The sequence below is a fragment of the Archangium sp. genome, from assembly GCF_045802675.1.
In the GTDB taxonomy this organism is placed as follows: Bacteria; Myxococcota; Myxococcia; order Myxococcales; family Myxococcaceae; genus Archangium.
Genome location: NZ_JBJMQO010000137.1, coordinates 1 through 57,671 on the forward strand (window position 1 = coordinate 1; position 57,671 = coordinate 57,671).

Here is a 57,671-nt window from a genome sequence, read left to right on the forward strand (position 1 = left end):
ACAGGTGTTCCACCGGCTGCCTTCGGGCACGGCCATGATGCGGAGCGCGAAGGCCCCGCCGCGCCGTGCAGCAGCCGTACGGAGTGCCCACGGCGCGGTACGGCGCGGTTGCTGACGGTGCAGATCCCTATCACCCGCCAATGGGCTTGGCTTCCGGGCGCGCGATGAGGCCCGCGCGGTCGAGCAGGTTGCGCACGCGCACGGTGAAGGCCACGTGCTCGGGGTTGCTCGCCGTCATGGGCTCGGGGGAGAGGATGAGGAGCCAGCCCAGTGCGCCCACCGGCTCGATCCGCACGGGCGCGGGCAGCGGCGGGAGCGTGCCCAGGCGGCGCGAGAGGTACGTCAGCCAGCCCACGCGTACCTCGAAATCACCCTTCTCCACCTGGTCCACCATCTCGTTCGAGCTGGCCATGGCGAAGTCGGGGTCCCACGCGGTGGCCATGCTGGTGAGCACCTCGGTGAGCACCGGCACGCGCAGCAGTCGCTCCCGCACCTCGCCCTGCCTGTGTGGTTTGAGCAGGCAATTGTTGGGGCCACCCGAGGGGGCGTATCCACCGCAGGAAATGGAAAGGTCGGTGGCCTTCTCCTTCGCGTTCCACACCATCTGATAGAAGCCCAGATCCTCGATGACCTCCTTGCCGACATCCGTCCGGTTCCGGCCCTTCAAGAAGAACTTCTCCAATTCCCCCACCTCCGGGCGGAGGGGCCAGCCCGGCAATTCGCGGGGGAAGCCGCGGCCCGCGTGGTACCAGTGGGTGAAGGACGGGTCGCACCGTGCCAGCATGTGGAAGAAGAGCTCCGCGCGCCGGGCGCATTCCAGCGCCGTCTCTTTGCGCGGCCCCCAGTACGCCCCCACGTAGTAGCCCTCAGGGTCTGCCTGCATACGTGCTCCTCCTCTACTGTGCTCGCGTGTAATGGACGGTGATGTTGTTCCATCCTTGTTCCTTGAATGTCTTACGAAGGAACTCCGCGACCTTGGCATCGGCGACATGCCAGGCCACTGGGTACCCCAAATCCCGGGCGGCTTTCGACTGCCTGCCGGCTTGTGTCATCATCTCCTTGAACCCTCCGGAGTTCTTGTACCAGGACTTGGGCGTGCCATCCGGGTTGAAGAAGCGGAGGTAGCCGGGGCCCTTGGCTTCCAGCAACTCCAGGCCGTTGAAGCCGTCGAACTCCAGTAGCCCCACCGTGTACACGTACCAGGCAGGCCGTCCGGTTATCTGCTCCTGGAAGTCCTGGGAGCTCTTGGATTCGTTGGTGGGCTTCTTGTACGTCCACTGGCCGGGCCCCTTCAGCGAAGCCGTCTTGAATGACTTGCCCGCCTTGCCGCTCGCGCCGCTGCTCTTTCCCTGCCCCTTGCCCGCCATGTGGAGGATGGAGAGCGCGCCGAGGTCCACGCTCACGGTGGTGGCCGTCGAGCTTCCCGCCACCACGGCTCCGCCCAGCACCAGCTCGCCCTCGGCCGTGAGCGACACCACCGGCAGCTCCGCTCCCAGCCCACTGATCCGCCCCACCGTGGCCCGCGCGCCCCCGAGCAGCGCGAGCACGTGCGTGGACAGGCGCGCCGCCTCCCGAATCTGGTCCTCGTGGGACATGGCGCCGTAGCGCGCGAAGTACTCGGGCGAGGAGGCGATGAGCAGCGCCACCGTGGCGGGCAGTTGCCCCAGGTCCTCCACGGTGCGGATGGGGTGGAGGAGGGTGCCGGCCATCGCCACGGTCATCTCCGTCATGGCGTCCTGCGCCCCATCGAGCGCGGCGTTGAGTGGATCGCGTCCCAGGCTCAGCTCGGCCAGGGGCGGGCCGTCCGCGCGCCGCAAGGCCTCGGTGACCGGATAGAGGACGCCTCCATGGGAAAAGTAGACGTCGCCCACCCGGAGCTGGCCCACCTTCCACTCGCCCTTCACCAACTCCAGGGCACCCATGCGCTGGAGCGGGGTGCCGGTGAGCGCGGACACCAGGTACCCGTCCGGGCGCACCAGCACCAGCAAGCCGAAGCGCTCGGCACGCCACTTCAAAGCGTCGTACTCCACGCGTTCGCCGCCCTCGAGCACCTCGCGCAGCAGCCACAACAGCAGCCGGCGCGGGGCGAAGCTGTGGGGTGTCGCGCGCGTCTTCGCCAACCGGCCCAGCAACTCACGCGCCTGCGCCTGATAGAGCGCGGCGCCTGGTGGATGCCGGGCTTCTTCCGGCAGGCCGCTGGCCTCCTGCACCACCTGGAAGAGGTCCGCTGTCTGCTCGGGGAAACCACCCGCGCTTCCCTCCTCCCCTGTCACGGGCGTGTCCGCGGGCCGCCGGGCTTCTGCGGCGTGGCGCCAGGAGGTGGCCCCTGAATGCAGCCCCACGCCGCCACTCAGACTCCCAAGCGGATGGCCCGTGGCGCACCCATTGAGGAGCACGAGCAGGGCCAGGGCCAGTGGGACGGCTCCAAGCCGACAGGGAGACATGGGGCACCTCCAGCGGGCCACCTGGGCCGCACTCCGGTTTTCCCGGAGTCAACGGGCGCGCGGAGGTGCACGTCAAGCCAATGGGTAGGGAGGCCAGAACAGGACGCAGGAGGTTTCCACGCGGCTCCTGGCCCGGCGGCTACGGGAACGTCACGTTGCCAAGGGTGACGGTGCGCGTGCGCCCGGCGTCCCAGAGCGTGAGGGTGTATGCGCTCCGGGCCTCCTCCGGCGTGGCCTGAACCTCCACCACGACGCGGCCCCGGTCGAAACGCCCTGCCGCGGCGGGGAGGATGGGCTCGGGCGCCCAGAGCGCCAGGGGCTTCAACACCTCGCCCTTGGCGCCGCGCAGCACCGCGCCCGCCACCGTCCACGGCTCCGTGCCTGGATGGGAGAGGACCATCTCCACGGCCACCCGCTCGGGGGCTCACGCTTCCCGTAAAGGGCGGCGCAGGCGGAGAGGCTGTTACGGCAGGTGGCCGAAGGGGAGTCGATGCCCACGGGCGCGTTGCTGTAACCGTTGTGCCCCGGTGTGCTGCTGGGCACGATGGCGGGCGCGGTGGTGACGCACGCGCATTGCGCCACGAGCACCACCAGGGCCAATACGTTCAACCAGCGGGCCCCTCATCCGCCTGGGCGGCGAGGGCCAAAGAGACGGGAGAACACGCAGCACCTCGCCTTCCGAAACGCGGGCGCTGGCTCGACCCACTGGTAGACGTCTACCAGTGAAGCGCGCTTCGGGTCGTCAGGAGGAAATCGGCTCCGGGACGTAGCCTTCACGGCTTCGGTGGTTGGAGCCGCCACGAGAGCACGCGCCCGTCCTGTCCCTGTGCGAAGAGCTGCTCTCCCAGCACCACGGGCCGGGTGAGGAGCGGCGTGTCCAGCCGCAGCGAGAACACCGGAGGGCCCTCGCGCGGCTTGAGCCCGAGCAGCCACCCCTGGTTGCCCCGGGTGGGCACCAGCAGCCACTCGCGGTACTCCGCCACCTGCGTCACCAGGGGCGCGGGCAGGCCCACGCGGAACACCTCCCGTCCGTCCTGGGGCGACAGCGCGAGCAGCAGCGGCTCGTCCGTGCCCACCCAGAGGTTCCCCAGGGCAAAGCTCGGGGGGCTCGTGAGGGCCTTGGCCGGCGTCTGCCGCCAGCGCACCTGTCCGTCGGCGAGCCCGAGCGCGAGCACCTCGCCCTTGCGGGTGGAGACGTACAGCGCCTCGCCCCGGGCCTCCAGGCCGAGCACCTGCGTCAGGGGCCGGCGCCAGCGCACGGTGCCGTCCTGCGCCGACAGCGCCACCACCCCCCCGTCTCCGAGCGCCACCACCAGGACGCCCCCGGCGAGCACGGGGGAGGGCAGGGGCCGGGTGGACTCGGGGCGGGGCCCGCCCGGGGGCAGGGGCCGGCGCCAGCGCACCTCGCCCGAGTCCACCGCCAGGGCACGCACGCTCCCATCCGGCGCCACGACGTAGGCCGAGCCCGCGTCCGAGACGAGCGCCGTCAGCACGGCCGGCTGTCCGGTGAGCCGCCAGCGCTCCGTGCCCTGGGCGAGCGTGAGGCTGACGAGAGTCCCGCCCACCGTTCCCACGATGATGCTGTCCCCCGACACCGTGGGGCGCGCGGCCACCTCGCGGCCGAGCTCCACCTGCCACACCGGCTCCCCCTGGGGGCTCAGGCGCAGGAGCCGGCCGGCCTCGTTGCCCACGAGGACCCCGTCCCCGAGGGGCACCAGCCCCGCCCGGGAGGGGGCGTCGGAGGAGAAGGCGAAGAGCTTGTCGGTGGGCTGCCGGCAGGCGGCCATCAGCGCCACGATGGCGAGCAGTAAGACGAGGCGCGGACAGACGGGCGGCGGCATGGTTGAGGGAGGATTTTCAGACCCCTAGGATGCTTGGCAAGGAAGGAACCCGACATGGCTTCGATTCGCGACGACGAGCTCCCCAGCTCGACTGGTATCCCCTCATCCGCACGCAGGTTCGACTCGGCCCCACCCCCGGCCATTCCCGTCACCGAGGAGCTGCTCCTCGCCCTGCCCAAGACGGACCTGCACTGTCACCTCGACGGCTCCATGCGGCTCAAGACGATTCTCGAGCTGGCCGAGCAGCAGAAGGTGAAGCTGCCCGCGGACACCGAGGACGGCCTGGCCAAGGCCATCCACATGGGCCAGGTGTGCGAGAGCCTCGAGGACTACCTCGTGGCCTTCGACGTGACGCTCTCGGTGCTTCAGACGGCCGAGGCCCTCTACCGCTCGGCCTATGAGCTCGCCGTGGACGCGGCGGCCGAGAACGTGCGCTACATCGAGGTGCGCTACTCGCCCGCGCTGCACCTGCAGAAGGGCCTGAAGATGACCACGGTCATCGACTCGGTGCTCGAGGGCCTGCGCGTGGCCAAGCGCGAGACGGGAATCAAATACGGCGTCATCATCTGCGGCATCCGCCACATCAACCCGCAGACGTCCATGCGGCTGGCGGAGCTGAGCGTGGCCTACAAGAACCGGGGCGTCATCGGCTTCGACCTGGCGGGCGCCGAGGCGAACTTCCCCGCCAAGGACCACAAGGAAGCCTTCCAGCTCATCCTCAAGAACAACGTCAACTGCACCGCCCACGCGGGCGAGGCCTTCGGGCCCGAGTCCATCTCCCAGGCCATCCACTACCTGGGGGCGCACCGCATCGGCCACGGCACGCGCCTGCGCGAGGATGGCGACCTGCTCAACTACGTGAACGACCACCGGATTCCGCTCGAGGTGTGCCCCACCTCGAACGTGCAGACGCGCGCGGTGCCGAGCCTGGACGCCCACCCGCTCAAGTTCTACTTCGACTACGGCCTGCGGGTGACGATCAACACGGACAACCGCCTCATCACCGACACCACGGTGACGAAGGAGCTGTGGCTGGCGCACAAGGAGCTGGGGCTGGCGCTGGAGGACCTGACCACCATCATCGTCTCCGGCTTCAAGAGCGCCTTCCTCCCGTTCCGCGAGAAGCAGGACCTCTTGCGCCAGGTGAACCAGGAGATCGCCCGCACGCTGGCGGACTTCGAGAAGCGGCCGCAGGCGGTGAAGCAGTCGGCCTGAGCCCCACGGCTCAAGACGACCCGGGGAGGTGGGCCGGTGGCGCCAGAGCGCCGTCCGCGCCGTCCTCCACCGGGAGGGTGAAGCGGAAGGTGGAGCCCTGGCCCACCTCGCTCTCCACCCAGATGTGGCCGCCGTGGTGCTCGACGATGTCGCGGCAGATGTAGAGCCCCAGTCCCAGCCCGCCGAAGCCGGAGATGGGGGCGTTGCGCGCCCGGAAGAAGCGCTCGAAGAGGTGGGCCTTCTGGTCCGCGGGGATGCCAATGCCCCTGTCCGCCACCGAGACGCGCGCGAGGGCTCCCTGGCGCTCCAGCGTGACGCGGATGGTGCCGCCCGTGGGGCTGTACTTGAGGGCGTTCTCCAGCAGGTTCACCAGCACCTGCGCCAGCCGGCTCCGGTCTCCGTGGAGGGTGAGTGGCTCGCCGGGCTCCTCGTACTCGAGCGTGTGGTGGGGGCTGACGGGGCGCAGGTCCGCGAGCACCTCGTGGGTGAGCTCCCGGAGCGACACGGGCTCGTGCCGCAGCTCCAGCCGGCCCGCCTGGATGCGCGAGGTGTCCAGCAAATCATTGATGAGCCCGGAGAGCCGCACCACCTGGGCGAGCGCCTTCTCCGCGTGGTGGAGGGGCACGGGCTGTCCGGCGCTCCCGCGCTGCTTGAGCACCTGCAGGTGGAGCTTGAGGGGCGTGAGGGGCGTCTTCAGCTCGTGGGACGCGATGGACAGGAAGTCGTCGCGCACGCGGATGGCCTCCTCGGCCTCGCGCAGCAGCCGCTCGCGCTCGGCCTGGGCGCGGCGCTGCGCCGTCACGTCCCGGTAGCTGAAGACGCGGCCGATGATGGTGTCTCCCAGCCGCTGGGGGCGCGAGTAGCGCTCGAGGATGCGCCCGTCGAGGTGCTCCAGCACCTCGAAGCTCTCCTGCTCGGGAGCCGCGAACAACTCCAGGACCCGCGCGCGCACCTGCTCCGGGTCCTTGAGCTGAGGGCCCATGTACGCGCTCAGCGCCCGGCCATCCCGGGTGTCCAGCAGGCGGCTGGGGATGTTCCAGAGCTCCTGGAACCGCGCGTTGAAGGTGGTGATCCTCCAGTCCCGGTCCACCACGATGACGCCATCCGCGGTGGAGTCGAGGGTGGCGCGCAGCGCCGAGACGGTGCGCTCCAGGTTCTCCTGGGCCCGGCGCTGCTCGGTGATGTCCACCATGATGCCGCGCAGCTTGCGGAAGCTGCCTCCCTCGGAGACCACCGTGACGAGGTCGCGCAGCCACACGACGCGGCCGTCGGCGGCGACCATCCGGTAGTCGAACTCGTGCGGCCTGCACTCGGTGGCCGCCTTGATGCAGAAGGCGGGGGCCCAGTCCTGGTCCGAGGGGTAGAGGTGCTTCAGCCAGAAGTCCGGCTCCCGCGTCCATTGCTGGACGGGATAGCCGAGCAGGCGCTCGGCCTGTTGGCTGACGAAGGTGAAGCGGAAGCTCGCGTCCGTCTCCCAGACGATGCCGTCGACGGCGTTGATGAGCTCCTCGCGCTCGCGCTGGGCACGGGCGAGCTCCTGGGCCACCTTCTCCAGGTCCGACATGCCGGCCGCCGGGGGCACGGGCCGGGGGGAAGAGGCGAGGAGCCGCACGGTGCCGACGAGCTCTCCGGCTCCATCCGCCGCGGGCTCGATGGCGTTCAGCTCGACGGACAGACGGACGCTCCGTTCGTCCGCGGTTGTCGCGCGGAGCTCGACGGTGCGGGCCTCCCCCGTGCGGGCCACCGTCCGCCAGGTGTCCAGCACCCGCTCGAGGTCCTCCGGGTGCACCAGCCGCTGGAGGAAGCCGCGCGCCTTCCACGCCTCGGGGGCATGGCCGAGGGCCTGGACGAGGGAGGGACTCACCCACCGGAAGCGCGGTGGGAGACCTCCGCCCACCCAGAGCAGGGGCGCGGCACCCGCCGGCTCGGGCTCCTCCCGCTTTCCCTCACCTGACTGCGGCTCGGCCATGGCTCTCCTCCTCCCTGGGTACCATGGGATTCAACACCCGCGGGCCCACAGGGGGCATCCCGGTCTCTTCCCCGGTGAGCGGCCGGGCGGCCCCGGGCGGAGTGGAAGGGGTGTCAGGCGAGGCCGCTCCCGGACGTCCCTGGGCACGGCGGACGCTCCGGCGTCCACGACCGCGGCTGCTGACCCGAGGTCTCGAATCCATTCGTCCAGGACCCCCGTGCCCCTCCGGGCGCGGGCCAGATTCCGAGAAGGTCATGCAGCCGAAAATGAACCGGCTCCTGCGGGCGTTCGCCCGTGAGGGGCTCGATGTGACGTACGACGGTCGTGTCTACACCGTGCGCCTCCAGGGCGACACGCACGCGCCTCCCGCCGAGGTGCTCCTCCCACCGGACCTGCCCGTGGAGGGCAAGGCCTTCCAGCAGCTCGCCGCGCTCGCGGCGCTGAGGCACCCGGACGGCGGCCGGGTGAAGCGGGTGCGCGCCACGCCGGACTTCCACCCGGGTGACTCGGGAGTGGCCATCGGCTCGGTGGTGCACACCGAGGGCCTGGTGGTGCCTGGCGCGGTGGGCACCGACATCAACTGCGGCATGCGCCTGCACGTGGCGGACATTCCCGTGGAGGCCTTCCTCGCCCGGCGCGACGCCTTCGTCGAGCGGATGAAGGGCCACTACTTCTTCGGCACCCGGGACGTGGCGCTGGGCTCGCGCGCGGTGGAGGCGCTGCTGCGCGACGGCCTGCCGGGCTGGCTGCTGGAGACGCTGGAGGAGCCGCTGGGGGTGGTGGCGAAGGCGGACCTGGGGCAGCTCGAGCGGGAGTCCGCGCGGGTGTACCTGGGCGGGGCGCTGGAGGGGGACCCGGCGTGGGCACCCACGGGGCTGCGCCGCGAGGGCGTGGTGCGCGACCCCGGGCTGGCCACCATCGGCGGGGGCAACCACTTCGTCGAGGTGCAGCGGGTGGAGGCGGTGGTGGACCGGGCGCGGGCGTGGCAGTGGGGTGTGCGCGAGGGGCAGCTCGCCTTCATGGTGCACTCGGGCTCGCGGGACATGGGCAAGCACGTGGGGTTCACCTGGCAGCAGCGCGTGCGTGCGGCGTGGCCGGTGGGGGCGCCCTTCCCGGAGAGCGGCATCCTCCCGCTGGCGGAGCCGGCGCTGGTGCGCGAGTACCTCCGGGCCGAGGCCACGGCGGCCAACTACGCCTTCCTCAACCGGCTGCTGCTGGCGGAGCTGCTGCGGCACACCCTGCGGGAGCTGTTCGGGGACGTGGAGGCGCCGCTCGTCTACGACGTGCCGCACAACATCACCCTGCCGTGGGAGGGCGGGTGGCTGGCGCGCAAGGGGGCGTGTCCGGCCGAGGCGGAGCAGCCGGTCATCATCCCCGGCTCCATGGGGGCGGCGTCCTACCTGATGGTGGGGCGGGGCAACGTGGAGGCGCTGGCCTCGGCGTCGCACGGGGCGGGGCGGGCGCGCTCGCGCTTCTCCATGGCGCGGGGCGGGGCGGACCACCGCGAGGAGGCGCTGGGCCTCACGGGGGTGGACTGCATCACCCTGCGGGCCGAGCGCCGGATTGAAGAGGCGCCCGCGGCCTACAAGCCCATTGGCCCGGTGGTGGCCTCGCAGGTGGAGGCCGGCATCGTCCGGGAGGTGGCGCGGCTGGCCCCGCTGATGACCTTCAAGGCGTGAAAACGAGAAGGCCCGGGCTGCCGCGGGGCCCGGGCCTTCGAGTGCTCCAAGGGGTGGAGGAGGCGCTCAGCCCACCTTCATGCCCTTGGGGATGACGACGACGCCGCCGGGGGTGACGTGGAAGCGGCGCCGGTCCTCGTCGAGGTCGTAGCCGATGGTCATCCCCGGGGGAATCTCCACGTTCTTGTCGATGATGGCGCGGCGGATGCGGCAGCGCCGGCCGATGGTGACGTTCTCGAAGAGGAGGGAGTCCTGCACCTCGGAGAACGAGTTGACGCGCACCTTCGGGGAGAGCACCGAGCGGTTGACGTGGCTGCCGGAGATGATGCAGCCCTCGCTCACCAGCGAGTCGGTGGCGTGGCCCACGCGCTGGTTCTCCCGGTCGGCGAAGACGAACTTGGCGGGCGGGAAGTTGTTGGGCTGGGTGTAGATGGGCCAGCGGTCGTTGTAGAGGTTGAAGACGGGGTCCACCTCCACCAGGTCCATGTTGGACTGGTAGTAGGTGTCGATGTTCCCCACGTCGCGCCAGTAGCCGCGCTCCTTCTCCTCCTGGCCGGCGAGGACGTTCTGCGCGAAGTCGTACACGTACACCGGCTCGCGCTTGTAGAGCTCGCTGATGATGGACTTGCCGAAGTCATGGACGCTCGCCTCGTCGGCGGCGTCGCGCACCACCTCCTTCACCAGCGCGTCGGTGGAGAAGAGGTAGTTGCCCATGGAGGCCAGGCACATCTTCGGGTTGCCGGGCATGGGCGGCGGGTTCTTGGGCTTCTCCACGAAGCCCTTCATCCGCCCGTCCGCTCCCACGTCGATGATGCCGAACTCGCGGCCCTCCTCGATGGGCACGGGGATGGCGGCCACGGTGCAGGTGGCCTTGCGCGCCACGTGGAAGTCCAGCATCTGCTGGCAGTCCATGCGGTACACGTGGTCGGCGCCGAAGACGAAGATGTGGTCCGGCTCCTCGTCGGTGATGATGTTGAGGTTCTGGTAGATGGCGTCGACGCTGCCCTTGTACCAGTCCATGCCGGTGCGCATCTGCGCGGGCACCGTCTCCACGTAGTGGCCCAGGAAGGCCGTCATCCTCCAGGCGCGCGACAGGTGCTTGTTGAGCGAGTCGCTCTTGTACTGGGTCAGCACCTTCATCCGGTAGATGCCGGAGTTGGCGAAGTTGGAGAGGACGAAGTCGATGATGCGATAGCGCCCGCCGAAGGGCACCGCGGGCTTGGCGCGTTCACGAGTGAGGGGCTCCAACCGGGTTCCGGCGCCCCCTGCGAGGATCATTGCCAGCGTCTTGGCCATAGGGGGACCAAATTACCTGGGGGGAAGGGCCCGGCAAGGCCGTTTGGAGGCGTTCGTTGAGTAGCCAAATCGGGGGTTTCGCGAGCCCTCGTGGCTTCCACCGGGGGAGCCGTGCTATGTCTTCCAGACGATGGCTGGCGACGAAACCCGAGTAACCAAGATCTCCTCGATCAAGGAGCTGGCGACCCCGGTCGACGCGGAATGCTGCATCGTGCAGATCCACGGTCCGGAGTTGGGCAAGAAGTACGCGCTCCAGGAGAACGACTTCACCATCGGGCGTGAAGAGGGCAACCACATCGTGGTGGACCTCGACAACGTCTCGCGCAAGCACGCGCGCATCCTCCGCAAGCAGGGACGGATGTTCGTGCAGGACCTGGGCTCCACCAACGGCACCTACCTGAACGACCAGGAGGTGACGCAGGAGACCCCGCTGCGCAGTGGGGACATCATCAAGGTGGGTGGCTCCATCTTCAAGTTCCTCACCGGTGACAACGTGGAGCTGCAGTACCACGAGACCATCTACACGCTGACCATTCAGGATGGTCTCACCGGCATCAACAACAAGCGCTTCTTCCTCGAGTACCTGGAGAGGGAGATGGGGCGGTGCCACCGCTACGGGCGCCCCCTGACGCTGATGTTGTTCGATATCGACTTCTTCAAGAAGATCAACGACGTGCACGGGCACCTGGCGGGTGACTACGTGCTGCGCGAGCTGGCGCAGACCATCAAGCGGATGGTGCGCAAGGAGCAGTGCTTCGCGCGCTACGGCGGCGAGGAGTTCGCCATCGTCATCCCCGAGGATGGGACGGACAAGGCGCGCATCTTCGCGGAGAAGATCCGCGCCACCATCGAGGCGAAGCAGTTCACCTTCGAGAACCAGGACATTCCGGTCACCCTGTCGTTGGGGGTGGCGGACATGACGCCGGACATGGTGGAGCCGCTGCAGTTCATCAAGCTGGCGGACGCCAACCTGTACAAGGCGAAGAAGGCCGGGCGTAACCGGGTCATCTGGTAGGCCGGCCTCCCTCGGGTGAGGGGACTCAGGTCCCCTCGCGCAGCTCCTCGAGCCGGCCCTTGGTGCCCGGCAGGTGCCCCGGCGCCATCCGCGAGTAGGTGTACCGCACCGTGTCGTGCAGCGTCTCGTGGACATCGCGCGCCTTGAAGCCCAGCTCGCGCTCGGCCTTCGACGAGTCCAGCCAGAACCAGTGCTCGCCGATGTCCACTTCCTGGGGGTCCAGGGTGGGCTTCGTCCCGCGCCACTTCGCCACCTGCTCGAGCACCTTCGCCCCGAGCACGTTCACCCGCGAGGGCAGCTTCAGCCGCGGCGCGGCCACGCCCGACAGGCGCTCCAGGCGCTGGAAGAAGTCCGTCATGGACAGGTTCACGCCCATCAGGTGGCGCCCGTACACCTCGCCGCGCGAGAGCGCGTGGACGAAGGCGTCCGCCAGGTCGCGCACGTCCACGAAGGACATGCCGCCACCGGGCATGGCGGGAATCTCGCCCTGGAGGAACTTGAGCACCGTCCAGGTGGAGGACAGCCGGTCATCCCCCGGGCCCATGAGGAGGCTGGGGTTGAGCACCACGAGGGGAATGGCGTGCTGGCGGCAGTACTCCAGCGAGAGCTTCTCCTCGTAGATTTTCGACAGGTAGTACGGCCAGCGGCCCACCACCTCGAGGGGGTAGTTGTCCTCCTCGGTGCCCACGCGCTCCTCCTTGGACACGGCGATGGTGCCCGAGGTGGAGGCGAGGATGACGCGCTGGACGCCGGACTCGCGCACGTCGCGCAGCAGCTCGCGCGTGGCGTCCACGTGCAGCTCGTACATGCGCCGCGCGTCCTTGTCCTGGAAGGAGACGAGCCCCGCCAGGTGGTAGAGCGCCTGCACGCCCTCGAGCGCGCGCCGCACGGCCTCGCGGTTCTTCAGGTCCGCCTGGACGAACTCCACCTTCTCGAAGCCCGGGCCCGAGGGCTTGGAGCGGCCGATGACGCGCACCTCGTGGCCCTCGGCCACCAGCTTGGGCACCAGGTGCGTGCCGAGGAAACCCGTGCCTCCCGTGACGAGCAGCTTCATGACTCGCTCCCTCCCGTGGACAGAGCGCGGCGCTGGTCCTCGACCGTGGCGGACTCCTCGAAGCTCAGCACGCGGCCGGCGGCCAGTGCCTGGATGGAGTCTTCCGCCAGCTTCGTGGCGTAGCGGTAGCTCTCCGAGCGCGCCATGCCCTGCGTCTTGGCGCGCAGCATCTCGTACGTGAGCGCGGGGCCGATGTGGGCCTCGAGCTCGCGCGACTTGGGCACCATGCGGCCCTTGGGCAGGGCCTCGAAGGCGCCCTTGAGGTAGACGGGCAGCACGTCCACCTCGTAGGTGAGCGCCAGGTAGCCCAGCGTGGGCTTGAACTTGAGCAGCTCGCCCGTCACCGAGCGCGTGCCCTCGGGGAAGATGAGCAGGTTGAAGCCCTGGCGCAGGGCGTTGCCCGCCAGCCGCAGCGACTCGCGCAGCGAGCCGTGCCGGTCCATGGGGATGAGGTCCGTGAAGTTCTCGAAGTACGCGCGCTTGAGGGGCGTATCGAAGAAGTAGTCCCGCGCCGCGAGCGTGGTGAGCCGCTGGCCCTGCTCGCCGAGCACCACCTTCACCAGCCCCATGTCCAGGTGGCTGGTGTGGTTGGCGATGACGAGGAAGTTGCGGTTCATCGGGATGAAGGGCTTGCCCGTCACCTTCACGTCGAAGAGGCCGCCAAAAATCGCCTGCTGGCCGAGCCGCACCAACTGCCGGCCCACCGTGACGAGCGGCTCCGGCACCGGAATCTCGGCCTCCTCGCTCTTCTCCACCTCGCGGGAAATCTCCTTGGCGCGCGTCTCCAGGGTGGGGCGGCGGCCGCTGGAGACCACCAGCTTGCGCAGGTCATCCACCGTCTGCACGTGCGTCAGGTCGTTCACCGTGGGCAGCGGCACGCCGGCCTGCTCCAGCGCCACGGACAGCTCGGTGAGCATGAGCGAGTCCAGGCCCAGGTCCCCCGCGAGGTGCGCCTCGGGGCGGATGTCGGAGAGGGGCTTGTTCACCACCTCGGCGATGAGCGGGTAGAGCCAGTCGGACACGCCGCCCGTGGTGGTCTGCACCTTCTCGCGGGCCTTCTCGCCCGAGGAGGCCAGACGCTCCAGGCGCTTGAGCTCCTCCACCACCCCCTTGCGCTTCACCTTGCGCGAGGAGGTGCGCGGCAGCTCGCCGTCCCAGAAGCGCAGCACCTTCACGCGGCGGTAGAAGGGCATCTCCTGGCCCGTCTTGCGGAAGTGCTCCTCCAGCTCGCGCCGCACCTCCTCGCGGGGCCGGTCCTTGTAGTCCGGCACGCAGAGGCAGGCGACCTTCTCGCCACCGCCCTCGTCGGGCAGGCCGACGATGGACAGCTCCTTGATGTGCGAGTGGGTGCCGTACGTCTCCTCGAGCTCGTCCGGGTACACGTTCTTCCCGTTGGCGTCGATGATGACGTCCTTCTTGCGGCCCACGAGGTACAGGTGGCCCTCGGCGTCCAGGCGCCCGAGGTCTCCGGTGTACAGCCAGCCCTCCTTGAGGACGACGTCGGTGGACTTCTTGTCCCCGAAGTAGCCGGCCATGACGTTGGGGCCGCGGGCGAGCACCTCGCCGATGCCGTCATTGTCCGGCTCGAGGATGCGCAGCTCGATGCCCGGCAGCGCCTTGCCCACCGTGCCCGGCAGACGCTTGTTGGCGCGCGTCTCGGACACGGTGAGGACGGGGGCCGCCTCGGTGAGGCCGTAGCCCTCGATGATGTTGAAGCCGAGCTGGTGGAAGGCCTTGTGCACGTCGTCCGGCAGCGCCGAGCCGCCCGACACGAGGAATTTGATTTTCCCGCCGAACTTGCGGTGCACGGGCCAGAAGAGCAGCTTGCCCAGGTTGACGTTGCTGCGGTTGCGCAGCTCGCCGTGTGCCGACATGAGCGACTTGATGGTCTGCTCCACCAGCGGCGGCCGGGCGGCCATCTCCTGCGTCACCTTGCGGTGCAGGAGCTGCCAGAGCGCGGGCACGCCAATCATCGCGGACACGTGGCCCGTCTCGAAGACCTCACCCAGGCGGTCCGAGGTGAGCTCGTCGATGTAGGTAATCTCGGTGCCGCGCGAGAAGGGGGTGAGGAAGCCGGCGGAGAACTCGAAGGTGTGGTGCAGCGGGAGGACGGAGAGGACGCCGTCACCCACGCCCACGTCGAAGGCGCCCGCGAGCTTCGCGATGAGCGAGGCGAAGTTGCGGTGGGTGAGCATCACGCCCTTGGGGGTGCCCGTGGTGCCCGAGGTGAAGATGAGGCTGGCCACGTCGTCCGCGGCGGCCGTGCGGCGCACCGGCCCGATGTTGTCCGGGTACGCGGGGTCGCCCGTCATCGCCTCGGCGAGGCTGGCGATGCGCGTGGACAGGCCCGCGTCCGTCAGCGCCTTCTGCAGGCCCGGCAGCTCCTCGTTCGTCTGCTCGGAGACGAGCAGCACCTTCGCCTCGGAGCGGCGGGCGATGTTGACGACCTCGGCCTCGTTGAGGCTGGGGTCCACCGGCACCGCGGCGGCGCCCGCGCGCAGGATGCCGAAGTAGGAGACGGGCCACTCGGGCCGGTTCTCCGAGAGCAGCATCACCCGGTCGCCGCGCTTGACGCCTTCCTTCAGGAGGAAGCTGCCCACGCGGTTGGAGTAGCGGTGGACCTCGCCGTAGGTGAGGCGCTCCTCCTTCTCGTCGGCGGCGTAACGGAAGGCCACGCGGTGGCGCCACGCGTTGACGCTCGCCTCGAGCATCTCCAGCAGGTCGCGGTTCGCGGAGATGACGGTGCGCTTCTTCGTCTCCTCCTCGAGGCCGGGGAACACCCACTTCTCCAGGCCGGGCAGGTGGGTGTCGAGGAAGTAGACGCGCCAGTCGATGGCTTCCGGGGCCCACGGAATGCGCACGCGGTCGTGGTGGGCCATGCGCGCGTACACCGAGCGGGTGTTGTCGCAGCGGAAGACGTAGCGGTTGTCGTAGAGGAAGGGGAGGAAGAGCTCGATGAGGCCCACGAGGCTCATCGCCTGGTTCTCCACGTCGTCGAGCGTCGTGCGGGCCTTCTCCAGCATGGCCTGCACGCTGGGCGCGCCCCAGGCGGGCTTCACCTCGTCGATGACCTTGCGCAGGAAGCGCGCGCCCTTGACGAACATGGGGGCGCTGAGGTTCTCGAAGACCTGGCGGCTCACCGGTATCGGCTCGACGCGCGAGCGCACCTCGTTCATCAGCGCGTTGCCCGACTCCTTGTTGCGGTAGTAGCGGCGGCGGTAGAGGCCCACCAGCTCGATGGAGCGGCTGGCGTAGAAGGGATTCACGTCCCCCGAGGCCAGGTTGTAGACGCGCCGCTCCTCCACCTGCATGCAGTGCGCGGTGATGCCGATGGTGGCGCCGGCCACGTGGTCCACCGGAATCATGTCCAGGATGGCCTTGTCCCCGGCGGGGATGTTGCGGTGGCCCTTGATGCCGGCGAAGGCCAGCGGCGCCGAGGTGGTGAAGCCCTCGTTCCACCCGGGGAAGGGGAAGTGCTGGGCGGACTCGACGATGGAGGGCCGGACGATGGCGTAGCGCAGGCCCGGCGTGCTGGCCATCACCTGCTCGCCCAGGCTCTTGGTGTACGTGTACGTGTTGGGCCAGCCCCAGTGCTTCGCGCGCTCCATGCCGGCGCGCACCAGCTCGCCCGTGAGCCACAGCTTGCGCTCGCGGCCCATGGCCAGGCGCAGCGTCTTGTCGTCCGTGGCGTCGCGGCCCTCCTCCTCCAGCCGCTCCAGCGCCTTCTTGCGGAAGAGGGAGGCCAGCGCCTTGTCATCCGCCTCCTCGCGCAGCCGGGCGACGACCTTCTCCGCGTCCGCCAGCTCCTGCTCGAGGCTGAAGTCGCGCCCGTCAAGCTCGTCGCGGCGGGGGAAGTAGCCCACCACCTCCTCGTCCTCGAAGACGAGCCCGCTGCGGTTGCCCGCGACGAAGGCGGTGGACATGTGGATGAGGGGCACGTTCCACTTGAGCGCCAGCTCCACGGTGTACTTCACGCCGTGGGTGTTGACGTTGAGGCCCACCTCCAGCGACGGGTTGAAGGACACCAGGCCCGCGCAGTTGACGATGGCGTGCACCTTGCCCGTGAGCACATCCGCCTGCTCGGGCGTGAGGCCCATGAGCGGATCGGTGATGTCGCCGTCGAGCACCTCCACCTTGCGGCGGATGAACTCGAGCGCGCCCTCCTCGCCATAGGCGTCGCGCAGCGGCTGGAAGGGCTCGCTGGTGGCCACCTTGTCGAAGAAGCGGCGCTCGGCGGACGGGGCACTGCCCTTGCGCACCAGCACATAGAGCTTGTCCAGCGTCTCGCCGTAGCGCGACAGCAGCATGGACAGGGTGACCTTGCCCACGAAGCCGGTGGAGCCCGCGAAGAGCAGGCGCTTGCCGGTGAAGACCTCGGTGACGTTCAGCTCGGAAACACTCATCGTGGGGAACCCAGGGGGCTTACTTCACGTCGACCATGACGGTGGGGGCGATGCGCAGCAGGCTGATGCTGGCCGAGCGGCCCATGAAGCCGCGCGCCTCCTCGATGGCCTCGGTGAGGGTGTCGGTGCGCTCCCAGCCGAGCAGCGCCGGGACGTGGTTGTTCTCGCCGCCGGCGACGATGACCTTGCCCGCGTGCTGGCGGCCGTTCTCGCCCCAGTACCACATGTAGAGCGGGTGCACGCCGTGGTAGGCGTTGCCCTTGCGGTACAGGTGCACGTAGCTGGGGTTCTCCGCGAACTCGCGCTCGTACTTCTGCTCGATTTGCACGGCGTCGCGCGTCTCGGGCAGCACCCGGTTGAAGAACTCGATGTAGCTGGGGTGCTGGACGGGGTCGAACTCGTCGAAGGCGGGGTGGGTGAGGATGATGACGCCGCCCTTCTTCACCAGCGGCACGCCGCGGTTGAGGTTGAAGAAGTAGCCCAGGCCCATCACCTGCACCAGCAGCGGGTTGAGGATGGAGTTGACGCTGTAGGGCGAGATGAAGGGGATGGGGAAGATGACGATGTCGCTCTGCCCCTGCACCGGAACCACGTACTGCTGCCAGCTCTTCTCCAGCGTCTTGGCGTGGGTGGGCTCGGTGGCGCCGGCGAACACGCCCGTGACGTCATAGGGCGCGGGGATGGAGTTGAGCACCTTGCGCGCCGCCGCCCGCGGCATCTTCGAGAGCGCGTAGCGCATGGCGTGGAACTTCAGCCGGTCGCCCTCGGTGTAGTCCTCCTCCTTCTTGTGGAGGAAGTCCACGCCGGGGCCGAACATGCGGTTGTTCAGCGAGGTCTCGATGTGGAACACCTTGAGGTGCTTGTCGATGGCCTTGCCAATCTTCTCATTGCGCCGGTACAGCTCGCTGTGCCCCGGCTCCATGTAGCTCTTGGACTCGCGGATCGTCTTCGGGTTGTGGTGCGCCCGGAGGCTGGCGTAGTTGGCCACGCCGGTGCCCATGGACTTGTGCCCGCCATTCATGGGCACGAAGTTCACGTTCACGTAGACGATGAGATCGCTCTCGGCCACGCGCCGGTTGACGGCCACCACGTGCGAGCCGCACGGCGAGCGCTCGAGCTCCACGATGCCGTCCGGGTCCTCGGCGTCATGGTTGTAGTAGCGGTCCGGGTAGTAGGCGCCGTAGATCTTCTGGCCCACCATGCGCCGCATCTCGCCTTCCGTCATGCGGCGGTGCAGGGCGTTGGCGATGATGAGGTGCACGTCATCCACGCCCGAGTCGGCGCACAGCTCCAGCACCACCTCGAGGATGGACTGGCGCACGTCCGGGGTGGCCATGGGCGGCAGCGGGACGGAGATGTCGTCGATGACGCAGGTGAGCTTCATGCCCGGGCGGAGCAGGGCGTGCAGCGGCTCCATGCCCTCGGGGTGGTTGATGGCCCAGCGGATGGCGGCCTTCACGTTGGGCACGCCGGCCAGGGGCGGCCGGGGGAAGATGACCCGGGTACCCACGGGCAGGTCCTCGAGGAGGAAGTTCTCCCCGGAGAAGAGCGCCCGCGGGGGGCTGCCCTTCTCGGTGATGACGACCTGGCTTTCCTCGTCGTAGAGCTTCTGGAGCGTCTTGAGCGGGCGCATGGGGGAAGGCTTTCGTTACTTGAGGTCGAGGATGGGCCAGTTGTAGGCCCGGGCAATGGAACGCAGGCGCATGTCCGGGTTGACGGCCGTGGGCCGCCCCACCACGGAGAGCATGGCGTAGTCGGAGGCGCTGTCGGAGTAGCCGTGGCACTGGTCCAGCGCGAGGCCCTCGCGGACACAGTAGGAGCGGATGGCGTTGGCCTTGTTCGCTCCCTCGATGATGGGGGGGATGACCTTGCCGGTGGCCTTGCCGCCCACGAACTGCATCTTGTTGGCGATCATGTCGTCCGCGCCCAGGTAGCGGGCCAGTGGGCGCATGCTGAAGTCCAGCGCACCGGTGACGAGCACGATGCGGCAGCCCACGCGGCGCGCCTGGTCGATGAGGTCGCGCGTCTGCTCGTAGATGGCGGGCTTGAGCACGTCCTCGAACATGTCCTCGGCGACGGAGATGAGGCGGTCCTCGGAAAGGCCGGCGTAGTAGCGATAGAAGAACTCGTTGAACGCCTTGCGGTTCACCGCGTCCATGGCGGCGAAGAGGGGCACGCTGGCCGCGGTGGCCAGGGTCCTCCCGGCAATGCCCAGGAGCGAGCCCCGGTTCATCGCGTAGTAGGCGTAGACGTGGACGACGTTGGTTTTGATCAGCGTCCCGTCGACATCGTAGAAGGCTGCTTTCGCGGGCATAGGCAAGGCGGGCTTCCTGACACCGGAGTCCGGCGTGTGTCAACCTCGCGAAGCATGGGGGAATTCGCGCGAAGTGGGGCAGGGAAGCACGGGGGCCTTCGAAGACCCGCGAGGTCGCTCGTCCAGCACGGGACCTGACGGCCGCTCGTAGCGCGGGGCGCGCGGGCGCAGTCTTGTCACGGTGCGGCAACGCCACGCGCTTCCGCGCGGGCCGCTTGTAGATGTCCACGAGCGGAACCCGGTTTATCCTACATAGTGTTTGCGCTTCATGGGTAGACGTCTACCCGTGAGGGGGCCGCTACCCGGGGAGCTCGCCCCAGCGCTCCCGGGCCAGCGCGAGCGTGCGGGCGTTGTCGGGCACGTGCGTGAGGAAGCGCTCGCGCGCGGCGGGATCGGGGATGTCGCTGGCCCGGTCTCGCACGCACTGGAGGGCCTCGCGCAGGGCGGCCTCTCCCGCCCCCGCATCGCCCTCCGCGAAGCAGGCTTCCGCCAGTGCCAGGTGCGTGGCCACGGCGTACACGCCCGCGTTGCCCATCTGCTTCAGCTGCTCCACGGCGAGCTCCGCTTCCCGCCGGGCCTCCGCGTGGCGGCCCTGGGCGCGCAGGGTGGCGCTCAGGTACGTGCGGCCGTGGATGACCTCCACCCGGTGCGTGGCCAGGAACCCGCAGGCCTTGCGCGCATGGGGCTCGGCCTCGTGCGGCGCTCCGTCGTCACCAGCGCATGGCGGAAGCGGTACTGGTGCTCGGTGGGGAAGTGGCTGTCGGGCTGCGGCTCGATGACCTCCTGCTCCATGAGCCGCCGCAGGTGCTCGTCCACCGACTCGCTCGCGCCCTGGTGGAGCAGCAGCTCGCGCACGCCGCCCGGCCAGAAGGTGCGGCCGAAGAAGCTGGCCGCCAGCAGCGTCTGGCGGACCCCGGGCGCCATGCGCCTCAGGCGCGCCTGGATCACCGCCAGCACCGTCTCCGGCGGCGCCTCCCCCCGTCCCTCGGCCAGCATGCGGATGAGCTCCTCGAGGAAGAGCGCGTTGCGGTCGGACTGCTCCACCGCCCGCTGGACGATGGTGTCGGGCACCTGGGGGCCGAGCACCTCGCGCACCAGCCGTGTGCTGGCCTTGCGGCTCAGCCCGGTGAGGGCCACCTTCTGCAGGCGCCGCGACCACAGGCTGGGGAAGAGCGTCTTCACCTCCGGCCGCGCCAGCGCCAGCACCAGGAAGGGCTGCTCGGACAGCTCGCGCAACAGCTCGTCCACCAGCTTGATGGTGAGCCCATCACTCCAGTGCAGGTCCTCCAGCACCAGCAGCACCGGGTGGCGGGTGCACGCGGCCTGGAGGAAGCCCACCAGCGCCCGGCTCACCTGGGCGCTCATCAACCGCGGGTCCCCGCGCGCCGCGCGCAGGCGGGGGCTGTCCTCGTCCGGGAAGGGGAGGGCGCACAGCTCGCCGAGGAACCCGGCCGTCTCATGCGCCTCGGCGGCGGGAAGGAAACGGGCCACGCCCTGCCGCAGCCGGGCCTGGTGTGCTTCCAGGTCCTCGCCCTCGATGATGCCGCACAGCTTGCGCAGGGCCTGGCCCAGCAGGCCGAACGAGGCGCCCGCGCTCAGCGGCTCTCCGCGCCCCAGCAGCACCAGCACCGGCTGCTCCCGGCGCTCGATGCGGCGCAGGAACTCGTGGCGCAGGCGCGACTTGCCCGTCCCCGCCGGAGCCGTCACCAGCAGCGCGCGGGCGGAGGACTCCTCGAAGCAGGAGGCGAGGGTGAACTCGAGCAGGGCCAGCTCCTGCTCGCGGCCCACGCACGGAGTGGGCTTGCCCAGCAGCGGCCGGGACGTGTCGACGCTGACCTGCTCGCCTTGCAGCAGGAAGGTGTCCGGGCCGGCGCGGTGGAGCTGGAAGCCGGGCCCGAGCAGGCGGGTGGTGACCTCGTCCAGCACCACCCCGGAGCGGGTGGGCGTCTGCTCGAGCTGCCGCAGCAGCCTTCCCGCCTTGTCCATGGCCTCGCCCACGGGCAGGTGCTCGTCGAGCACGCCCAGGCCGGTGGCGAGCACCACCGCGGCCTCGGGCCAGCCATGCCGCCGCGGCCCGCCATGTCCTCGATGCGGAAGCGGTCCGCGATGACGGTTCCCCCGGGAGGGGTCTGCTCTCCACTGGGGGCTGAATGGGTCGGAGAGGTGAACGTGCTGGCGGAGGCCATGCGGATTTTCCGGCCCACGATTACCGCGGGCGGGGGCGCTCTCGGAGCCACGCGGAGTCCATCCCGGTGCGGCCTCTTCGCATGGCCAGCGGTGCTCTGGAGGCCCGCTCGGACGCGCTCTCGCGACGCGACCCCATGGGTAAGACGTGTTCCTCCGCCACCGTCACGTCCGCCGCCACCCGCGCGTGCTCCCGCACGACCAGACCTGAGAGGTTGCTACCAGTACGTAGCACCCAGGCCTCTTCGTGCCTCCGCCACAGCGTGCGCCGAGGGGGAGTTTGTTCAACAGGGTGTGTTTCTCTTGAGAAAACACTCTTCCCTTCCGAGGGAGAACCACTATTTTCTCCTGGGCCCTCAGAGGGAAAAATGCAGCGGAGGGCTGTAATTCGGCCTCGGGCGTGCTACTAGCGCTCGACGGCTCTGGGTGTGAACAAGCCGTGCAACGCCCCCGGACAGTCGAACAGGGGGAGGAGATCCGAACAGAATGGCCGCCAAGAAGACCACTGCCGCGAAGAAGGCTCCCGCCGCCGCGAAGAAGGCTCCCGCCGCCAAGAAGTCCGCCGCGGGTGCCAAGCGCAAGCCCAACGCGGCCTTCATGAAGGAGATGACCCCGTCCCCGGAGCTCGCGGCGATCGTTGGCAACAAGCCGCTGCCCCGTACCCAGGTCGTCAGCAAGATCTGGGATTACATCAAGAAGAACAACCTCCAGGACGCCAAGAACAAGCGGCAGATCAACGCCGATGACAAGCTCAAGCCCGTCTTCGGCGGGAAGAAGTCCGTCACCATGTTCGAGATGACGGCGCTGGTGAACAAGAACCTGAGCTGAGCCGTTCCCCCGGTTCGCCGGGTGTTGTCCTCGGAGGGCTCGCCACCATGTGGCGGGCCCTCTGCATTTTCAGGGGCCCGGGTGGCCCGGGAGCGTTGGATAGCGGGCGGAAGCGCGCCTGCGAGGTAGTCAGATGCGCCGGGCGGCCCTAGGACTGAGCCGTATGCGACTCGAGGGTTCGGTTGTGCCGGGTGGAGAGGCGGGGCAGGCGGGCGTGGAAGCCCTGGTTGGGGCGCTATTCGGACGCGTGCGGGGCGAGCTGCTGAGCCGCTCCATGCCGCTGTCCACCTATCGGCTGCAACTGCACAAGGGCTTTCCCTTCACCGCGGCGCGCGAGGTGGTGCCGTACCTGGCCCGGCTGGGCCTCACGGACGTGTACTGCTCGCCCTACCTCAAGGCGAGCCCGGGCAGCACCCACGGCTATGACTGCGTGGACCACAAGCACCTCAACCCGGAGGTGGGCTCGCGCGAGGAGCACGCGGCCTTCTGCTCCGCGGCGCGTGAGCACGGCCTGGGCCAGGTGCTGGACGTGGTGCCCAACCACATGGGCATCGAGACGTTCAACCCGCTGTGGTTCGACGTGCTGGAGAACGGCCCCTCGTCCCTGTACGCGCGCTTCTTCGACATCGACTGGAACCCGGTGAAGGACGAGCTGGAGGGCAAGGTGCTGCTGCCGGTGCTGGGAGACCAGTACGGCGTGGTGCTCGAGCGCGGGGAGCTGCGGCTGGGCTACCGCGACGGCGCCTTCGTCATCCACTACTACGATCGCGTGCTGCCGGTGGCCCCCGGGCAGTACGGGCGGGTGCTGCGGCGCAACTTCGAGGAGCTCGAGGTCCGGCTGGGCTCGGAGCACCCGCACCTCATCGAGTTGCACTCCATCCTCACCGCCATCAGCCACCTGCCCCATCGCTCGGAGACGGAGCGCGCCCGCGTCATCGAGCGCAACCGCGAGAAGGAGGTCATCAAGCGCCGCCTGGCCGCCCTGGCCCGCGAGAGCCGCGAGGTGTCCGCGCACCTCTCCGCCAACGTGGAGGCCCTCAACGGCGTGCCGGGCAACCCGCGCTCCTTCGACGAGCTGGACGCGCTGCTGGAGGGCTGTAGCTACCGGCTGGCCCAGTGGCGCGTGGCGGGCGAGGAGATCAACTACCGTCGCTTCTTCGACATCAACGGGCTGGCCGCCATCCGGGTGGAGGATCCGGACGTGTTCACCGAGGCCCACCAGCGCATCTTCGACTGGCTGCGTCAGGGCTGCGTCACCGGGTTGCGAATCGATCACCCGGACGGCCTCTATGATCCCACGGCCTACTTCCTCAACCTCCAGGAGCAGTACTTCGTGGAGCGGGCGCGGGCGCTCTTCGAGTCCGAGCACGGCGAGCAGTCCACGGTGTGGCCGCAGGTGGAGCAGCGGCTGCGCGAGCGCTGGCAGGCGGAGGCGGGGGCACGGGCGGACTCGCCGCTGCGCAAGGCGCTCTTCGTGGCGGTGGAGAAGATTCAAGGCGGCCGCGAGCGCATCCCCGAGGACTGGGCGGTGCACGGCACCACGGGCTACCGCTTCGCCAACGCGGTGGGCGGTGTCTTCGTGAAGCCGGAGGCCGAGGCGCCGCTGACGGAGACGTACCACCGCTTCATCGGCGAGGCGCCGGACTTCGAGGAGCTCGTCTACGACAAGAAACGCCTCCTCCTACGCGACTTCATGTCGAGCGAGCTGAACATGCTCGCCCACCGGCTCAACCGCATCTCGGAGATGAACCGGCGCACGCGCGACTTCACGCTCAACAGCCTGCGGCGCGCGCTGGCCGAGTTCATCGCCCTCTTCCCCGTCTACCGCACCTACGTGGACGACTGGCGGCCGGAGCTGGACGCGCGCGACGTGCGCTACATCGAGGACACGCTGCGCCACGCCAAGGCGCGCAACGCCACCCTCAACTCCAGCATCTTCGACTTCCTCGGGGACGTGCTGCTGCGGCGCTACCCGGAGCACCTGGGGCCGCACGAGCGGGCGGAGATGCTCGCCTTCGCCATGAAGGTGCAGCAGGTGACGGGCCCGGTGATGGCCAAGGGGCTGGAGGACACCGTCTTCTACGTGTACCACCGGCTCGTCTCGCTCAACGAGGTGGGCGGCGAGCCGGAGCACTTCGGCACCACCGCCGACGTCTTCCACGCCCGCAACCTGGAGCGCGCCGAGCACTGGCCGGCGAGCATGCTCACCACCAGCACCCACGACACCAAGCGCAGCGAGGACGTGCGCGCGCGCATCAACGTCCTCTCCGAGCTGCCCGAGGAGTGGAGCCACCGGGTGGGGCGCTGGTCGGAGCTGACGCGGGCCTTCCGCACCGAGCTGCCCTCCGGCCCCGCGCCGTCCGCCAACGACGAGTACCTCTTCTACCAGACGCTGGTGGGCGCCTGGCCCATGGGCCCGTCCCTCTCCAGCGAGGGGCTCGGCGAGCTGCGCCAGCGCCTGCGCGAGTACATGCTCAAGGCCATTAAGGAGGCCAAGGTCCGCACCTCGTGGACCAACCCGGACAGCGCCTACGAGGAGGGCGTGGCGCGCTTCGTCGAGGCCTGCCTGGACGAGTCCCGCGGCCGCGTCTTCCTCGAGGACCTCCAGTCCTTCAAGCGCCGCATCGAGCGGGCCGGGCAGCACAACGCGCTCGGCCAGCAGCTGCTGAAGCTGGCCTCGCCCGGCGTGGCGGACACCTACCAGGGCTGCGAGCTGTGGGACCTGTCGCTGGTGGACCCGGACAACCGCCGGCCGGTGGACTACCGCCTGAGAGACAGCCTGCTGCGGAAGCTGGACGAGGAGGCGAAGGCGGACCGGCTGGGGCTGTGCGCGCGGCTGGTGGCGGACATGGACGATGGCCACATCAAGCTCTTCCTCGTGGCCGAGGCCCTGCGCCTGCGCCGGCGCCAGGCGGCCCTCTTCCACCGTGGCCACTACCGGGCGCTGAGCCTGGTGGGCCCGCGCGCGGACGCGGCGGTGGCCTTCGCCCGCGAGCACGAGAAGGCCGTCGTCATCGCCGCCGCACCGCGCTACACCCTCTCCGCCCTGGAGTCGCCCCGGGGCCTCGCGGGGGCCCATGAAGAAACGTCCCTGGAATTGCCCGAGTCCTATGCGAGCATGACGTTCCGGGACGTGTTCACCGGGCGGGAGGTCCGGCCGGGGCGACAGGCGGGTGGCGCGGTGCTGCCCCTGGCTCCTCTGCTGGCGGGCTTCCCGCTGGTGCTGTTGGAGAGGAGCGATGGATGAGACGGGCGGAGGTGCTACCAGGCAAGCCGTATCCCCTGGGCGCCACGTACCTTGGCAATGGAGTCAACTTCGCCGTCTTCAGCGAGCACGCGCGGAAGGTGGAGGTGTGCCTCTTCGACGCCGAGCAGCCCTCGCGCGAGCTGCGCCGCTACGTGCTGCCGGAGCACAACCAGCACGTGTGGCACGGTTTCATCCCGGGGCTGCAGACGGGCACCCTCTACGGCTTCCGCGCCCACGGGGCCTACGAGCCCCGGCGCGGCCTGCGCTTCAACCCGCATAAGCTGCTGGTGGACCCCTACGCCCGTGCCCTGCACGGGCAGGTGGACTTCTCCTCGCCCCTCTACGCCTACGTGCTCGGGGACGAGGAGCAGGACCTGAGCTTCGACACGCGCGACAGCGCCCCCGGCGTGCCCAAGGCCGTCGTCCTCACCGACGACTTCGACTGGGAGGGCGACAGCGCGCCGTCCGTGCCGTGGAATCGCACGCTCCTCTACGAGGCCCACGTGAAGGGCCTCACCAGGCTGCACCCCGCCGTGCCCGAGCACCAACGCGGCACCTACGCGGGCCTGGCGCACCCCGCCGTCATCGAGCACCTCAAGCGGCTGGGCGTCACCGCCGTGGAGCTGCTGCCCATCCACTCCCACGTGGACGAGCCCTTCCTCGTCAACAAGGGCCTCACCAACTACTGGGGCTACAGCACCCTGGGCTACTTCGCTCCCGACGCGCGCTTCAGCGCCTCGGGCTCGCGCGGCGGCCAGGTCGTCGAGTTCAAGGCCATGGTGAAGGCGCTCCACCGCGCCGGCATCGAGGTCATCCTCGACGTCGTCTACAACCACACCTGCGAGGGCAACCACCTCGGGCCCACCCTGTCCTTCAAGGGCCTGGACAACTCCGCCTACTACCGGCTGCTGGAGAAGGATCCGCGCTACTACCAGGACTTCACCGGCACGGGGAACTCGTGGAACGCCACCCACCCCTACGCGCTCAAGCTCGTCATGGACTCCCTGCGCTACTGGGTGCGGGAGATGCACGTGGACGGCTTCCGCTTCGACCTGGCCACCACGCTCGGGCGGGACAGGCACGGCTACGACACCCGCGCCGCCTTCTTCCAGATGGTGCACCAGGATCCGGTGCTCAGCCGCGTGAAGCTCATCGCCGAGCCCTGGGACGTGGGCGACTTCGGCTACCAGGTGGGCAACTTCCCCGTCGTGTGGAGCGAGTGGAACGGTAAGTACCGCGACACCATCCGCCGCTTCTGGAAGGGCGATGACCGGCAGGCGGCGGAGATCGGCTACCGGCTCACCGGCTCGTCGGACCTGTACGCGCTGAGCGGCCGCAAGCCCACCGCGAGCGTCAACTTCATCACCGCCCACGACGGCTTCACCCTGCATGACCTCGTCACCTACAGCCAGAAGCACAACGAGGCCAACCTCGAGGAGAACCGCGACGGCGCCAACGACAACCACGCGTGGAACTGCGGCGTGGAGGGCGAGACGACGGACGCCGTCATCAACCAGCTGCGTGAGCAGCAGAAGCGCAACTTCCTCGCCACGCTCTTCCTGTCGCAGGGCGTGCCCATGCTGCTGGCCGGCGACGAGCTGGGCCGCACCCAGCGCGGCAACAACAACGCCTACTGCCAGGACAACCCCCTGTCCTGGGTGGACTGGAACCTCTCCGAGTCCCAGCACAAGCTGCTCGACTTCACCGTGCAGCTCAGCCAGTTGCGCCGCGCGCAGCCGGTGCTCTCCAAGCGCAAGTTCTTCCGCGGCTCCACCATCTGGGACAGCAAGCTCAAGGACCTGGTCTGGTTCCGCCCCGACGGCCTGGAGATGAAGAAGGAGGACTGGGAGAAGCCCGTGGTGCCCTCCATCGGCTTCCTCCTCGGGGGCGACGCCATCGCCACCCCGGACGACGAGGGCAACCGGCTCGTGGGGGACACACTCCTGGTGCTGATGAACGCCCACCACGAGCCCATCACCTTCCATCTGCCCGCCATCGAATGGGGCGCGGACTGGGAGGAGGTGGTGAACACCGGCCAGTCCCGCGTGTCCCCGCACACCCATACCCCCGCCGGAGGCAGCGTGGTGGTGGCCGGCCGGGCCCTGGTGGTGCTGCGCCGCCCCGCCACGGAACAGACACTCCCGCGCGAATAAGAGGCTCAAGGTGGGTGACGGCGGGCCGCCTTGCCCGTTATAGGGGGGAGTCCGTCACCATCGGCCGGGCCGGGGAAACACGCTCTTGAATACACAAGTCGCGCTCTGGGTGGGCTTCAACGTCTTCGTCCTGGCCATGCTGGCCCTGGACCTGGGCCTCTTCCACCGCGAGGAGCACGTGGTCTCGCCCAAGGAGGCGGGCGCGTGGACGGTGGTGTGGATCGTCCTCAGCCTGCTCTTCTGCGGCGGCGTCTGGTACTCCGGCTTCTGGACCAACGCCCAGGCCACCGAGTGGGTGACGGCCTATGTCATCGAGTACGCGCTCTCGGTGGACAACCTCTTCGTCTTCCTCGTGGTGTTCGCCTACTTCCGCGTCGCGCTGGAGGTGCAACACCGGGTGCTCTTCTGGGGGATTCTCGGCGCCTTCGTCATGCGCGCCGCCCTCATCCTGGCCGGCACCGCGCTCGTCCAGCGCTTCCACTGGCTGCTCTACCTCTTCGGCGCCTTCCTCGTCTTCACCGCGGCGAAGATGGCCTTCTCCAAGGACGACGACGCGGCCGACCCCGAACAGGCCCTCATCGTGCGGGTGGCCCGGCGCATGCTCCCGGTGGCCCGCCAGGGCGAGGGCAGCCGCTTCTTCATCACCGAGGACGGCCGGCGCAAGGTGACGCCCCTCTTCCTGGTGCTGATGGTGGTGGAGGCCACGGACCTGCTCTTCGCCCTGGACTCGATTCCCGCCGTGCTGGGCATCAGCCAGAACGCCTTCATCGTCTACACGTCCAACGTGTGCGCCATCCTCGGCCTGCGCTCGCTCTTCTTCGTGGTGGCGAGCCTCATGGAGAAGTTCCACCTGCTCAAGGTGGGCCTGGGCGTCATCCTGGGCTTCGTGGGCGTGAAGATGCTCATCGTCTACTTCGGCATCCACATCCCCATCGGGCTGTCGCTGGCCATCATCGGCGGGGTGCTGCTGGCCTCCATCGTGGCCTCGCTCATCTGGCCCAAGCCCGCCGAGCCCGCCGCCCCCGGCGAGCCGGCCCCGTCCAAGCAGGACCGGGAAGGGGCGAGGCCCTGAGTCCCTGAGGGGCCGCTTCGTTGGGCTTGCGTCCGGGCGGCGAGCCAGCCAATTGTGGGGCATGTCCTCCGTCACCACCGAAGGCATCCGCGTCACCGTCCGCACCAACTACTGGCCCGAGCGCAGCGCGCCCGAGTCCCACCAGTACGCCTTCATGTACACGGTGGAGATCGTCAACACGGGCCAGGAGGTGGCGCAGTTGCGCAGCCGCCACTGGATCATCACCGATGCCACCGGGAAGGTGGAGGAGGTGAAGGGGGAGGGCGTCGTGGGCAAGCAGCCGCGCCTGGGCCCCGGCGAGCGCTTCGAGTACACGAGCTGGGCGCAGCTGCGCACGCCCTTCGGCTCCATGCGGGGCACCTACACGATGGAGCGCTCGGACGGCCGCCAGTTCGAGGCGCGCGTGTCGGAATTCGCCCTCACACAACCGCACTCGCTGCACTGACCAGACATGACCTCCCCACGCAAGGGCCTGCTCCTGGTCAACCTGGGCACGCCGGATGCCCCCGAGACGGGTGCGGTGCGCCGCTACCTGCGCGAGTTCCTCAGTGATGCGCGCGTGCTGGACATCCACCCGGTGGGCCGCTGGCTGCTGCTCAACCTCTTCATCCTACCCGTCCGCTCGCCCAAGAGCGCGCACGCCTACCGCACCATCTGGACGCAGCAGGGCTCGCCGCTGATGGTGCACTCGAAGGCGCTGGCCGCGGCGGTGGCCGAGCGGCTCGCGGGCCAGTACGAGGTGGAGCTGGCCATGCGCTACGGCAACCCGTCGCTGCCAGACGCGGTGGCGCGGCTGCGGGCGCGGGGCGTGAGCGACTTCACCGTGATGCCCCTCTATCCGCAGGAGGCGCCGTCCTCCTCGGGCTCCTCGCTGGCGCGCACCTACGAGGTGCTCTCCGAGCCCTGGGACGTGCCCAACGTGCGCGCGGTGCCTGCCTTCCACGGCCACCCCGCGTTCCTGGACGCCTTCGCCGAGGTGGCGCGCCCCGTCATCTCCGGGGCCAACGCGGACCACGTCCTCTTCAGCTTCCACGGCGTGCCCGAGCGCCACGTGCGCCGCACCGATGCCTCGGGGACGCACTGCCTGGCCTCGGCGGGGTGCTGCGACGCGCTCACGGACGCCAACCGCCACTGCTACCGGGCCCAGTGCTACGCCACGGCGCGCGGGCTGGCGCAGCGGCTGGAACTGGCGCCCGAGGGCTGGAGCGTCTCCTTCCAGTCCCGCCTGGGGCGCACGCCGTGGGTGAAGCCGTACACGGACGTGGTGCTGCCGGAGCTGGCCGCGCGCGGGGTGAAGCGCCTGGCGGTGATGTGCCCCGCCTTCGTCGCCGACTGCCTCGAGACGGTGGAGGAGGTGGCCATCCGCGGGCGGGAGCAGTTCCTGGCGAGCGGGGGCGAGTCCCTGACGCTCGTCCCCTCGCTCAATGCCCACCCCGCGTGGGTGGAGGGCGTGGTGCGGCTGGTGCGCGAGTCGGAGCCGGGCGCTACTTCTTCGCCTGCTGCGGCTGAAGGAGCTCCGGCGGTACCGAGTCGAGCGGGGTGAGGCGCAGCTGGCGCTCGCCGTCGGCCTGGCCGGGCAGGGAGGTGCCCTCGGTGTGGGTGGTGAGCGTGGCCGCCCAGGAGCGCCAGCGGCCCGCCTTCACGAGGAACTCGCCCCGGCCCTTCACCCGCATCTCGGCGAAGGCGGCCGGGCCGGTGGGGGCCGGAGACGAAGCGGGGGCATCCGCGTGCGCGTCGTCGTGCCCGTCCGCGTCCTTCTTGCCCGCGTCCTTCTTGCTCGCCTCCTTCTCCTTCTTGGTGGACTTGGACGCCGCGGCGGTCTGCCTGCCGCGCATCTGCCCGGAGATGTTCTCCGAGAGGTCGTACTCGAGCGTCGCCACCTGCTCCCCGTTCTCCCCGGGGGTGAGCGAGACGAGCTTCACCTGGTTGCGGCGATCGGCCTTCTGCTCGACGAAGCCGGGCACGGAGCTCATGTCCACCAGGTCCGCGCCGAGCGCCCAGGTGGCGTCCGGGCCGATAGGGTCTCGCGGCAGCTCGAGCACCAGCACCGCCGTGTTGCGCAGCGGTCCGGCGAGCCCGTCCATGACGAAGCCGCGCTCGCTCATGGTGCCCTGGTCGGCCTCACCGCCGGCGCCCTGGGGGACGATGCGGAAGGCGTAGTCGCCGGACTCGGTCTTCTGCAGCACGAAGATGGCGGAGGTCTCGCTGCGGCGGGTCTCGGCGGGGGCAGCGCGGCCCTTCTTGCCCTTGGGGGCCGGGGCGGGCGCGGAGGACTCGGAGGCGCTGGTGGTGAGGCGGAAGGCGGTGGGGGCGGTGAGCTTCCAGCGCAGCGTCACCTTGGAGGGATCCGGCGGAGGCTCGGGGGCGCGGGTGGGCTTGGGCGCCTCGGCCTTCTTCGGCCCGGTGGCGGGCATTTCGGTCGGACGGGGAATGGGCTCCATCTTCCCGACGGGCTCCTCCTTGCAGGCGGAGGTCAGGCAGAGGGCGGCGAGCAGGCCGAGGAGGCGCCGGTTCACGAAGAGGCTCCTGGTGGAAGCCGGGGAGAGTCCGGACTTCGGAATGTCCAGGAGTCTACGGCAGGGCGGCCACCGGGTGCACGCGAGGTCTGGTCGCCCCCGGCCTCGGTGCATTGCGTCAGGCGCCGGGGGCGGGGGTGGCGGGGGCTACTCGTCCTCCGCCTCAGCCTCCTCCTCCCCTGCCTTTTCGATCTCGGCGATCCTCTTCTTCCACTCCTCCAATACCGCCAGGCTGGAGGCCACATGGTGAAGCGTGTGGCGCTTCAGTCTCTTGTGGTTCACCGCGAAATAGTGCTCCCCGGCGATGGACACGAAGGCGAAGGGATGGGCCGGGTGTTGCTCCAGCCAGGACTCCGCTTCCGCGCGGGTTTCGAAGGCGGGCACCTTGGGAGGGATTCCCGTCGCTTTGATTTCCTCCGCGATGTAGGGCTCGATGACGTACTCGCGGTAGATGTGGCGGGTGTTGTCTTCACGGAAATACGAAGCCATGTAGTAATCATCGCCAATGAGGATGTTCGCAGGACTGAGGGGCTCCGCGAGGCCCTTCTGCCAGGCTTCCGCCTCCTCACGCGTCGCGAAGTGGGCGATGGTGAGCGGCGCGTAATCAAGGCGGTTGTCGACGTAGTCCTCGCAAGCCTCGAATTGGCCGGTGTCCGCGATGAAGTTGAGCATGTGGATGAGCACGCTCACGGGCTGCTTGTCGGGCGTCTCGTCGAAAGCCTTCAGCAGGAGCGCCATGAGTTTTTGCGCGGTCGAACCCTGATGCGTCCAGAGGACGCTGCTCACGTAGGGTCGTGGCGTGGGAGGGTGCTGCTCGAGGTAGTCTTCGAACAGGTATGCCTGGCCTGTGACGCTGATGAAGTTGCTGTACATGTGCGTCTGCTGCCAGAGCCGCTGTTCTTCCTCTCGGCCTTCGAGCCTCGCTGCCCGCCACCGTTCCGAGGCGAATCGTCCCGCGACGATAAGGGTGTCATAGATGCTCATCGGGTGGCCTCCGCGAGAGTGGTGGAGGCGGGTCTCTCGAGAGGGTTCTCCGCGACGAACACGAATGGCATCAGGACGAGAGCACCTCCGCCGGAAGCGGCGACCGCGGCAACGAAGGCGACTCCAGCGATGACGATGACAGCGCCCGTGAGAATCTCCTCGCGGTGGGTTTTGATCCAAACCACTGCGGGTTCTATTGAATCGAACTTCGCGGCGTATTCTTCGGCCCAACTCCCCCTGTTCTTCGCGCACTGGACGGCCTCGTCCAGGCAATTCGCTTGACACCATGGCCCCCGGGCCACGCGCCACGGCGTTGTCTTGACATCGTCATAGATGCGGTGACCGATCCGGACCGGACTGCGACTCGCGGTGCAGTCCTGCACACACTGCTCCCGCCGACCTTCGCAATATGCCTTCAGTCCCTTCGAGGAGACACGCACGATGCCTCGGTGCGAGCTCACGGCGCCCAGGGTGTTCTGGAGTTTCGCCAGGTCGAATTCGGAGAGCGGTTTCCAGTCATGCGTCACCTGCCCATCCGGCAGCTCCTGGATGAGGAGCGCGTATTTGTGCAAGTCCTGTGGGCCGGTGGGGCCCTGCGCTGCTGTCATGGGCCGGGTGGCACTACAGGAAACGAGCAGAAGACTCAGGCTTGCCGCGAGGAGCTTTCGCGAGAGGGTCGTGAGTGTTGTCTGGGTATTCTCGGCGTGGTGCTTCAAGCATGTCCTTGGAGAGCGCTTCGGTCGTAGTCGACTACGAGTGATGTAGGTGAATGTGCTGTAGCACTCGTAGTCGACTACGACCGAGCGGAAAAACCCCGAGGTGCACCTGCTGTTTCAGCCTCCGCTGGGCCGGGGCGCGGCGGCTCGGGCCAGGCGGTCCCTCACGGCGATACCAAGTCCCTCGGAGCGGGGCAGGCAGGCCACCAGGACGTCATGGCCCCGCTCATCCGCCTCGCGCAGCCGCGTGTAGAGGGCTCGCGCCGCGCCGGCCGGATCCTCGGGCACGTCGTAGCGGGGCACCCCCGCGGGCAACGTGAGGCCCGGAGGGCCCAGCACGCCCACGCTCTGCCCCTGCGCGCGCAGGGCCTCCACGCGCGACACCACGTCCGCGGGCTCGGAGAGCACCACCCCCGCCCGGGGCGCGTAGTGCGAGGCGAGGCTCCCCGACACCCGCACCGTGGCCGAGGTCCGCACCGGCACCTTGCGTCCCAGCACGCGCTCGATTTCCTCCACCGCCAGGCCCCCGGGGCGCAGCACCGCGGGCTCCTCGCCGCTCAAATCCACGATGGTGGACTCCACGCCCACCGTGCACGGGCCTCCATCGAGGATGAGGTCCACCTCGTCCCCCAGGTCCGCGCGCACGTGCCCGGCGGTGGTGGGGCTCACCCGGCCGAAACGGTTGGCGCTCGGCGCGGCCACCCCGCCCCCGAGCGCGTCCAGCACGGCCAGTGCCACCGGGTGGTTGGGCACCCGAATGGCCACCGTGTCCTGGCCGCCCGTCACCGCGTCCGTGGCGCGCGAGGTGCGCGGCAGCACCAGCGTGAGGGGCCCCGGCCAGAAGGCCCTCGCCAGACGCCAGGCGTCCTCGGGCACGTGGCGGGCCCACGAGGGCAGCTCCTCGGCGCGGGCCACGTGGACGATGAGCGGGTGGGTGGCGGGACGGCCCTTGATGGCGAAGACGCGGCGGACGGCCAGCTCGTCCTCGCAATTGGCGGCCAGGCCATACACCGTCTCCGTGGGCAGGGCGATGACGCCGCCGCGCCGGAGGGTTTCCACTGCCCGAGTGAGGAGGTCCGAGGTAAGCATGCTTGTCGGGCGCAATCTGGCGCCCGGAGGGGACGATGGGCAAGTCGCAGCGATTCGAAGCGCGCAGCCAGATGCCGGTGAACGCCGAGGCGGTGTTCGCCTGGCATGCCCGCGAGGGGGCCTTCCAGCGCCTGACGCCCCCCTGGGAGCCCGTGGAGGTGGTGGAGAAGCAGGGCGAGGGCATCCGCGAGGGCACCCGGGTGGTGCTGCGCATGCACCTGGGGCCCGTCTCCCTGCCCTGGACGGCGCGGCACACCCGCTACGTGCCCGGCTCGCTCTTCCAGGACATGCAGGAGTCGGGGCCCTTCGCCAGATGGGTGCACACGCACCGCATGTGGGACGAGCCCTCGGGCGGCACGGTGCTGGAGGACGACGTGGAGTACGCGCTGCCGGTGGGGACGCTCGGGAGCGTGGTGGCCGGGGGCTACTCGCGGCACCGGCTGGAGCGGATGTTCGCCTACCGCCATGCCGTCACCCGCGAGGACCTGCGGCGCCACGCGGCCTTCGCCGGGCACGCGCCGCGGACGGTGGCGGTGAGCGGCGCGTCGGGGCTGGTGGGCAGTGCGCTGGTGCCCTTCCTCACCACGGGAGGCCACCGGGTGCGGCGGCTGGTGCGCGGCCGGCCCGAGGCGGGGGACATCGCCTGGGCGCCGGGCCAGGGCGAGATGGACGTGGCCGCGCTCGAGGGCGTGGACGCGGTGGTGCACCTGGCCGGAGCGCCCATCGCCGAGGGCCGCTGGACGCCGGAGCGTAAGGATCTCATCCGCCGCAGCCGCGTGGAGGGCACGCGCGTGCTGTGCGAGTCGCTCGCGAAGCTGGCCCGTCCCCCGCGCGTCCTGGTGAGCGCGTCGGCGATGGGCTTCTACGGCAACCGGGGCGATGAGGAGCTCACCGAGTCGAGCGCGTCCGGGCGGGGCTTCCTCGCCGACGTCTCCCGCGAGTGGGAGGCGGCCACCGAGCCGGCGGAGCGGGCCGGCATCCGCGTGGTGCACCTGCGCCTGGGCGTGGTGCTCAGCGCGAAGAGCGGCGCGTTGGCGAAGATGCTGCCCGCCTTCCAGGCCGGAGGCGGGGGCCGCATGGGCACCGGCCAGCAGTGGATGAGTTGGGTGTCGCTCGAGGACGTGCTCGGGCTGGTGCACTTCGCCCTGTTCACCGAGGGGATGCGCGGGCCCGTCAACGCGGTGGCGCCCAACCCCGTGCGGCAGGAGGACTTCGCCCGGACGCTCGGCCAGGTGCTGTCCCGGCCGACGGTGGTTCCGCTGCCGGCCGCCATGGTGCGCACCCTCTTCGGGGAGATGGGCCAGGAGATGCTGCTGAACGGCGCCCGCATCCGCCCCGAGGTGGCGCAGCGCGAGGGCTTCACCTTCCTCCACCCCACGCTGGAGCAGGCCCTGCGCTTCACGCTCGGGAAGACGACCGAGGGTCCGCGCTTCCAGCATGGTTGAGGCGATGATCCACGTCGAGGGGCTGACCAAGTACTACGGCAGCCACGCGGCCATCCGCGACCTCGCCTTCCGCATCGGCCGGGGCGAGGTCATCGGCTTCCTGGGGCTCAACGGCGCGGGGAAGACGACCACGCTGAAGATACTGGGGAGCGTGTTGCTGCCCACCTCGGGGACGGCCATCATCGATGGCCACGACGTGGTGAGCCACCCACACGAGGTGCGCCAGCGCATCGGCTTCCTCCCGGACACGCCGCCGCTCTACGACGAGATGGGGGTGGGGGAGTTCCTCGCCTTCGTGGCGAGGCTGCGCGGCGTGCCGTCTCGCGAGGTGTCCGCCCGAGTCTCCGAGGCCGAGGAGAAGACGGGGCTGCGCGACGCGGACGATGCGCCCATCTCCTCGCTGAGCCATGGCTACCGGCAGCGCGTGGGGGTGGCGCAGGCGCTCGTGCACCGGCCGGCGCTGCTCATCCTCGACGAGCCGGGCAGCGGCCTGGACCCACGGCAGATGGTGGAGATGCGCTCGCTCATCCGCGGGCTGCGGGGCGCGCACACGGTGCTCGTCTCCAGTCACCTGCTGTCGGAGATCAGCCAGACGTGCGACAGGCTCCTGGTCATCAAGGACGGGGAGCTGGTGGCGCAGGGCACCGAGGAGGAGCTGGGCCAGAAATGGGGCGGTGGGGGCTTCATCGAGGTGGAGGTGCGGGGCGAGCGGGAGCGGGTGCTGGCGGCGCTCGTGGGCGTGGGGCCGGTGCGGGTGACGGGCGAGGCGGAGGGCGTGGTGACGCTCCGGGTGGAGGCTCCGGCGGAGCTGCGGCCGAAGGTGGCCCAGGCGGTGGTGGGCGCGGGCCTGGAGCTGCTGCGGCTGGACCGGGGCGTGGAGAAGCTCGAGTCGCTCTTCCTGCGGCTCACCCGGGGCGGGGAGGAGGGCGCACCATGATGCGGACGCTGCTCATCGCGCGCCGCGAGCTGGCCGCGTATCTGCGGAGCTTCCACGGGTACGTCATCATCGCGATGGTGCTGGCGGTGGACGGCCTGCTCTTCAACGCGTACGCGCTGGGCGGGGTGAGCAAGCGCTCGTCGGAGGTGCTCTCGCTCTTCTTCTTGTTCTCCAGCGGCACGACGATGGTGGCCTCGGTCTTCATCTCCATGCGGCTGCTGGCCGAGGAGCGTCAGACGGGCACGCTGGCCCTGCTGTACTCCTCGCCGGTGAGGGACCACGAGATTGTGTTGGGCAAGTTCCTCTCGGCGCTGGCCTTCCTCGCGCTGATGACGCTGGCCACGCTCTTCATGCCGCTGCTGGTGATGGTGCACGGGAAGCTGTCGCTGGGGCACATCGCCGCCGGCTACCTGGGGCTGCTGCTGCTGGGCAGCGCGTCGCTGGCGATTGGGACATTCGGCTCGGCGCTGGCGCGCAACCAGGTGCTGGCCGCCGTGCTCTCCGGGTGCATGCTGGTGGCGCTGCTGACGTGCTGGCTGCTGGCGCGCATCACCGAGCAACCGCTCTCGGACGTCTTCAGCGCGCTGGCGCTGTGGAACCAGCACTTCCAGCCCTTCCAGGCGGGCGTGGTGCACGTGCGCGACGTCGTCTACTACCTGCTCGTCACCTACGTGGCCCTCTTCGCCGCCACGCGGGTGCTCGAGGCGCGGAGGTGGCGGTGAGCCTCCGGCCCAACCCCTGGGTGTCCGGGCTGTACGTGGCGGGCCTCGTGTCCGTCTTCCTCGGCGAGCGCGTGGCGGGAGCGGGCACGGCGCGGCTCGTGCTGAGCGGCCTGGGCGTGGGGCTGGTGGGGCTCGCGGGGGTGTGGCGCGGGACGCGGGTGGGACGGGCCTCGGGCGACGTGCGCACGCTGGAGCGCTGGCTGCTCGGCCTCTTCCTGCTGGGAGGGCTGGGCCTGGCGCTCTACTTCCTCCAGTCGGACGCGGGGGCCTTCGCGTGGGGCGCCTCGTGGAAGCGGCGGGTACCAGAGCTGACGGGGGTGTTGGGCGCGCTCTTCCCCGCGCTGCTGGTGACGGCGCTGCTGCCGCTCGTGCTGGTGGAGCTGGCGGCGGCGGCCATGGCGCGAGGGCCGGTGCTGGAGCTGGGCCGGGTGCGTGCCGCGCTGAGCTCGGGACTGGGGCTGGCCTTCGCGCTCGTCTTCGCCTTCTCGAGCATGTACGTGGCCATGCGGGCGGACGTCTCGTGGGACCTGGCGTACTTCCGCACCGCGCGGCCGGGCGATGCCACGCGCCTGCTGGTGCGCCGTCTCCCCGAGCCGGTGGAGGTGACGCTCTTCTTCCCTCCGGCCAATGACGTGGGGCAGGCCCTGGAGCAGTACTTCCGGGAGCTGGCGCGCGAGTCCGGGTACCTCCGGGTGGAGGTGTTGGACCAGGCGGTGGAGGTGGCGCGGGCGAAGGCGCTGGGCGTGGGCGAGAACGGCTCCGTGGTGTTCAGCCGCGGCCCGCGCAGGGAGCGGTTGAAGGTGCCGCTGCAGCTGGACCTCGCCCGGGCGCAATTGCAGCGGCTGGACGAGGACGTGTACCGGCGGCTGCGCGTGGTGTCGCGTCCCCGGCGGGTGCTGTACCTCACGGCGGGACATGGCGAGCGGGGCCTGCTGCCCCAGGCGGCCACGGCGCTGGAGAAGGCGAGGCCGGGCCTGTCGCAGCTCGAGGAATGGCTGCGCGTGCTGAACGTGGAGGTGCGCACGCTGGGCATGGCCGAGGGGCTGGGGACGGAGGTGCCGCGTGACGCCTCGGTGGTGGCGGTGGTGGGGCCCGAGCGCGACTTCTCCCCCGAGGAGCTCGCCGCGTTGCACCGGTACCTGGAGCGGGGAGGGCGGCTGTGGCTCGCGTTGGAGCCGGACGGTCCCGGACTCGAGCCGCTGCTGGAGCCCCTGGGGTTGAAGCTGCTGCGCGTGCCGCTGGCGAACGAGCAGCGCTTCCTGCTGATGAGCCACCAGCGCAGTGACCGGGGCAACCTGGTGACGGCGAGCTTCTCCTCGCACGCCTCCGTCGGGACGCTGGCCTCGTTGGGCAGTGACGCGGCGGTCGTCTTCTCCGGAGCGGCGGCGCTGGAGCCCGTGCTGCCCCTGCCCAGGGGCGTGGCCCAGGACGTCTCGGTGCGAGCCCCCGCGGACACCTTCCAGGACACCCACCCGGACTTCACCGCGGACGAGGGAGAGCCGAAGCGGGCTTGGCCCCTGGTGGTGGCGGTGGAGAGGGCGGGCGTCTCGGGAGCCTCGCCCGCGCGCGTGGTGGCCATGGGCGACTCGGACGTGATGACGGATGGAGGCCCGCGCGGTTACGGCAACCCCTACCTGCTGGTGGACACGGTGCTGTGGCTGCTCGGCGAGGAGGAGCTCGCGGGCGTGCTGTCCAACGAGGAGGACGTGCCGCTGCAGCACACGCGCAAGCAGGACGTCCTGTGGTTCTACTCAGCCGTCTTCCTCGCTCCGGCGATGGTGCTCGGGGCGGGCTTCCTCGTGACGCGGCGCAAGCGGCGGCGAGGTGTGCGGTGAGGGCACGGGGCGTGGCCTTCCAGGGCGCACTGGCGGCGGCGGGACTGGCCGCGGCCTTCTTCCTCTGGCGGCGCGAGCCGGCTGGTACTCCCGGCGAGGTGGTGGTGCTCGACGCGCCGAAGCAGTCCCTGGAGCGGGTGCACTACGAGGACGCGTCCGGCTCGGTGGAGCTGTACCGCGAGGCCTCGGAGGGGGGGGCGTTGTGGCTGCGGCTGGGGACGAAGCCCCCGAGGGAGCTGCGCGCCAACGAAACGGCGGAGCAGCTCTTCACGCGCTTCGCGCCGCTGCGGGCCACGCGGAGCCTGGGCGTGCTGGACGCGGAGACCCTGGCCGAGGTGGGGCTGAAGGAGAGCCCCCGGAAGCTGGTGGTGACGCTGAGCAGCGGCGAGCACGCCTTCACCCTGGCGGCTTCCTCGATTGGCTGGGGCAACCCGTACCTGCGGCGCGAGACGGATGGGAGCGTCTTCCTCCTCGCGCCCTCGCTGCTGCCCGACCTGGAGAACGCCGCCTTCCGTCTGGTGGACCGGACGCTGCACGTCTTCGGGCCCGCCGAATACGACAGCCTCACCGTCACGCTCGGGAGCACCTCGCGCACCTTCGAGAGCCAAGCACGGGCGCAGCGTCCGGCGGAGCTCGTGCCCAGGGACTCGCCCGGCGCGCCGGACGAGCCGGCCCGCAGGTGGCACGAGCGGGTGTGGTTGCTCGCTCCCGCCCAGGCGGACTTCCTCGGCCGGGGAGAGGCGCCGCCCGGAGGCCCACCGCGCGAGGTGCTCCGCGTGGAGTACCGGCGCGGAGACACGGTCATCGGACAGCTCACCCTCGCACGAGGCGCGGGCGGCGAGCTCTACGCCCGCACCGAGCACACCCCGGGCTGGGCGAAGCTGCCTCCCTGGGCGGACTCCATCGTCGAGGAAGCGCAGAAGGTGGCCGTGGGGCACTGGCGCCCGGAGCCGTAGCCGGAGGCGTTACGCCGCGGGGGCCACGGCCGCGAGCACCCGCTGCACCTCGCGCACCAGCGCATCCGGCAGGCAGGGCTTGGTGACGTAGGCATCGCAGCCGGCGTCCTGGGCCTCGCGCGAGTGCCCATCCAACGCATGGCCGGTGAGCGCCACCACGGGGATGGCGCGCGTGCGGGCATCGCCCTTGAGGCGCCGGGTGGCCTCCCAGCCATCCATCACCGGCAGGGACAGGTCCATCAGGATGACGGCCGGGTGCAGCGCGAAGGCCTTCTCCACGGCCTCCAGGCCGTTGCGGGCCTCGGCCACGCGGAAGCCGGAGAACTCGAGGTACTCCGCGTACATCTCCCGGGCATCCTGGTAGTCGTCGACGATCAGGACGAGGGGCGGGATGTCGTTGCGCGCTGGGCTGTTCATGTCCGCCTCGTACGTCGTGGAAGGTGCAGTGTGAACGTCGAGCCCTGTCCCGCGGCGCTCTTGAGCGAGATACGTCCGTCGAGCATGGCGGCCAGCCGCCGGCAGATGGAGAGCCCCAGTCCCGTGCCTCCATACGGGCGCGTGGGCGAGCTGTCCACCTGCTGGAAGTCCTCCCAGATCTTCTCCTGGTGGATGGGATCGATGCCAATTCCGGTGTCTGCCACGGAGACGTGGACCGTGGCGGTGGCGACCTCGTAGGAGGCCAGCACCTTCACCGAGCCCTCGTGGGTGAACTTCAGGGCGTTGGACAGCAGGTTGACGACGATCTGCTTCACCTTCTGCCGATCGCTGTGCACCGGGGGCAGGTTCGCGTCCAGCGCGGTGCTCACCGCCAGCTTCGAGCGCACGATGATCGGATCCAACTCGGCCATCACTTCCTGGACGAGCTCGGGCAGGCGGAACTCGGACAGGTGCAGCGGCATCCGGCCCGCCTCGATGCGGGTGATGTCCAGGATCTCGTTGATGATCTCCAGCAGGTGCCGGCCGTTGGAGTCGATGCGGCTGAGGCTGCGGCGCTGGGGCGGAGGCAGCTCTCCGTTCACGCCCTGCAACAGCATGTTGGTGTAGCCGAGGATGGCGTTGAGCGGCGTGCGCAGCTCGTGGGACATGTTGGCCAGGAACTGCGACTTGGCGGCGCTGGCCTGCTCGAGCTGGATGGCTTGGCGGCGCAGCAGCTCGTTCTGCGTGGCCAGCTCCTCGGTGGCGGCGTTCACCCGGGCGGCCAGCTCGGAGGAGGCCTCCTCGAGCCGCGCCAGCTGGCGGCCCTTGTACAGGCGCATCAGGTGGCGGCCCAGGTGGCCCGCGAGCCACGCGGCCTCGGGGGACAGCTCCGGCACGGGCGCGCCCACCAGCAGCATGCCCGTCACGGGCGAGCCGGGCGTGGCGCAGCCCAACGACAGGGTGAAGAGGCCCGTCCTCGCCAGCGGCAGCTCCGAGGGGAGCTGGCCGGGATGGAACCACCGGGGCTCGCTCCACTGGAGCGCCTCCACCAGCGGGTGCTTGGGATCATGCAGGGCGAGCACGAACGTCTCGGCGCCCCCCAGGCCATGGCTGGCCAGGGGCACGAGGCAGTGCGAGTCCGACTCGTCGGGAGCGAGGCACAGCACCTGGTCCACGTGGGCGTGATGGACGAGCCACGCCATCGCGGCCTCGGCGCAAGTCCTCGCCTCGTCGCAGCCGAGCAGCAGCTCGGCGAACGCGAGTCGCGCCTCGGGGCCGGGCGCGGGCAGCGACGGCAGGGCGGCGGTGGATGGCAAGACGCGGCGCTCCGGGGTCCTCGGGATACGGATCGTAGGGTTGTTAGTCAGTGGAGCCGAGAAACCCCAGGTTGTCCGATACCTGGACCCCAATGGCCAACACCCTCCGCCCTGAGGTGTTGGTTCTTGCACATCCCGAGGCTTCAGTGGAGGACAGGCAGGCGGGCGGGGATGGCTGCCTGCTCGCCCTACCACCCCCCGGCCGCGTTCCTAGCCTTTGGATCATGGTGGAAGAGCGGAGGCACAAGTCGCTGTGGACGGTGTCGGCCCCGGCGCGGCGCTACCCGGCGCTACAGGGCGACCTCGAGGTGGACGTGGTGGTGGTGGGCGGAGGCATTGCCGGCCTCACCACGGCGTACCTGCTCAAGCAGGAGGGCAAGCGCGTGGCGGTGGTGGAGATGCACCGGCTGCTCACGGGGCAGACGGGGCAGACCACGGCGCACCTCACGGAGCTGCTGGACACGCCCTACTCCACGCTGGCTTCGGACTTCGGGGAGAAGGGCGCGCGCCTGGCCGCCGAGTCCACCCGGGCCTCCATCGAGAAGATCGCCGAGTTGGTGGAGCGGCTGAGGATTTCCTGCGGCTTCCAGCGCGTGCCCGGGTTCCGCTACGCGGAGACGGAGCGCGAGGCGAAGGAGCTGGAGCGCGAGGCCTCCGCGGCCCGGAACGCGGGGCTGATGTGCTCGCTGACGAACGAGGTGCCGCTGCCCTACCCGGTGAAGCTGGCGCTGCGCGTGGAGGATCAGGCGCAGTTCCATCCGCGCGAGTACCTGCTGGCGCTCGCCGAGGGCATCCAGGGAGAGGGCAGCTACATCTTCGAGGACACGCAGGTGATGGAGCTGTACGAGGGCGTGCCGTGCCGGGTGCAGACCGCGCGGGGCCTCCTCACGTGCCGGGACGTGGTGGAGGCCACGACGACGCCGCTCAACCGCGTCTTCCTGCACACCAAGCTGTTCCCGTACCGCACGTACTCGGTGGCGGGGCAGCTCGAGGCGCCGCTGGAGCCGGGGCTCTACTACGACAGCCAGGAGCCGTATCACTACATCCGCACGCACCGGGTGGAGGGCGTGGACTGGCTCATCGTCGGAGGCGAGGACCACAAGGTGGGCACGGAGGAGGACACCGAGCGCCACTACGAGGCGCTGGAGGCGTACACGCGGCGGCGCTTCCGGGTGACGCGGATTGACCACCGCTGGTCTGGCCAGGTCATCGAGCCGGCGGATGGGCTGGCGTACATCGGCCGCAACAGCAACGCGCGGCACGTCTGGGTGGCGACGGGCTTCTCGGGCACGGGCATGACGTTCGGGACGCTGTCGGGGATGATTCTGACGGACCTGATTCTCGGGAGGCAGAACCCGTACGCGGCGCTCTACGACGCCACGCGGGTGAAGCCGAGGGCGGGAGCCAAGGACTTCATCCAGGAGAACGCGGAGGTGGCGTTCCACTTCGTGGCGGACCGGCTGGCGAAGCCGGAGGGACACGACCTGTCCGACGTGCCTCCCGGGGAGGGCCGCATCCTGGAGGTGGACGGGAAGAAGGTGGCCGTCTTCCGCGAGGAGGGCGAGGGCGGTGCGGTGCACGCGGTGAGCCCGGTGTGCACGCACGTGGGGTGCTACGTGCACTGGAACAAGGCCGAGCGCTCCTGGGACTGCCCCTGCCACGGGGCCCGCTACAGCCCGACGGGCGAGGTGCTCAACGGCCCGGCCGTGAAGGGCCTGCCGTCGAAGAAGATCCGCTGAGCCGGGAGGGCTCTTTCGAGCGCGGGAGGCTCACGCCGCGGCCATAGGATGGCCGCATGAGCTTCTTGCGCTCCAGGATGGGGCTCGCGGTTCTCTGCGTGCTGCTGTCGGCCTGCGCGACCTCTGCGCCCATCGTGCGCGACGAGGCCGAGGCGCCCGAGGTGGTGTCCTCCTCATGGGATGAAGCCCGCGCGGACGCCACGTGCGTGGTGCCGCTGTGCGACGAGGAGCACTGCGCTCTCTGGCGCTGCCAGGACGTGGCGGAGGCCCGCCCCGTGCTGCTGGCACAGGCGACGGTGGGGCCACTGGTGGAGCCCATGCTCCCCGAGCCGGTGGTGGAGGGTCCCAGCGCGAGCCGCTGGTGGGGACATCCTCTCGCCGCGCCCCAGGACACTTCGCCCGTCTTCGAAATCCCGTGGCACAACTGGAAGCCCCAGGAACTGGCCGCGCCCAGGCTCTACCGTCACCAGTGCTTCCCCCCGCGAGAGCCCTTCGAGAAGCACCACATCTTTCCGCAGCAGAAGGTGCTGGCCGAATGGTTCAAGAGCAAGGGCATCGACATCCACGCATTCACCATCCATTTGCCGAGGAGTTTCCACCAGTGGCTGCACAGTGGTGGGCCGGAAGGTGGGCAATGGAATGAAGCGTGGCGGCAATTCAAGAAAAAGAACCCGGATGCTCTACCTGAGGAGATCTGGCGCTTCGCGGGTGAGCTCATGATGCGATTCGGAGTGAACGGCCCTCTCGTGCCTTACTTCTGCGAGTAGAGGAGCACACGGATGCGCTATTTCAGAATCGAGGAAGACAGGTCTTCGGGTTACACGGGCTACGTTGACGCCGTACACAAATGGCTGCTGCCAGGCATCCTCAACTGCCCCGTATGCAAGGCAACTTGGGGGGTCGGCTCCAAGACGTACCCTTCGGTGGACTTGATGCCCGTGGCTTCCCTGGCGGACTTCGAGGAAGCCCGCCCCGAGCCCATAGAGGAGTACGAAAGGCTGTGTGAGCTGGTGCGTCCCCTGCTACCGCCAGGGGCCAGCTTGCAACCCGGAGCGGGTTTGGGCCCGCTTACTGGCAATGCCCGTGGGCGCTTCGGACCGCTCTTTTCTCCAGATCCCTGGTGGCTGCTGGTGCAGCGCGAGGCGCTGGAGAAGCTCCAGGCCGAGGGCCTCCGAGGACTCAAGGGCTGCCGTACCGAGCTCCGCTTCCGCCAGCGCAACTCACCCGAGTTTCTCGAGCTGGAAATCCTCCCCACGGGCCGTACCCACCCGGATTGCCTGCCCCCCAATCGCAAGCCCCCGTGCTCGCGGTGTCATCGCCTGGGCCTCTCCCTGCCCGATGCGCTCCTGCTGGACGCCAGCACGCTGCCCAACGACCGGGACCTGTTCCGATTGGAGGACTTCTCCGGCGTGATCGTCTGCACCGAGCGCTTCTTCGATGCCTGCCAGCGCCTGGGCTTGGATGGCGTGTCCTTCCTGCCCGTGCCGTCGAAGTAGCAGCCATCGAGCGTTGCTGCGCTGGACCCGCGCGGATGGCACGATGGGTCCATGCCCGCCGCGACCGCTCGTGTTCTCTCCACCGCCGACTCCGTCCCTTCCCCCGAGAGCCTCCTGCCCGAGGGCTTCACGCCCGCGGCTCGCAGAGCGCTGACGAAGTCGGATCCGACGCTCGCCGCGTTGATGAAGCAGGTGGGGCCCTTCCGCATGAAGGTGAACTCCATCCAGAGCCCCTTCCTGGCGCTGGCCGAGTCCATCGTCTACCAGCAGCTCACGGGCAAGGCGGCCGCCACCATCTTCGGGCGCGTCTGCGAGCGCGTGGGCATGGGCAAGCGCTTCACGCCCGAGGCGGTGCTCGCCCATCCCGTGGAAGGCCTGCGCGAGGCGGGACTGTCCGGTGCCAAGACGGCGGCGCTCCGGGACCTCGCGGCGAAGTCGCTCGAGGGGGAGGTGCCCACGCTGGCCCGGGCGCGGCGCATGAGCGACTCGGAACTGGTGGAGCACCTCACCAAGGTGCGTGGCATCGGGCAGTGGACGGTGGAGATGCTGCTCATGTTCCGGCTCGGCCGGCCGGACGTGCTGCCCGTGGACGACTACGGCGTCCGCAAGGGCTTCATGCGCACGTATGGCCTCTCCGAGCTGCCTCGCCCCAAGGAACTGCTGGCCTACGGGGAGCGCTGGCGTCCGTGGCGCTCGGTGGCGAGCTGGTACCTGTGGCGCTCGCTGGAGCTGCCCGTGGCCGGCGAGTCCCCCTCCTCCGGGGGCGGAAGGGCGTGACCGGGTGGGGGTGAGGTTCTCCTCGCCCCGTGCGCTCCTCGCGCCATCTTCCGAGGTGCGTGCTTGCTCCACGCTCGCGTCAACAACTCGCGCACCTCCGCATCCGTGACGTCCGGGTAACGCGCGTACCCATCGGCCACGGCGACGAAGGGCTCGGGCCGGGCGCAGCAGACGACCTCGTCGAAGTCACTGGCCAGCAGGCGCAGTCCCTCTTCCGCGCCCACGGGCACGGCGGCCACCAGCGCCCGGGCTCCGGCCCCGCGCAGCAGCCCCGCCGCACGCCGCAGGGCCACTCCCGCGGCCGTGCCGTCATCCACCACCACCACGGTGTGGCCCTCCAGTGACGGGACGGGGGCGCTCGGCCGCAGGTCTCGCACGCGCTGGTGGAGCAATCGCCGCGCGCGGGAGAGGTCCTCCTCGAGCGCCTCGTCCGAAAGCGCGAGCGCGTTGAGCGTGGCCTCGTGGAGCCGCGAGGCCGCGGGAAAGCCGAGCATCCCGAGCGTCACCTCTCGCCGGGGCGGGCCCATCGTGTGGAGGAGAGGCTGAACGACAGCCAGGTCCAGCGGCGCTCCGAGCGCCCGGGCCACCTCGAAGGCCACGGGCATGCCACCATGGGGCAGGGCGAGCACGAGGAGGTCCTCGCGCCCGGCGAAGTGCTGAAGCGAGCGGGCCAGGGCCCTACCGGCCTCGGTGCGGTGACGAAAGGGGGCGTCCATTTGCGCACAACGTGCGCCGCGCCCCCGGGAGCCGCAACGTGGGGAAGCCTCCCTCGAGTCCAGGTCACGATGCTCGCCCGAGCCCTCTGCTGGAGAGGGTGCGCTCGCGCGTTGCCTCGCCGGGTATACGTCTGTACAGTGCCCGGCCCCATGAAGCGCGAGAAGGAAGAAGGGGCTTTCACCGGCGCCCGCCGCAAGCCCTGGTCGGGTCCCCGTGGTCTCGAGGCCGTCCTCCAGGGTTGGCGCGATGACAAGCAGATCGGCCCCAACTTCGTCCTGGACGAGGTGAAGCCCGCTCGGATCGGTGCCTATGCGCCCATCCCCGAGGAGGTGGCGCCCCAGGTGCGCGAGGCCCTGAGGCGCCGCGGCATCGAGCAGCTCTTCTCCCACCAGGCCGAGGCCTACCAACTGGCGCGCTCGGGGCGCAGCCTCGTCATCGCCACGCCCACGGCCTCGGGCAAGAGCCTCTGCTACAACCTGCCGCTGCTGGACCGTTTCGCGCGCGAGCCCCAGGCGCGAGCCCTCTACCTCTTCCCCACCAAGGCGCTGTCGAGGGACCAGGAGGAATCGCTGCGCGTCTTCATGCGCGAGGCGGGCCTGGAGCACGGCGCCATCACCTTCGACGGGGACACGCCTGGGGACGCCCGGCGCGCGGCTCGCGAGCGCAGCGGCGTGGTGCTCACCAACCCGGACATGCTGCACACGGGCATCCTCCCGCACCACGCCAACTGGGCGCGGCTCTTCTCCAACCTGCGCTACGTCGTCATCGACGAGCTGCACACGTACCGGGGCGTCTTCGGCTCGCACCTGGCCAACGTGCTGCGCCGGCTGCAGCGCGTGGCGGCCTTCCATGGCTCCTCGCCGGTGTTCGTCCTGGCCTCGGCCACCATCGGCAACCCCAAGGCCCACGCCGAGCGCATGCTGGGCCGCGAGGTGACCCTCGTCTCCGAGAGCGGCGCGCCCGCCGGTGAGCGCCGGGTCATGGTCTACAACCCGCCGGTGGTGAACGCCGAGCTGGGCATCCGCGCCAGCTACCTCAAGAGCGCGGTGCGGCTGGTGTCGGACCTGGTCCGCGCCGAGGTGTCCACGCTGCTCTTCGGCCAGTCGCGCAACAACATCGAGGTGATGCTCAAGTACCTCCGCGACCAGTTCATCGCGGAAAAGATGGATCCCAACCTCATCCAGGGCTACCGCGGCGGCTACCTGCCGGGGACGCGCCGGGCCACCGAGGCCGCCATGCGCGCGGGCGAGGTGCGCTGCGTGGTGGCCACCAACGCGCTCGAGCTCGGCATCGACATCGGCTCGCTGGACGCGGTGGTGTGCGCGGGCTACCCGGGCTCGGTGGCGGCGCTCATGCAGCGCTTCGGCCGGGCGGGACGCCGGGGCGCGGGCAGCCTCGCGCTCCTCGTCACCTCCAGCGCGCCGCTGGATCAGTACCTCGCGGGGGACCCGAAGTACCTCACCGGCGCTCCCGTGGAGCACGCGCGCATCGACCCGGACAACGTCGAGATTCTCGTGCAGCACCTCAAGTGCGCGGCCTTCGAGCTGCCCTTCGAGGAGGGGGACACCTTCGGCGACGTGCCAGCCGAGTCCACCACGGACGCGCTCGGCTTCCTGGCGCAGCACGAGGTGGTGCACCCCACGCCGGGCCCCGAGGGCAAGAAGATGTTCCACTGGTCCGCGGACGCCTACCCGGCCAACCACGTGTCCCTGCGCAGCGTGGGCTGGGACAACGTCGTCATCATCGAGCTGGGCTCGGACCGCACGCTCGCGGAGATGGACTTCCGCTCGGCGCACACCATGTTGCACGAGCAGGCCATCTACCAGCACGAGGCCGAGCAGTACCAGGTCGAGCGCTTCGACTACGACAACCACAAGGCCTACGTGCGCAAGGTGGCGCCGGACTACTTCACCGACGCGATGACGTACGTACGCGTGAACGTCATCCAGCAGGACCAGGGCGCGGCCATCAGCCCCGATCTCCAGGCCGGCATGGGCGAGGTGAGCGTCATCGAGAAGGTGGTGGGCTACAAGAAGATCAAGTACCACACCCACGAGAACGTCGGTTACGGCGACGTGCGCCTGCCCGAGATGCAGATGCACACCACCTCGCTCTGGCTCACCGTGCCGGAGAGCGTGGTGCGCTCCATGGGCGCGCCGCGTCCCGCCGTCATCGATGCGCTCCGGGGCCTCGCCAGCGCGCTGCGCACGGTGGCGTGCGTGGGGCTGATGATCGACCCGAGGGACCTCGGCAAGACGCTCGGAAGCAAGGACGACGCGGACGGGCCGCCGGGCAAGGACGGGAGCGTGGGCTTCGACCCGACCATCTTCCTCTACGACAACATCCCGGGCGGGGTGGGGCTCGCCGCGCGCCTGTTCGATCTGCGCGAGGAATTGCTGCGCCGCGCGCGGCGGCTGCTCGAGTCGTGCGTCTGCGAGGACGGGTGCCCCGCGTGCATCGGTCCCGCCGCGGGTTTCATGCCCGGCAGCGCGCCGGTGGACACCCATCCGCGTAAGCGGCTCGGACTGGAAATCCTCTCGGCCCTGGGTGTCGTGGCCCTTCAGTAGGCGAGGTGCGCCGTGGACTTGAAACGCAAGCTGGCTCGGCTCGGCGGTGCGGGTCCTGGCGCGAAGCCGGGGGCGAAACCGTCTCTGGCTCCGGAAGCCCCGGAGGTGGAGGCGTCCGTTGCTCCGGAGGTGCGGGCCCCTCCCGCTCCGGTGGAGGCTCCTCCCGCCGAGGCGCCCCCGAAGGAGTTGGATCCCCGCCTCGTCGCGCTGCGCCGGATGCTCGGAGAGTGGGCCGAGCGTCAGCAGACGGCGGTGGCTCGCCGGGGGCCCGCCGTGGCGCCGCGACCGGGTCCACTGCCCGCCGAGCCTCGCACCACTCCGCATGGCGTCGTCCACGTCGCCGAGCGCGTGCTCCCACCGGACCACTGCCACGGCAGCGCGCCGCTCGCGGAGGCGCTGGACGTGGAGTCCCCGCTGGTGGCGAGCCTCGCGCTGCAGCCAGGGCTGGCGGGCGTGGACTTCCAGCGGATGCTCTTCCTGGACACGGAGACGACGGGGCTCGCGGGCGGTACGGGCACCGTGCCCTTCCTGGTGGGCCTCGCGTGGTTCGAGGGCCGCTCGCTGAAGGTGCACCAGCTCTTCCTGCGCAAGCTGGGCGAGGAGGCGCCGATGCTGCGCGTGCTCGCCGAGCGCATGGCCGAGTCCTCCTGTCTGGTGACATTCAACGGCAAGAGCTTCGACTGGCCGCTGCTGCGCACCCGCTTCGTGCTCAACCGCGTGGCCCCGCCCGCGGAGCTGCCGCACCTGGACCTGCTGCACTGCGCGCGCCGCGTCTTCAAATACCGGGGCTCTGGCACGCGGCTGGTGCACCTGGAGGAGCAGGTGCTCGGCTACCACCGCGTGGGGGACGTGGATGGCTCGCTGATTCCGGAGCTCTACTTCCGCTTCCTGCGGGGCGCGGAGGGCTCGGCGCTGACGCCGGTGCTGGAGCACAACGTGAACGACCTCCTGCTGCTGGCGGCGCTGCTGGGCGTGCTGGTGCGGCGCTTCCGGGCGAGCGGCACCGAGGGCAAGGACCCGAGAGACCTCCTGGGCTTCGCGGGCGTGGCGCTCCGGGCGCGCGACTACGAGCGGGCCCACGCCTTCGCCCGGGCCGCCGCCGCGGGAGACACGGGCGCCGTGGGCGTCGAGGCACTCGCGCTGGCCTCGCGCCTGTCGCGCCGGGTGGGGGATGACCAGACGGCGGCGGCGAACCTGCAACGGGCGCTCGCGTCGGCGCGGACGGAGCAGGCGGCCCCGCTGCACCTCTCGCTGGCCAAGCTGTACGAGCACGATTTGAAGGACCTCAAGCGTGCCCTGCACCATGCGCGGCTGTGCTCGCCCGCCGAGGGCCCCGACGCACTGCGCCGCCGCGTGGAGCGCCTGGAGCGCAAGCTTTCCCGGGTGTCGCGCGAATACCCGTTGGACTTCGGGACGTGAGAGGGATTGGACGGAGAGGTTGTCGGATAGCGGCTCCTTCCATCCAGCCCCGGTACGAGAAGTGCGCGTGAGCACTTGAACCGCACCCTGGTACTTCCCAAGTAGGGCGGGCCCGTGTCTCCCAATGGGGAACGGCGGAGGTGGGGTATGGACGGCAGGAACGCAGGGGGGGTGCTCGTCTGGTTGGTCCTCGCGGGAGTGTCGGGAAGCTGTGCCTCGACCTCACGCCCTTCGCGGACACCCGAGTCTCCGGCTCCCGTCGTCAAACCCTCCGAGTCTGGAACGGGAGGCGGCGGACGGGTGGAGGACTCGCCCCAGCAGATGGGGTTGTCCCAGCGCGAGCGCGAGAGCTTCTACCACCTGCCTCAAGGCAATGAGCACCTCTGGCTCCCCGTCCTCCGGGCGCTGCCGAGCCGCACGCAACTGGATGGCAGGACGGCCAACTTCCGCTCCTTCCTGGACGACCCCGAGCGTTTCGGCCTCCTGCCGGACCCCGAGAACCCCGAGGCGTTGCCGATAGGCATCGCGCTCGTCCCGGCCTCCGAGCGCGAGCCCGTGGCGCGCGTGGGCACCAACTGCGCCGCCTGCCACGTGGGTGAGTTCCGCTACGGCGGCAAGCGGGTGCGGGTGAATGGGGCGCCAGGCATGCTCAGCCTGGAGGACTTCAACCGGGAGGCCGTCGAGGTCATGGCCCGGACGCTCACGGACCGGACCCAACTGCTGGGCTTCCTCGAGCGGCTCGCCGGGAACCTCTCGCCGCGGGCGCGGGACGGCGGACTGCAGGCGGCCTATCCCGACACCGACCTGACGCCGGATGGGTACTCGAGCGCGCGGGAGAAGCTGGTGGCGGAGGTGGAGTGGTACTGCACCCAGGACGCGGGGGCGTGTGCGCCGCCGAAGCTCGGGCCCGAGCCGGAGCGGGGACTGGCGTTCGACCGGGAGCTCACGCAGTACACCCACGAGCTGAGCCGCAAGCAGGTGCGCACGGTGCCCGATGCCATCCGGGTGCTGCGCGGACACCTCGTGTATTTCATGCGGCTGGGCCGGCTGAAGTTCGGCACCTACGCGGGCCCGGGCCGGGTGGATGCCTTCGGCGTGGCGCGCGGAGTGCTGTTCGGTCCCGAGGCCGCGGGCGTGCTGGCCGCTCCGGTGAGCGTGCCCTGCCTCTGGGAGTTCCAGACGGCCCCGTGGCTGCACTGGGACGGAAACACCAACTCGATGATGGAGCGCAACATCGGCCAGTCGCTCGGCATGGGCGCGACCGTGGACCGGCGGACCTTCGAATCCTCCATCCTCCCGCGCAACCTGGCGGAGCTCGAGCGGCTCTCGCGGAAGATCGCCACGCCGCGCTGGCCGGAGCAAGTCTTCGGAGGGTTGGACGCGGCGCGCATCGAGCGCGGGCGCGAGGTCTTCGACCGGAGCTGCCAGGGGTGTCACGGCACCACCGGGCCGAACGTGGTGCCGCTGGAGACGGTGGGCACGGATGGGAACCGGGCCCGGAGCTTCGCGGCGAAGGTGGGGGACCTGGAGTTCCCCTCGGCGTTGCAGGACCTGCTCGCGCGGGTGAAGCAGCGGGCCTATGCGCGTGACGGAATGAGTGAGCAGGAGGTCCGCACCCTGGATCCGGGCGTCATCTACTGGCGCGCGCCAGTGGGGTACGTGGCCCGGCCGCTGGCGGGCATCTGGGCGACGGCGCCCTACCTGCACAACGGCTCGGTGCCCACGCTGTGGGCTCTGCTCCAGCCCGCGTCCGAGCGCCCGGCTCGCTTCCCCGTGGGCCAGTACGACTACGACCCCGGCAAGGTGGGCTACGTCACCGAGGTCTCCGGCACACCGCGCTTCACCTTCGACGTGGCGATGCCCGGCAACAGCAACGCCGGGCACGAGTACGGCACGGACCTGTCCGACGAGGAGAAGCGCGACCTGCTCGAGTACCTCAAGTCGCTCTGAGGGCTCAGGGACTGCTGGGGCAGGGGGGGCTGTCGGGGCAACGCCCGTCGACGTCCCGGGGAGTCGTCTGCGTGCAGCCGGCCACCCGGGCGAAGGCGTTCGTGTCCAGGAAGCCCACCGCGTCGGAGCCGTTCCAGCCGCGGAGGATGCCGTGCCCCGCGCTGTCCTCGATGTGCGAGTGGGCGATGAAGGGCGCGGCCGGCTGCTGGAAGACGAGGATGGCCGAGCTGACGTCGAACGAGCCGGGCAGGTAGTTACAGCCGAAGCTCGAGCACTGGCAGGGGCCGCCGGCATAGCGGACCCATACGGACTCCAGCCGGTTGTTCGGGCCCAGCCCGTCGAAGCGGATGCCCGCCCAGTCACCCGCGGCCGGCGTGGCCTTGGCGGAGGTGAAGACGACGGGGCGGGTGTCCGTGCCGGCGGCGATGAGGGTGCTGCGGTCGTCATACACGCGCAGCGTCGTCTGGGGCCGGAAGCGCAGCTCGACACCCGGCTCCACGGTGAGGGTGGCCCGGGTGCTGGAGTTGCCCACCTGCAGCCCGTCCATGACGTAGGGCACGCCGAGCGCCCTCACGGTGGTGTCCACGCCGACGTAGAAGACGCTGGAGGCGGCCACGTCGGGGCTGACGAAGAGGGAGTCCGAGCGATTGCCCGTATAGGTACCGGAGGGCAACGTGCCCAGGGCGTTGGGGTTGAGGGCGATCGGCTCCGGGCGCGCCTCGCTGCCCGAGCCATGAATGATCAGGTCCGTGGAGCCCTCGGCGAATCCGCTCGTGCCATTGAGCAACACGCCCGGTCCGCGCGAACCCTCGATGGTGACGTGCTCCACGAAGAGCGGTCGTTGGCCAGGAAGATCCGCGCCCGCGCTCACGCGGAGGGTGGCCTCGGCGGACGAGGGGTTTCCACCGCCCGACAGCACCGTCCACGTCAGGCGCGCGGAGCCCCCGGAGTAGATGCGGAACTGGCCCCAGGGCTGGCTCGCATCCTGGGGCTCGAAGCGCACCGGACGCGCCTGCGTGCCCGCGGCGACGAGCGAGCCGCCGCTGTCCAGCCCGATGGAGCGTGCCGGACCCATGCGCACGACGGTGCAGGGCTCCACCGTCACCGTCGCGCGCACCAGCAGGTCCGCCGCGACGACATGAGGGCTGGCGGCGGACCAGGTCTCCGGAGCGGAAATGGTGCCCTGGTGCTCGATGGGCGCGCCCGTGGGGGTGGAGCACGTGGGCCCGGGCTGCCCCGCGTCCGGCTGGCCCGAGGGCTCCTCCGAAGTGCAACCCGGCAGGATTCCGGCCAGCAGCAGCCACGTCAGCGCACGGCGTTGAAAGGACGATTTCACGATGGATGCCTCCAGGGGGCGCGTCGACGCGCCCGTCCTGCAACCATCGCTGTTCTCGCAACGGAGTGTCACGTACAGATGCCGGGCCTCACGCGCCCGGCCTACGTCTGTGGGAGCGGCGTGCTGGGGAGCGGGCCCGCGGTCTTGGCGATGACGTTGAGCGTGTCGTCCACGCGCGCCAGCCAGTGCAGCAGGATGGGCGGGCTCGCCGGGCCTCGCCGCACGGTCTCCTCGCCCACGAGCAGGGTCCGCGCCTTGTGAAGCAGCGTGGCCGCGGACTCGAGCGGGGGCAGCTCTTCCCCGTCCAGCGCCTGCGCGAGCGTGCATGCATTGCCCGAGAGCAGGGCCCCCGCCTGGCGGATCAACTCGCGCACCTCGCCATTCACCTGCAGGACGCCCTTGCCCAACGCGAGGTGCCGGACGAAGACGACGAGCTCGGACACCGAGTGCACCGTGCGCGCCGTCCGGGGAGCGAAGCGCACGAAGGGGCCGGTGAGGGGCCGCGCCGCCGTCCGCAAATCCCGCAGGCGCGCATCGAGCACCCGGGCCGAATCAATCAACCGCGCCGGGTCGGAATCCGTCGAGCGGTTCACCACGGCCTCCTCCAAGTACGTGCAGACCGCGGTGAGCACCTGCTTCGCGGTCGCGCGGATGTGCGCCGTCGTCCCTTCCGGGAGCAGGAGGGTGGCGGTGACCACGCCGATGCCGGCGCCAATCAGCGTCTCCTCGATGCGCAGGTACATCAGCCCGGGCGAGAAACGGCCGAGCAGGCTGTAGAGCACCGACAGCATCGCGGTGAACCAGAAGACCATCCACGCGTATGAAATCCGTATCAGGTAGAAGCCGCAGAAGATGCACACGAAGAGGCTCACGAGCTCGACCAGCCGGTGCCCGCTGACGAACCCCGCGAGCACCAACCCGGCGACCACTCCCAGCACCGTCCCGAGCACCCGGGCCCAGCCGCGCAGCAGCGTCTCTCCGAGCGTCCTCGTGCGCGTGAAGGTGACGAACGCGGTGATGACGGCCCAGTACCAGCGCTCGGAGGACACCGCGTGGCCCACCGCCATCGCGAGCACGCTCGCCACGGTGACCTGGATGGCCTGGCGCGTGGACGGATGGAGGCCCCTGGCCGGAGGCCGTGCCTGGGGGCCCACGCCCGGCTTCGCGGGGGCCGCCTGTCCCGGGGTGCGCCGGGGCAGCTCGTCCGGGAGCTGAGCCGCGGCCTCCACCAGGTCCGAGATGGAGTTGGAGAAGCGCAGGGCGTCATGGCGGGCTCCCTCGGCGTCGGACGCGCCTGGCGCGGATGCCCGCAGGTGCTCGAGGTGCTCCTGCATCAACCGGCGCGTGGAGGTATCGCCATGGCGCACGGCCGCGTGGGCGGCGATCAATGCGTTCCGCACCTCCCGGCGAGCCTCGTGCCCCAGCGCCCCCGAGTCCACCACCTGCCGCACGGCGCTGATCACCCGGTCGGCCGCGAGCTCCAGGTCGAAGATGCGCAGCCGCAGGGCGGGCTGACAGCGGGTGAGCAGGTCCTCCACCGCGAGCGCCGAGTCGTTGAGGCGATCGGCCTCGCGGCGAAGCCGGCGCAGGAGGGAGCGGGTCATCCGGGGGCGCTCGGGGATGTCGGTGAGCTCCCACAGCACGAGGGCGACCGTCTTCCGGAATGAGCGGACGAATCGCTGGAGGTCCAGCCCGGGGCGGTCCCGGATGAGCACGAAGCGCACCGTATAGGCGATGCCGATCGCCACCACGATGGCGCCGACGAGCGCGGGCACCTGCGCTAGCTGCGCGTGGAAGAAGAGCGCGTTGAAGAAGGAGAAGAAGCCGATCATCCCCAGTGCGAGCCCTCGGGGCCCGAACCGCCGCACGTAGGTGGCGAGGAAGATCGTCCCCGCGAAGGCGGCCGCGCCGAGCAGGGGGATGCTCGCGGTGAGGGTGCCCACGACGACCGCGACCGAGGCCGGCAGCACCATGAGGAGCGTCGTGATGCGCTGCTCGCGGAGGGTGGCGTCGGTCGCGAGCTGCGAGCCCATCATCCCCATCATGGCGCCCACGAAGGTGACGGTGGGGGGCTCGCCCAGCCGGCTGGCCAGCTGGGAGATGAGCAGGGCGGACAGGCCGGCGCCGAACATGGCGCGCACCCCCATCCGCAACCGGCCCCGGTCCGGGTCGGAGGTGACGAGCAGGTCCCAGAGCAGGGAGGGGTGAAGAAGGCGCTTCAGGTATCGCAAGCAGGTCCTCTTTCGAGGAGATTGCGAATGCGAGCGCGTACCTGCTCACCCGGGTGACTGTCCGGCGGGGAGGCGAGCGGACAGCCTGGCCCCCGGTGTCCGGCTCACGCGGGCACGAGCCCGAAGAGCTCCGCGACGACTCCCGCGTACCGGTCTCCCTCCGGCTCGGTGCCCACCGTCCGCAGCCGGGCCGTGGGCTCGTGCAGCAGCTTGTTGACGATGGCGCGTGCCATGGCCTCCACGCTCTTGCGCTGCTTCTCCGAGAGTCCCTCGCCGAGCGAGGCGAGCGTGCGTTCCGCCTCGGCGCGGGCGATGGCGTCCGCGCGCTGGCGCAGGCGGCAGAGCACGGGCACGCCCTCGCGCACGGCCCTGTCCTTCAGGAAGCGCGTCACCTCCTGCTCCACCAGCACGCTGGCCTTGCGCGCCTCCTCGGCCCGGACCGCCTCGTTGTGGGCCACGAAGCGCTGGATGTCGTCGAGGTCATGCAGGCACACCTGCTCCAGCTCGCGCACGTCGGCGGCGATGTTGCGCGGCACGGACAGGTCCACCAGCACCAGCGGCCGGTGCGGCCGCGCCGCGAGCCCCGCCGCCACGTTCTCCCGGGTGAAGAGGGGCACCGGCGAGGACGTGCCGCTCACCACCACGTCCGCGGTGGCGAGCAGCGCGAGCAGCTCCTCGAAGGGCCGCGCGGTGCCGCCCACCTCGGCCGCCAGGGCCTCGGCGCGCGCATACGTGCGGTTGACCACCACGAGGCGTCCCGACCGGGCCTGCTTCAGGTGACGCGCGGCCAGCCCCGCCATCTCGCCCGCGCCGACGAGCAGCACCGTCTTGTCCTCGAGCCCCCCATGACTGCGGGTGGCGAGCGCCACGGCCGCGCTGGCCATGGACGTGGCCGCCATGCCAATGGCCGTCTCCGAGCGCACCCGCCGGGCGCACCGGAAGGCCGCCGCGAAGGTGCGCGACAGCTCGCCGCGCGCCGAGCCCACCGTCTGGCTCCACTCCAGGGCGTCCTTCACCTGGCCGAGCACCTGTGCCTCGCCCAGCACCATGGAGTCCAGGCTGGAGGCCACCCGGAAGAGGTGCGTCAGCGCGGCCTCGCCCTGGTGCTCGTAGAGGTGCTCGAGCACCTCGGCGCCTCCCAGCCGCTCCAGCTCCTCGCGGACGCGCTGGCGGGCCCGGGCCAGGTCCGGTGCGCTCAGGTACAGCTCCACCCGGTTGCAGGTGGAGATGAGCAGCGCCTCGGTGGGCGCCTCTCCGAGCCGACGCAGCAACTCGGCCTGCTGCTCCTCGGGCAATGCCAGCCGCTCGCGCACCGCGAGGGGCGCCGTCCGGTAGGACAGCCCGATGCACAGCAACTCCGCCGCGAGGGCCTCCCGGGCGGTGTTGCTCCAGTGCGACAGGGTCGAGGGATGGCTGGATTCGGGTCCGCGCATGATCCGTGCTGCTCCAGTCGAAGGAAGGGAAGGGCCCCCTCGCGGGGGCCCTGGTCAGCGGGTTACGGCGTCGGCGGGTTACGGCGTCGGCGGGACCGGCCCTGGCGCCGGCCGTGGCAGGACGGAACCCGCCACCAGCGGGGCTCCGGCGAACGTCAGCAGGTCCACGATGGTGAACTGGCCCTTGGAGTTGGCGAGCTCCGGCCTCCAGTTCGGGTTGGCGTTGAGGAACGACTGCCGGTCGCCCTGCATCACGCCGATGATGACCTCCGCCACGATGCGCCCGCCCAGGGGCCCGAGCCGCTCGCCGTTGCTGAGCAGCTCCGCCTCCTTGAGCATGTAGAACCAGGGGGGCGTGG

The 57,671-nt window shown here is 70.1% G+C and carries 44 protein-coding genes (1 of these 44 running past the window's edge); 21 read left to right on the forward strand and 23 right to left on the reverse strand.

The genetic code is table 11. The features are described from left to right. Positions 1–130 precede the first annotated feature (130 nt). The 4 genes from ACJ8AN_RS37560 to ACJ8AN_RS37575 form a co-directional block, all read right to left on the reverse strand. Positions 131–883, reverse strand: coding sequence for an Imm52 family immunity protein (locus tag ACJ8AN_RS37560; RefSeq protein WP_407760417.1), 753 nt, complete (start codon positions 881–883; stop codon positions 131–133). Positions 884–896: 13 nt separating this feature from the next. Further along, complete coding sequence (locus ACJ8AN_RS37565; protein ID WP_407760418.1) at positions 897–2,444, reverse strand: Tox-REase-5 domain-containing protein; 1,548 nt, start codon at positions 2,442–2,444, stop codon at positions 897–899. 139 nt (positions 2,445–2,583) lie between these two features. Next, positions 2,584–2,850, reverse strand: a complete 267-nt coding sequence (locus ACJ8AN_RS37570; protein ID WP_407760419.1) for a DUF2381 family protein — start codon at positions 2,848–2,850, stop codon at positions 2,584–2,586. 367 nt (positions 2,851–3,217) lie between these two features. Beyond that, positions 3,218–4,285, reverse strand: coding sequence for a PQQ-binding-like beta-propeller repeat protein (locus tag ACJ8AN_RS37575; protein ID WP_407760420.1), 1,068 nt, complete (start codon positions 4,283–4,285; stop codon positions 3,218–3,220). A gap of 54 nt (positions 4,286–4,339) precedes the next feature. Between ACJ8AN_RS37575 and add the strand changes: the two genes are divergently transcribed. Further along, a complete protein-coding gene (add, locus tag ACJ8AN_RS37580; RefSeq protein WP_407760421.1) occupies positions 4,340–5,500 on the forward strand; it encodes an adenosine deaminase in 1,161 nt (386 codons plus the stop codon). 10 nt (positions 5,501–5,510) lie between these two features. On the opposite strand, the gene ACJ8AN_RS37585 is transcribed toward add, so the two are convergent. After that, positions 5,511–7,469: an ATP-binding protein gene (locus ACJ8AN_RS37585; protein WP_407760422.1), complete on the reverse strand. Its 1,959-nt coding sequence runs from the start codon at positions 7,467–7,469 to the stop codon at positions 5,511–5,513. A 254-nt stretch (positions 7,470–7,723) separates the two neighbouring features. Between ACJ8AN_RS37585 and ACJ8AN_RS37590 the strand changes: the two genes are divergently transcribed. Further along, a complete protein-coding gene (locus tag ACJ8AN_RS37590) occupies positions 7,724–9,148 on the forward strand; it encodes an RtcB family protein (RefSeq protein WP_407760423.1) in 1,425 nt (474 codons plus the stop codon). 66 nt (positions 9,149–9,214) lie between these two features. Here the strand turns inward: ACJ8AN_RS37590 and glgC are convergent, their stop codons facing one another. Beyond that, on the reverse strand, positions 9,215–10,444 hold the full coding sequence (gene glgC, locus ACJ8AN_RS37595) for a glucose-1-phosphate adenylyltransferase (RefSeq protein WP_407760424.1): 1,230 nt from the start codon (positions 10,442–10,444) through the stop codon (positions 9,215–9,217). A gap of 211 nt (positions 10,445–10,655) precedes the next feature. Between glgC and ACJ8AN_RS37600 the strand changes: the two genes are divergently transcribed. After that, complete coding sequence (locus tag ACJ8AN_RS37600) at positions 10,656–11,459, forward strand: diguanylate cyclase (RefSeq protein WP_407760425.1); 804 nt, start codon at positions 10,656–10,658, stop codon at positions 11,457–11,459. Between the two features lie 25 nt (positions 11,460–11,484). Here ACJ8AN_RS37600 and ACJ8AN_RS37605 read toward each other — a convergent pair whose 3' ends face one another. From ACJ8AN_RS37605 to ACJ8AN_RS37630, 6 genes are all read right to left on the reverse strand, one after another. Further along, positions 11,485–12,513: an NAD-dependent epimerase/dehydratase family protein gene (locus tag ACJ8AN_RS37605; protein ID WP_407760426.1), complete on the reverse strand. Its 1,029-nt coding sequence runs from the start codon at positions 12,511–12,513 to the stop codon at positions 11,485–11,487. After that, entirely contained in the window at positions 12,510–16,916 is a 4,407-nt protein-coding gene (locus ACJ8AN_RS37610) for an AMP-binding protein (protein WP_407760427.1), read from the reverse strand. The genes ACJ8AN_RS37605 and ACJ8AN_RS37610 overlap by 4 nt, the downstream gene beginning before the upstream one ends. A 19-nt stretch (positions 16,917–16,935) precedes the next feature. Beyond that, a complete protein-coding gene (locus ACJ8AN_RS37615) occupies positions 16,936–18,549 on the reverse strand; it encodes a lactate racemase domain-containing protein (RefSeq protein ID WP_407760428.1) in 1,614 nt (537 codons plus the stop codon). A gap of 15 nt (positions 18,550–18,564) precedes the next feature. Continuing rightward, a complete protein-coding gene (locus ACJ8AN_RS37620; RefSeq protein WP_407760429.1) occupies positions 18,565–19,230 on the reverse strand; it encodes an HAD family hydrolase in 666 nt (221 codons plus the stop codon). Between the two features lie 298 nt (positions 19,231–19,528). Further along, positions 19,529–19,873, reverse strand: a complete 345-nt coding sequence (locus ACJ8AN_RS37625; protein ID WP_407760430.1) for a hypothetical protein — start codon at positions 19,871–19,873, stop codon at positions 19,529–19,531. Then, positions 19,843–21,273 (reverse strand): ATP-binding protein, encoded by a 1,431-nt coding sequence (locus ACJ8AN_RS37630; RefSeq protein ID WP_407760431.1) that lies wholly within the window; start codon positions 21,271–21,273, stop codon positions 19,843–19,845. The genes ACJ8AN_RS37625 and ACJ8AN_RS37630 overlap by 31 nt, the downstream gene beginning before the upstream one ends. A gap of 627 nt (positions 21,274–21,900) precedes the next feature. On the opposite strand from ACJ8AN_RS37630, the gene ACJ8AN_RS37635 reads away from it, so the two are divergent. The 6 genes from ACJ8AN_RS37635 to hemH all read left to right on the forward strand — a co-directional run bounded on the left by ACJ8AN_RS37635 (position 21,901) and on the right by hemH (position 30,257). After that, entirely contained in the window at positions 21,901–22,242 is a 342-nt protein-coding gene (locus ACJ8AN_RS37635; protein WP_407760432.1) for an SWIB/MDM2 domain-containing protein, read from the forward strand. Positions 22,243–22,405: 163 nt separating this feature from the next. Beyond that, positions 22,406–25,489: a malto-oligosyltrehalose synthase gene (gene treY, locus ACJ8AN_RS37640; RefSeq protein WP_407760433.1), complete on the forward strand. Its 3,084-nt coding sequence runs from the start codon at positions 22,406–22,408 to the stop codon at positions 25,487–25,489. Further along, positions 25,486–27,642, forward strand: a complete 2,157-nt coding sequence (gene glgX, locus ACJ8AN_RS37645; protein ID WP_407760434.1) for a glycogen debranching protein GlgX — start codon at positions 25,486–25,488, stop codon at positions 27,640–27,642. Before treY ends, glgX begins: the two co-directional genes overlap by 4 nt. A gap of 85 nt (positions 27,643–27,727) precedes the next feature. Continuing rightward, positions 27,728–28,714, forward strand: coding sequence for a TerC family protein (locus ACJ8AN_RS37650; RefSeq protein ID WP_407760435.1), 987 nt, complete (start codon positions 27,728–27,730; stop codon positions 28,712–28,714). A gap of 61 nt (positions 28,715–28,775) precedes the next feature. Then, positions 28,776–29,159 (forward strand): Co2+/Mg2+ efflux protein ApaG, encoded by a 384-nt coding sequence (gene apaG / locus ACJ8AN_RS37655; RefSeq protein WP_407760436.1) that lies wholly within the window; start codon positions 28,776–28,778, stop codon positions 29,157–29,159. Positions 29,160–29,165: 6 nt separating this feature from the next. After that, complete coding sequence (gene hemH / locus ACJ8AN_RS37660; RefSeq protein ID WP_407760437.1) at positions 29,166–30,257, forward strand: ferrochelatase; 1,092 nt, start codon at positions 29,166–29,168, stop codon at positions 30,255–30,257. Here the strand turns inward: hemH and ACJ8AN_RS37665 are convergent. The 4 genes from ACJ8AN_RS37665 to ACJ8AN_RS37680 form a co-directional block, all read right to left on the reverse strand. Beyond that, positions 30,199–31,230, reverse strand: coding sequence for a hypothetical protein (locus tag ACJ8AN_RS37665; RefSeq protein WP_407760438.1), 1,032 nt, complete (start codon positions 31,228–31,230; stop codon positions 30,199–30,201). The two genes, hemH and ACJ8AN_RS37665, sit on opposite strands and share 59 nt — an antisense overlap. 147 nt (positions 31,231–31,377) lie before the next feature. Continuing rightward, on the reverse strand, positions 31,378–32,214 hold the full coding sequence (locus ACJ8AN_RS37670) for a hypothetical protein (RefSeq protein ID WP_407760439.1): 837 nt from the start codon (positions 32,212–32,214) through the stop codon (positions 31,378–31,380). After that, the gene (locus ACJ8AN_RS37675) at positions 32,211–32,822 is read right to left on the reverse strand and encodes a hypothetical protein (protein ID WP_407760440.1); all 612 of its coding nucleotides are present in this window, start codon (positions 32,820–32,822) and stop codon (positions 32,211–32,213) included. Before ACJ8AN_RS37675 ends, ACJ8AN_RS37670 begins: the two co-directional genes overlap by 4 nt. Before the next feature lie 225 nt (positions 32,823–33,047). Then, entirely contained in the window at positions 33,048–33,989 is a 942-nt protein-coding gene (locus tag ACJ8AN_RS37680; RefSeq protein ID WP_407760441.1) for an L-threonylcarbamoyladenylate synthase, read from the reverse strand. A 65-nt stretch (positions 33,990–34,054) separates the two neighbouring features. On the opposite strand from ACJ8AN_RS37680, the gene ACJ8AN_RS37685 reads away from it, so the two are divergent. From ACJ8AN_RS37685 to ACJ8AN_RS37705, 5 genes are read left to right on the forward strand one after another with little or no spacing between them, the layout of a single operon-like run. Next, the gene (locus ACJ8AN_RS37685; protein ID WP_407760442.1) at positions 34,055–35,464 is read left to right on the forward strand and encodes a TIGR01777 family oxidoreductase; all 1,410 of its coding nucleotides are present in this window, start codon (positions 34,055–34,057) and stop codon (positions 35,462–35,464) included. A gap of 4 nt (positions 35,465–35,468) precedes the next feature. Next, the gene (locus tag ACJ8AN_RS37690) at positions 35,469–36,401 is read left to right on the forward strand and encodes an ABC transporter ATP-binding protein (RefSeq protein ID WP_407760443.1); all 933 of its coding nucleotides are present in this window, start codon (positions 35,469–35,471) and stop codon (positions 36,399–36,401) included. After that, on the forward strand, positions 36,398–37,123 hold the full coding sequence (locus ACJ8AN_RS37695) for an ABC transporter permease (RefSeq protein ID WP_407760444.1): 726 nt from the start codon (positions 36,398–36,400) through the stop codon (positions 37,121–37,123). Before ACJ8AN_RS37690 ends, ACJ8AN_RS37695 begins: the two co-directional genes overlap by 4 nt. Beyond that, positions 37,120–38,958 (forward strand): Gldg family protein, encoded by a 1,839-nt coding sequence (locus ACJ8AN_RS37700; RefSeq protein WP_407760445.1) that lies wholly within the window; start codon positions 37,120–37,122, stop codon positions 38,956–38,958. The genes ACJ8AN_RS37695 and ACJ8AN_RS37700 overlap by 4 nt, the downstream gene beginning before the upstream one ends. 11 nt (positions 38,959–38,969) lie before the next feature. After that, positions 38,970–39,914 carry a hypothetical protein gene (locus ACJ8AN_RS37705; RefSeq protein WP_407760446.1) on the forward strand — a complete coding sequence of 315 codons (945 nt, stop codon included), beginning with the start codon at positions 38,970–38,972 and terminating at the stop codon, positions 39,912–39,914. 9 nt (positions 39,915–39,923) lie between these two features. Here the strand turns inward: ACJ8AN_RS37705 and ACJ8AN_RS37710 are convergent, their stop codons facing one another. Both ACJ8AN_RS37710 and ACJ8AN_RS37715 read right to left on the reverse strand, forming a co-directional pair. Further along, a complete protein-coding gene (locus ACJ8AN_RS37710; protein ID WP_407760447.1) occupies positions 39,924–40,331 on the reverse strand; it encodes a response regulator in 408 nt (135 codons plus the stop codon). After that, on the reverse strand, positions 40,328–41,647 hold the full coding sequence (locus ACJ8AN_RS37715; protein ID WP_407760448.1) for a sensor histidine kinase: 1,320 nt from the start codon (positions 41,645–41,647) through the stop codon (positions 40,328–40,330). The genes ACJ8AN_RS37710 and ACJ8AN_RS37715 overlap by 4 nt, the downstream gene beginning before the upstream one ends. 224 nt (positions 41,648–41,871) lie before the next feature. On the opposite strand from ACJ8AN_RS37715, the gene ACJ8AN_RS37720 reads away from it, so the two are divergent. Genes ACJ8AN_RS37720 through ACJ8AN_RS37735 form a run of 4 tightly spaced genes read left to right on the forward strand, consistent with a single transcriptional unit; the run spans position 41,872 to position 45,659 of the window. After that, positions 41,872–43,386: an FAD-dependent oxidoreductase gene (locus tag ACJ8AN_RS37720; protein WP_407760449.1), complete on the forward strand. Its 1,515-nt coding sequence runs from the start codon at positions 41,872–41,874 to the stop codon at positions 43,384–43,386. A gap of 56 nt (positions 43,387–43,442) precedes the next feature. Next, positions 43,443–44,153, forward strand: a complete 711-nt coding sequence (locus ACJ8AN_RS37725) for a TIGR02269 family lipoprotein (RefSeq protein WP_407760450.1) — start codon at positions 43,443–43,445, stop codon at positions 44,151–44,153. 12 nt (positions 44,154–44,165) lie between these two features. Further along, a complete protein-coding gene (locus tag ACJ8AN_RS37730; RefSeq protein ID WP_407760451.1) occupies positions 44,166–44,882 on the forward strand; it encodes a double-CXXCG motif protein in 717 nt (238 codons plus the stop codon). Positions 44,883–44,933: 51 nt separating this feature from the next. Next, complete coding sequence (locus ACJ8AN_RS37735) at positions 44,934–45,659, forward strand: DNA-3-methyladenine glycosylase family protein (RefSeq protein WP_407760452.1); 726 nt, start codon at positions 44,934–44,936, stop codon at positions 45,657–45,659. Here ACJ8AN_RS37735 and ACJ8AN_RS37740 read toward each other — a convergent pair. Continuing rightward, positions 45,548–46,375 carry a phosphoribosyltransferase gene (locus ACJ8AN_RS37740; protein ID WP_407760453.1) on the reverse strand — a complete coding sequence of 276 codons (828 nt, stop codon included), beginning with the start codon at positions 46,373–46,375 and terminating at the stop codon, positions 45,548–45,550. The genes ACJ8AN_RS37735 and ACJ8AN_RS37740 overlap by 112 nt on opposite strands. 150 nt (positions 46,376–46,525) lie before the next feature. On the opposite strand from ACJ8AN_RS37740, the gene ACJ8AN_RS37745 reads away from it, so the two are divergent. The 3 genes from ACJ8AN_RS37745 to ACJ8AN_RS37755 all read left to right on the forward strand — a co-directional run bounded on the left by ACJ8AN_RS37745 (position 46,526) and on the right by ACJ8AN_RS37755 (position 52,312). Continuing rightward, positions 46,526–48,943: a DEAD/DEAH box helicase gene (locus ACJ8AN_RS37745; protein WP_407760454.1), complete on the forward strand. Its 2,418-nt coding sequence runs from the start codon at positions 46,526–46,528 to the stop codon at positions 48,941–48,943. A 12-nt stretch (positions 48,944–48,955) separates the two neighbouring features. After that, complete coding sequence (locus ACJ8AN_RS37750) at positions 48,956–50,362, forward strand: ribonuclease H-like domain-containing protein (RefSeq protein ID WP_407760455.1); 1,407 nt, start codon at positions 48,956–48,958, stop codon at positions 50,360–50,362. A 300-nt stretch (positions 50,363–50,662) separates the two neighbouring features. Beyond that, positions 50,663–52,312 (forward strand): di-heme-cytochrome C peroxidase, encoded by a 1,650-nt coding sequence (locus tag ACJ8AN_RS37755; protein WP_407760456.1) that lies wholly within the window; start codon positions 50,663–50,665, stop codon positions 52,310–52,312. A 4-nt stretch (positions 52,313–52,316) separates the two neighbouring features. On the opposite strand, the gene ACJ8AN_RS37760 is transcribed toward ACJ8AN_RS37755, so the two are convergent. The 4 genes from ACJ8AN_RS37760 to ACJ8AN_RS37775 all read right to left on the reverse strand — a co-directional run. Then, positions 52,317–53,648, reverse strand: a complete 1,332-nt coding sequence (locus ACJ8AN_RS37760) for a hypothetical protein (protein ID WP_407760457.1) — start codon at positions 53,646–53,648, stop codon at positions 52,317–52,319. 101 nt (positions 53,649–53,749) lie between these two features. Further along, the gene (locus ACJ8AN_RS37765) at positions 53,750–55,879 is read right to left on the reverse strand and encodes an FUSC family protein (RefSeq protein WP_407760458.1); all 2,130 of its coding nucleotides are present in this window, start codon (positions 55,877–55,879) and stop codon (positions 53,750–53,752) included. A gap of 104 nt (positions 55,880–55,983) precedes the next feature. Further along, entirely contained in the window at positions 55,984–57,312 is a 1,329-nt protein-coding gene (gene hemA, locus ACJ8AN_RS37770; protein WP_407760459.1) for a glutamyl-tRNA reductase, read from the reverse strand. Positions 57,313–57,390: 78 nt separating this feature from the next. After that, positions 57,391–57,671: the 3' portion of a peroxidase family protein gene (locus ACJ8AN_RS37775; RefSeq protein WP_407760460.1), read on the reverse strand. 1,249 nt of this gene lie beyond the right edge of the window; the window shows 281 of its 1,530 coding nt (coding positions 1,250–1,530); its start codon lies beyond the right edge, outside the window; the stop codon is at positions 57,391–57,393.

Coding starts and splice junctions, on each gene's coding strand:
- ACJ8AN_RS37560 (WP_407760417.1), bottom strand. CDS start 883: ATGCAGGCAGACCCTGAGGGCTACTACGTGGGGGCGTACTGGGGGCCG.
- ACJ8AN_RS37565 (WP_407760418.1), bottom strand. CDS start 2,444: ATGTCTCCCTGTCGGCTTGGAGCCGTCCCACTGGCCCTGGCCCTGCTC.
- ACJ8AN_RS37575 (WP_407760420.1), bottom strand. CDS start 4,285: ATGCCGCCGCCCGTCTGTCCGCGCCTCGTCTTACTGCTCGCCATCGTG.
- add (WP_407760421.1), top strand. CDS start 4,340: ATGGCTTCGATTCGCGACGACGAGCTCCCCAGCTCGACTGGTATCCCC.
- ACJ8AN_RS37585 (WP_407760422.1), bottom strand. CDS start 7,469: ATGGCCGAGCCGCAGTCAGGTGAGGGAAAGCGGGAGGAGCCCGAGCCG.
- ACJ8AN_RS37590 (WP_407760423.1), top strand. CDS start 7,724: ATGCAGCCGAAAATGAACCGGCTCCTGCGGGCGTTCGCCCGTGAGGGG.
- glgC (WP_407760424.1), bottom strand. CDS start 10,444: ATGGCCAAGACGCTGGCAATGATCCTCGCAGGGGGCGCCGGAACCCGG.
- ACJ8AN_RS37605 (WP_407760426.1), bottom strand. CDS start 12,513: ATGAAGCTGCTCGTCACGGGAGGCACGGGTTTCCTCGGCACGCACCTG.
- ACJ8AN_RS37610 (WP_407760427.1), bottom strand. CDS start 16,916: ATGAGTGTTTCCGAGCTGAACGTCACCGAGGTCTTCACCGGCAAGCGC.
- ACJ8AN_RS37615 (WP_407760428.1), bottom strand. CDS start 18,549: ATGCGCCCGCTCAAGACGCTCCAGAAGCTCTACGACGAGGAAAGCCAG.
- ACJ8AN_RS37620 (WP_407760429.1), bottom strand. CDS start 19,230: ATGCCCGCGAAAGCAGCCTTCTACGATGTCGACGGGACGCTGATCAAA.
- ACJ8AN_RS37635 (WP_407760432.1), top strand. CDS start 21,901: ATGGCCGCCAAGAAGACCACTGCCGCGAAGAAGGCTCCCGCCGCCGCG.
- treY (WP_407760433.1), top strand. CDS start 22,406: ATGCGACTCGAGGGTTCGGTTGTGCCGGGTGGAGAGGCGGGGCAGGCG.
- glgX (WP_407760434.1), top strand. CDS start 25,486: ATGAGACGGGCGGAGGTGCTACCAGGCAAGCCGTATCCCCTGGGCGCC.
- apaG (WP_407760436.1), top strand. CDS start 28,776: ATGTCCTCCGTCACCACCGAAGGCATCCGCGTCACCGTCCGCACCAAC.
- hemH (WP_407760437.1), top strand. CDS start 29,166: ATGACCTCCCCACGCAAGGGCCTGCTCCTGGTCAACCTGGGCACGCCG.
- ACJ8AN_RS37670 (WP_407760439.1), bottom strand. CDS start 32,214: ATGAGCATCTATGACACCCTTATCGTCGCGGGACGATTCGCCTCGGAA.
- ACJ8AN_RS37675 (WP_407760440.1), bottom strand. CDS start 32,822: ATGACAGCAGCGCAGGGCCCCACCGGCCCACAGGACTTGCACAAATAC.
- ACJ8AN_RS37685 (WP_407760442.1), top strand. CDS start 34,055: ATGGGCAAGTCGCAGCGATTCGAAGCGCGCAGCCAGATGCCGGTGAAC.
- ACJ8AN_RS37690 (WP_407760443.1), top strand. CDS start 35,469: ATGATCCACGTCGAGGGGCTGACCAAGTACTACGGCAGCCACGCGGCC.
- ACJ8AN_RS37695 (WP_407760444.1), top strand. CDS start 36,398: ATGATGCGGACGCTGCTCATCGCGCGCCGCGAGCTGGCCGCGTATCTG.
- ACJ8AN_RS37710 (WP_407760447.1), bottom strand. CDS start 40,331: ATGAACAGCCCAGCGCGCAACGACATCCCGCCCCTCGTCCTGATCGTC.
- ACJ8AN_RS37720 (WP_407760449.1), top strand. CDS start 41,872: ATGGTGGAAGAGCGGAGGCACAAGTCGCTGTGGACGGTGTCGGCCCCG.
- ACJ8AN_RS37725 (WP_407760450.1), top strand. CDS start 43,443: ATGAGCTTCTTGCGCTCCAGGATGGGGCTCGCGGTTCTCTGCGTGCTG.
- ACJ8AN_RS37730 (WP_407760451.1), top strand. CDS start 44,166: ATGCGCTATTTCAGAATCGAGGAAGACAGGTCTTCGGGTTACACGGGC.
- ACJ8AN_RS37735 (WP_407760452.1), top strand. CDS start 44,934: ATGCCCGCCGCGACCGCTCGTGTTCTCTCCACCGCCGACTCCGTCCCT.
- ACJ8AN_RS37740 (WP_407760453.1), bottom strand. CDS start 46,375: ATGGACGCCCCCTTTCGTCACCGCACCGAGGCCGGTAGGGCCCTGGCC.
- ACJ8AN_RS37745 (WP_407760454.1), top strand. CDS start 46,526: ATGAAGCGCGAGAAGGAAGAAGGGGCTTTCACCGGCGCCCGCCGCAAG.
- hemA (WP_407760459.1), bottom strand. CDS start 57,312: ATGCGCGGACCCGAATCCAGCCATCCCTCGACCCTGTCGCACTGGAGC.